Below are 57,671 nucleotides of genomic sequence, written 5' to 3'. Positions count from 1 at the left end.
TTGTCGGCGCCTTTGAGTTGGCCAAGCGCTGAACTTTTGGGTACCGAAACCAATTTAACTTCTAATTGCTTCGTCTTGACATCCAATTCGCCTACATAGCGTAAAGCATGGTTGTCGGCTTGGGTGATTTTGGCAATTTGGAACGGTTTGTCGAACAGTTGTTTGTTTACGGCATATTCCGATTTCGGACTCTTTTCATTCAGATTGGGCAGCAAAAGGGATTCTATTTTGATGTCGGTGAACTCAAACTCTTGTTCGATTTCTCGGGCCAGTATCAATAATTTTCTGGCGACGTCGTGTCCGGATAAGTCGTCTCGGGAATCGGGTTCGGTTAAGCCGTTTTTCTCAGCTTCTAGTAAGATTTTGGAAAATGGCAAATCTTCCGACGAGAATCGGTTGAAGATGTAACTTAACGAGCCTGAGAAAACGCCACGGATTTTGGTGATTTCTTCGCCTGAAAAATGCAAATCGTTGATGGTTTGTACTACCGGTAAACCGGCGCCGACATTGGTTTCGTATAAAAAAGCTTTGTCGTATTTTTTTAAGTTTCTTCTCAGTTCTTTGTAGAAATCGGTGTGCAACGTATTGGCTTTTTTATTGGCGGCTACGATATCAAAGCCGTTTTGAATGAGCGGAATGTAGTTTTTGATGATTTCCGCACTGGCCGTGGCATCTACAGCAATTAGATTGTCTAACTGTTGTTCTTTTACGTATTCGATAATGTCTTCGATTCGGAACGGAATCGCGGATTGGGCGAAGTTGGCTTCCCATTGGTTTTTGAGTCCGTCTTTTTCGAAGAACGCTAAAGTGGAATTGGTGATGATGGGAAATCTTAAGTCTATGTTTCTTTTTTCGAGGAAGATTTTTTGACTTTCGATGACTTGGTTGACTAATGTACTACCGACGTTGCCGATACCAAAAAGGACGATATTGATTCTAAGCGCTGACATACTTTTGTTGTTTTTGAGGATTAAAAATGGGTGCTAAAATTTGGGCTAATTGTTCGAATTCGATTAAAAAGGCGTCATGACCGTGAATGGAATTGATTTCGTGGTAGAAGACGTTTTCTTTGATTGGCTTCAAACTTTGATGAGTTTCCCGATTTTCATCCGGGATAAAAAAGTAATCCGTATCGACCGCGATTATGTGAATATTGCCCTGAATGGTTTTGGCTACTGCCAAAAAATCACCTCTGTCACGAGTAATATCATTGGTTTTGAGCAAATGATTCATCAATTTATAAGCTGATAAACGAAAGCGATTTTTGAGTTTGATGCCGTGGTTGACCAGCCAATTTTCAATTTGAAAAACCGAAGAATCATTGAATTTAGTTCTTTGAAAACGTTGGTTTATAGACTGCGGTGTTCGGTACAACAACATAGCGTGTAAGCGCGCATCGGCAATCGGATCATCAGAATTGTTCAAGATTTGGTCTTGGATTAACACATTGGCAATCACCCAATCGGTGGCTTTCCAATCGGTGGCAATTGGGATTAGATTTTGAACGGCATTCGGTTGCAACACTGCCATTTCCCAGGCTACCGCACCGCCTAAACTGCCGCCGATAACTGCAAATACTTGTTCGATTTTCAGAAAATCTAAACCTTCCCAAAAAATGCGGGCCACATCGCGAATGGTGAAATCTTTGTACGTTGAAATCAAATTGCCAAAGTTGTCATCGTAACCATTTCCGGGAATGTTGAACGCAATTACCGTGAAGTAATTGGTATCGATGATTTTTTCGGTTCCGATTAAATCATTCCACCAACCCTTTTCACCTGTAACATTGGAGTTTCCGGTCAAAGCATGATTGACTACCACAACCGGTGCTGTGCCGATGGGCTGACCAAAAGTTTGATAAAAAAGCGGAATATAAGGTCGTTGCTTTCCGTTTTCTAAATCAAAATTAAACAAGTCTATTTTTTCTAAATTTTTCATATTTTTTTTCATCGCTTTTTAAAAGACTGCCTTCTATTTGAAGATTGAAGACAGTCTTAACAAACAAACAAAACCAATGGCTTTTCTTTTTACAGCACTATGGCTGTGGGTTCATATTCTTTAACCAACACTACGGAAACCGGTGTTGGGTTAATCAAATTATCCTGAACCGGACAGCGGTTTTCCACGGTAATTAACCAATCTTTTAACTGATCTAAAGTGGCGTTAGCAGTAGGTTTTACTGTGACTTCAATCGATTTAAATCCGGCTCTTTCATCGCTAATTTTTCCCTGATATTTGTCTAAACTAAGGGTTCCGGAGATTTCTACTTGAAGTGACTTTAACTCGATACCTTGTTCCTTGGCAACCAATCTTCCGACAGCATTGATACATCCGGCATAACCGGCCAAAATGTATTCTATCGGACTTGGCCCTTCCAATTCGGGAAACGCTTCATTTTTGCTGATTCTGATGTCAAAGTTTTGGGCTTTGACTACGAATTGGTTGTTGTTTTGGGCATAGCCTGTTATGTTTAAGGTTTTTGTGCTCATGTTATGCGGTTTGTGGGGTTTTAATTTTTACGAAGGCTTCTTTTAAATCGGCTTTCAAGTCGTCGATATTTTCTAAACCGACAGACAAACGAATTAGGTCTTTGGTTACTCCGGTGGCTTCTTGCTCAGCGTCAGATAATTGTTGGTGTGTTGTGCTGGCCGGATGAATAATTAATGATTTGGTATCGCCAATATTGGCTAGTAACGAGAACAGTTTAGTTTCATCGGCTACTTTCTTGGCCGCTTCGAAACCGCCTTTTAGACCGAAGGTTACGATGCCGCTTTTGCCTTCCGGTAGATATTCATCGGCTAAAGCTTTGTATTTTGAAGTTTCTAATCCTGGATAATTTACCCACGCTACTTCTTCTTGGGTTTGCAACCATTGAGCTAAAGCCAAAGCATTTTCGCTGTGTTTTTTGATTCTGATTTCCAAAGTTTCTAGGCCTTGAATAGTTTGGAATGCGTTGAACGGGGACAAAGCTGCACCAAAATCGCGTAACCCTTCGATTCTTACTTTGGCGATGAATGACGCTGCGCCTAATGCTTCGTAGTATTTCAAACCGTGGTAACCGGCAGATGGTTCGGTAAATTCAGGAAATTTTCCGTTGCTCCAATCGAAATTTCCGGCATCGATGATTACGCCGCCAAGTGATGTTCCGTTTCCGGTGATGTATTTGGTTAAAGAGTGAATTACTATGTCGGCGCCGTGTTTAATTGGGTTTAGCAAATAAGGCGTAGCGACTGTGTTGTCTACTATGAAAGGTACTTTGAACGCTTTGGCTGTGGCCGAAATCGCTTTTAAATCGAGGACATCTAGTTTTGGGTTTCCTAAGCTTTCGGCGAAAAACGCTCTGGTGTTTTCTTGGGCCGCTTTGGTAAAATTCTCCGGATTGGATGGATCAACGAATGTGGTTGTGATGCCCAATCTTGGTAAGGTTACACTCAGCAAATTGTAAGTACCACCGTAAAGACTGTTGGACGCTACGATGTGGTCTCCTGCTTTTAGTAAAACCAACAAGGTCGTCGAGATAGCTGCCGTTCCTGATGCCGTAACTACAGCACCAATACCACCTTCGAGTGCGGCTAAGCGTTGTTCTAAAATGTCGTTGGTTGGATTGTTCAAACGGGTGTAGATGAAACCGGCTTCGGCTAAGCCAAATAAATTGGCAGCGTGGTCTGAATTGTTAAATACATACGAAGTAGTTTGGTAGATTGGAACGGCTCTGGTTCCTGCGTTTTTAGTAACGTCGTGTCCTGTGTGCAATGCTTTTGTTGCGAATTTTTGTGTGCTCATTTTTTAGATATTTAGATTATTAGATATTTAGATTTTTGGATTATTAGAATAAAAAAAGTCCTTTTGGATGGCTTACCAAAAGGACTTCTAGAGTATAAATATAAACTTCGATTACGTCTTTCGCTTTTGGTAAGTGGATAGGCCAATACAACAACACATCATCATGTGCATCATGCGGTTGTTCATCATCATATTTTTTACTGTTATTTTCATTACTTTGTTTTTAAAGACTTTAGATATTTCCCGAATGTCCACCGGACATTCTCCTCTTAATATCAAATGTTCATTGTTTTAATTTCTTTTGGATTTTGGTTTAAATAAAAAAACCTCTGCAGTTGTGCAGAGGTTTGATGGATATATTTTAAATTTAAAATTATGCCATAAGCGTCCTCTGCGGAGATTTCCACATCATGCGACACATTTGACAAATTGTAAAGTTCATTTTTCGTTGTTTTTGTATGGAGCAAACTTCTGAATGTTTTTTGAATTGACCAAATGAAATTTAAAAATTTAACATTTGAAGTTTGGTTATATATATTTAAATACTACGTATTTAGATTTTTGAAAAAATCATAAATAAAATAAAAAAAGATAAATTGTTTTTTGTTTTCGAATTAGTCTTTATACATTTGCAACCGAAAAATGAGAGGAAAAATTTGAACTGATTGCAACCTCGTTAAAAAATGCTAAAGCAGAAACTCTCCTTTAGCTTTCCTAGCAATCTCCTCTTTTTTCAGTAAAATTAATATTAAACTAAAATATAGTTATGGCTTATTTATTTACTTCGGAGTCGGTTAGTGAAGGACATCCGGATAAGGTGGCAGACCAAATTAGTGATGCGTTAATTGATAACTTTTTAGCCTTTGATGCTGAGTCAAAAGTGGCTTGTGAAACGTTAGTTACTACCGGTCAGGTGATTTTGGCAGGTGAAGTAAAATCGAGCACTTATCTTGACGTTCAACAAATCGCCAGAGAAGTAATCAAAAAAATTGGATACACTAAAAGCGAGTACATGTTTGATGCCGATTCTTGTGGTATTCTTTCGGCCATTCACGAACAATCTGCCGATATCAACCAAGGTGTTGACAGAGCCAGCAAAGAAGAGCAAGGCGCCGGTGACCAAGGAATGATGTTTGGTTATGCGACGAATGAAACGGAAAACTATATGCCATTGGCTTTGGATTTGTCTCATGCTTTGTTGATTGAATTGGCTAACTTAAGAAGAGAAAATAACGAAATCAAATACCTTCGCCCGGATGCGAAATCTCAGGTAACTTTAGAGTATTCTGATGATAACAAACCGGTTAGAATTGACGCGATTGTAATTTCTACACAACACGATGATTTTGCTCCAGAAGCAGAAATGTTGGCTAAAATTAAAAACGATTTGATTTCGATTTTGATTCCAAGAGTTAAAGCCAAATATCCACAATATGCCCATTTGTTTAATGATGATATTACTTACCACATCAACCCAACCGGGAAGTTCGTTATTGGCGGACCACACGGAGACACAGGTTTGACCGGAAGAAAAATCATTGTAGATACTTATGGCGGAAAAGGTGCTCACGGTGGTGGTGCATTCTCAGGAAAAGACCCTTCAAAAGTAGACCGTTCTGCAGCTTATGCTACGCGTCATATTGCTAAAAACTTAGTGGCAGCAGGTTTATGTGATGAGATTTTGGTACAAGTTTCTTATGCGATTGGTGTGGCTAAACCAACCTCTATCAACGTGAACACTTATGGTACTGCCAAAGTAAACTTGACCGACGGAGAAATCAGCAAAGTAGTGGAAGGCATTTTTGATATGAGACCTTACTTCATTGAGCAACGTTTGAAATTGAGAAATCCAATTTACAGTGAAACCGCAGCTTACGGACACATGGGAAGAACACCTGAAACGGTAACTAAAACTTTCCAATTACCTAATGGCGCTCCGAAAACAGTAACAGTAGAGTTATTTACTTGGGAGAAATTAGATTTCGTAGATAAAGTAAAAGCAGCTTTCGGGATTTAGTTTTAACCGCTAAGTACGCAAAGGTTTACGCAAAGTGCGCTAAGAATTAAATGGGTTAATATTCAGCTGTTTGAAGTTTCAATTTATTTAATTGCAATCCCGATAGCTATCGGGAGCAAACTGATATGCAAATCCCGAAATTTTGGGGCGCAAATAAAAACCCAATCTTGTTTTGAAAACGAGATTGGGTTTTTTATTTTTAGCCCCGATTGCAGTGGAAATCCTTTTTGGATTTTCCTGTAGCATAGCGAAAGGAAAATCCAAAAAGATTGCAACGTAAAGCGGGATTGGCTACAAATTATATTTCAAACTGAAAATGATATACCTTGGTTGCACTCTGTACTGAGAATTTCGGGTAGAGAATTGGGAGAAATTGTCATCGTTTAGCGATGTGGTATTTAGTAAGTTTGTGGCCGCAATTTTGTATTCCCAATGGCTGTCTTTTGTTTTCTGATAAGTCAAGCTAGCCGATAAAAAGTCGTATTCTTGGTCGACCGTTTTGGCTTTGTTGTAATAATGAAAAAACTCGTATTCGCTGACAAAAGAAAAGCTTTTCAAGAAGAAATAATCTAATTTCACCGACGGACTATCGGTGTAGAAATTATCATTTGGGTATTGGTTTACCGAATAGGAATACGCCAATTCGATATTAGGCAAGTTCTTAAAATTGGTGGAAGCATCGATGCGATAATTTTGGGTAAAACTTTCGGTATCCACTACATTTTCTTGTGAATTTATTGGGTTTACTTGAATGTTATAGAACTTGCTCCAATTTAAAGTGGCACTGACATTGGCTTTATAATATTTAAGGAATGAACGTCCGTAACGTGCATTAGCAGAAAAAGTTTCTTCTCCAAAAGGAGAATTAAATGGTGAACCTATTTGATTTACGCCTTCAAATAATGCTCTAGTCTTGATGGCATCATTGGTTTTAGAATAGTTTAAAAGACCACCGAAGTTTTCAAAGTTGAACATGTTGAACTTTTGGTAGGATAGCGTATGATTTTGGGTCTCGGAATTATTCAAATTACGATTGCCGGAAAATAAATTGCTGTAACTATTAAAAATAGTTCCTAACGAGTAATTATTAATATTGGTAAAGTTATTGGTGATTCCGAAGTTATAGGTCAAAGATTCCGATTTTTTGATTTGGTAAATCATTTGAAAATCGGGCAATAGGCGAAATATTTCCTGATTGACATCGGTTCCTAATTGCGTATTGGTTAAGTTAAATCGGTGTAAAGTAACTCCGGGCGTGAAGGTAAATTTGCCTGTTAACCATTTGAAATGAAACCCTAAAAAAGTATCATTGAAACGATAGCTCACGTCATTGTTGTTCTCGGCAGCGGTCAAATTGTTTGTGGTTCCGTCATCCAAACGTTGGAAAATAGAAGAATTTAAACTTTGGTACACATACGAATTGGCTAACGTGAAATTCAAGTTTGTTTTTGGCGTTAATACATAGTAATAATCCAATCGGCTGTCGAATTTATTGGTTTTGATAAATCGGCTTTGCGTTAAATCGTTTCGGTTTTGATTTTCGTTATAACCTAAAAAATCAAAAGGTTGAAACTCTAAATTGGCATTGTACAACGGATCTTCGTTTTGGTGCAAATACTGACTTTCGAAGGCAAAAATGTGCTTGTCTGTTGGCGTATAATAAAAACTCAAGTTTTGATTGATGTTGATCGGATCTTGCTTTTTAGAAGTGAAAACACTTTCATTAGAATCTACTCCGGAAACATAGTTAAACACCTGACGGTTGAGTTCATTGTTTTCTCTTTGGGCTGAAATTCGACTGAGAATGTCGTAATCCAATTGAAATTTGGCACTTGGTTTATAGGTTGCGCTGAACTTGAATAAGCCCAAATTATTTTTCTGACTTCCGGCGTCGTCTCTAATTTCAGAGGAAGCAACATTGGTGGTATTGGGTTGCAAGATATTAACCGTAGAATTGGTTTCCGTATCCACTAAAGTAGAAGTACCGATAACAAATCCGCTTAAACTCCAACTTTTGGATGGATTATAAGAGAAATTAGTCGCACCAAAATGCGATTCGATTTCCTTAACACGATTGTCTTGAAAAAAGCTAATCCCTAAAGAATTGCTTCCTACATTGATGCTTCCGCCGCCTTTGCCCATGATGTTTCGGAAACCGCCACTAAAGCGGAAATAATCTTGAATGGTGAAAGCTTGTTGCCCAACATTATTACTATTTCCCATAACATTAATACTGTATTTTGGGCTGTAATAAAAAGCCTTTGGTGCAACGGCATAACGAGTATCATCGTGACCAACGCCAATTCCGGCGGTCATGTCTCCAAACCAGAAGTTTTTCTTTCCGGATTTTAGTTTGATGTTCATCGCCAAGTTATCTTGGTTATTTTCCACACCTTTCATGATGGAATTTTCGTTGTAGTTACGCAATACTTGTACTTTGTCGATGGCATCGGCCGGAATATTTTTCACGCCTAATTTGGTATCACCATCAAAAAAGTCTTTGCCTTCAACCATCAATTTGGTTACCGATTTTCCTTCGACTTTTACTTGACCATCGGCATCAACTTCGACACCGGGTAATTTTTTCAGTACGTCTTCTAATTTTCTTTCGGTTCCGGTTTTAAACGAATCGGCATTGTAAACAATCGTATCGCCTTTGATAGAAACCGGCATTTCTCTAACGATTTCAACTCCGTCTAATTCAATTCCACCACTTTCCATGGTGATGTTTTGGGTGATGTTTTCGGCTTTAGTAGTAATGGTAATTTCTTTGTTTTGCATGCCCAAATAACTCAACTTGATAGTGTAAGTTGCGTTGGTTTTCAAATTCAGCAAAAATTTACCTTTGTCGTTTGTTATGGCATAGGCGTCCATTGCTTTAGTCGCTTGGTTCATTGCCATAACGTTGGCCATTTCTAGTGGCGCTTTGGCATTGTCTTGAATAGTTCCTTCGAATCTGATGGTTTGGGCAAAAGAAAGGGTTGTAATAAAAAAGAATATAAATAGTACCGTTTTTTTCATTGTTTTGGCTTAGGTCGTTGATTAATGTTCGAAAATAATGACTCCGTCTTCGTTTTTCATGCTATCCTCTTTTTTCTTTCGGATTTCATCAAATTTCTTTTGGGTTACTTTTTCTCCTTTATTAGGCACTTTGATTTTGGCTTTTTCTTTATTGCTTAGAGTCACTTTGGAACAAAGAAGTATATTGGTTCCGTCATTAACTTCTAGTATCAATCCCGGTAAACCCCAATAATTATCGGGACCAAAACTGACCGGAATTTCTGGTGTGTACCAAACGGTAACGACTTTATCTTCTGGTTTGTCCATTTTGAAAAGTGCAGGTTTTTTTTCTTCTTTCTTCAAAAATTCCTCATAATTCTGTTGTTGCTTTTCACTGACCGGAATAACCAACTCGGCTTTAAAACAAGTATAGTCACCAATTGTTTTAGTTTCATCCACTAATTTCCAATCCGGTTTTACCAATGGTTCTGTAATCAAGAATTCTTTCCCGAAGATATTATCTTCCACAAAGCTTTGTTGTTCTTTGACATTAAGGTATTTTTTGCCGGAACTGACATAGGAGATTGAAATAGAAATCCCGTCGGAGTTGTTTTGAGGTTTCTCCAATGCCTTTTCTTCTTCATAAAGACATTCTGTTTTATTGAAAGTAAGCAGGTATTGCTTTTCCGAAGCTTTTTTCAAGGCTTCTTGAACTGCCTTTTGAAATTCAGGATCTATGGGTTCTTTGGGTTTAGATTCTGTTTTTTCGGTTTTCTTCTTGGCAATTCTTTTTGAAAAATATTCTGCTTTTCCTAAAAAATCTTGTGCGTTTGCTAAAAACCCCATCAGCAAAAAAGAGACAATCAGTAGAACTTTAGTCATATTAAATTTGATTAACAATGATTATCTACTCATTCTCATTTGGAATCCGCCACGTCCATTGTTCATTTCGCTCATCTCTTCCATCTTCTTGACTACAATTTCATCATATTCTTTTTGAGAGACTTCTTTTCCAGTTTTTGGTGCTTTGATTTCGACTTTTTCTTTTGGATTTAAAACAATTTTGGAACAAAGAATAGTAGTCTTTCCGTCATTCACTTCCAAAATCAATCCCGGTAAACCCCAATAGCCTTCCGGACCTTGACTAACCGGAATTTCCGGAGTATACCAAGCGGTAATGGTGATTTCTTTAGGTAATTCTATTTGGTCCATGAAGTTGGTTTTAGCTTCTTCTTTGGCTTTATCCTCTTTTTTATCTTCCTCTTTTTTAGGTCTGAAATTTCTAAAATCAGTTTTGCTTGCCGGAATAACCACTGTAGCTTTGAAACAATTATAGCCGCCAATGACTCTGGTTTCTCCTGTCATTTGCCAATTGTAAGTTGTCAAAGAATCTTTTACCAAAAACTCTTTACCCATGAACTCTTTGTCTACTTTATAAGTTTTCTCTTTGACATTTTTATAATAGGTTCCGCCGCCGCCCATGAAGGAAGACATCATTCTCATGCCACCGCCACCTTGTCCGGGAGTATCAAGCTTTTCTTCTTCTTTATAAATGGAAGCCGATTTGTCGAAGTTGAGAAAAAAAGTTTTTTCGAACATTTTTTTCATGCGTTCTTCAATCATTTTCTGCATTTCGGGAGTAATTTCTCTGTTGCCTTCAAAACGGGATTTGAAGTCAGCCGTACTGGTTTTGGATTCGTAAACCGCCATACCTTGAAAGTCTTTTTGGGCATGAGTAGCTAAATATGAGAATACTAAAAACGAAGCGAATACTATTTTTTTCATTGTTTTAGGTTTTTGATACGACAAATATGACGATAGTAAACGAAATCTGTTACCAATCTTTTGTTAAAATATTAGGTGACATCCGATGAAATTAATTTGGTTTGCCGTAAATTAGCTCTATGATGAAAAAGACCATTTATCTTCTATTATTCATGATTTCTTTTTTGGGTTTTAGCCAAAATCCGAAATTAAAAACTACCGCTATCAATGCTGAAACTGTAGAAAATAAAATCTACTTAGGATTTGATGGTTTAGGCCATAATTATTACCTTAAAAACAATGTTTTTATCAAGCAAGACAACGTTCAAACATGGGAGTATAAAAACGTAGCATTGGGAAAAATCACGTCGGTAGATTATATCAATCCTCTGAAAATTGTCCTTTTTTATGAGGATTTCAATACCATAATTACGGTTGACAACCAGCTTAACGAAATCCAAAAACTGAATTTTTTTGAAATTGATAATACTATTTTCACTTCTAAGGTTGGCATGGCCTCCCAAAATCAATTGTGGATTTACAATGCGTTAACCCAACAAATACTTTTGTTTGATTACTTGAAAAATACTTCCAAAAAAGTAGGCAATCCTGTAGCAGAAAACATCAAATACAGCCAAACCGATTTCAATAATTTTTATTGGGTTGACGACCTCAACAATTGGTATGCTATCGACATCTTTGGTAAAGTCACTTTATTGGCCAACATTCCGCCTTTTGAAAAAATCCAAATCATTGATCGTGATAAATTGTTGTTTTCAAGAGACAACACACTCTACTGCTTGAACAATCAAACGAAAACAGTTTTCGAAATCGAGATTGTTGAGAAATCATTCGAAAATTTTTATTACAAAGACCAAATTTTAGCTATTTTTACCAACCAACAAATTAAGAATTTTAAAATAAAACTACCATAATGCACATAGCAGTAGCAGGAAATATAGGCGCAGGAAAGACCACTTTAACCCGATTTTTAGCCAAACATTTTAAATGGGAACCTCATTTTGAAGACGTGGTTGACAATCCGTATTTGGACGATTTCTACCACCAAATGGAACGTTGGTCCTTTAACTTGCAAATTTATTTCTTGAATTCGCGTTTTCGTCAAGTGCTGCAAATTCGCGAAAGCGGTAAAAACATTATTCAGGATAGAACGATTTATGAAGATGCGCATATTTTTGCGCCCAACTTACATGCGATGGGTTTGATGACCAACAGGGATTTTCAAAACTATACTTCGCTTTTTGACTTGATGGAAGGCTTGGTTGGTTCTCCGGATTTGTTGATTTATTTGAGAAGTTCGATTCCCAATTTGGTTTCCCAAATTCACAAACGCGGTCGAGATTACGAAAACACCATTTCGATTGACTACCTAAGCCGTTTGAACGAGCGCTACGAAGCTTGGATTACCACTTACGACAAAGGAAAACTCTTGATTATTGATGTTGACAATGTGGACTTCGTAAACAATCCGGAAGATTTAGGAATGATTATCAATAGAATTGACGCAGAGATAAACGGGTTGTTTTAATTGGTTATTTTGAAGATTCTATTTCAACCAACAAGCGTTTTAAACGAAGCATTATAAAATCACAAATATTTTTAAAAGCCAAATAAGCATCATTTTCTGCTTCTTTACTTGGGGCTGAAACTCTTTCATTCGGATATTTCCTTTGGAATTTCATAAGTTCATTTCCAACAAAAAAATCTTTAGTTCCAATCCATTCTCGACATTCTAAGTTTTTCTTTTTCTGAGTAATACTATCCAATCCTTTAATGGCTTGGTTGTGAAAATCAAATTGCAAATCTTGATACACCCAAAAAAGTTCCTTGGTGCAATTGACTCTATCTTTTCGAAGAGTAAGACATTCCTTGTACTCAACAAGCAAACTATCAAGAGTAGCTTGAGTTTGACTATAAAAGACTTCGCAGTAAAAGAAACTAATCAAAACAATAATGGCCTTTTTCAGCATAATAAGATAATTTACACACAAAAATAATATAAATCCGTTTGAGTTAGTTGTTTACCTTAAAGTATCAAATAATGATTTTGCATTTATACTGCTAATCGGTTTTGATAATTTAATTTGCACTTTTTGACCCGGTAAAATATCAAAATAATTATTGCTGAAAAAAGTAACTTCTTCCGAAAACAAAAAAACATTTTTGGCCAACACATCAGAAGAAATCTCATATGTCAACTCGTCAAGTTTAATAATCTGAATATTGGGTTTGGTGAGTTGTAAATCTTTAGGCTTAACAAAATAATAAAGCGAATTAGCCGATTTATCTTTCGAATTAAACGAAACAGCAAGCACCGCATTTTTCAAATCAAATCCTCCAAAATCTTTTTTAGGAATGGCTAAATGAATCAAAGCTGAGTTCTCAGGAATAACAACCGCTGCCACCGCATCCCATAGTAGTTCTCCTGTGAAATCGAATAATTGAACATCAAAACGAGCATCAAAAGATTTGAAATCATCATTGATAATCATAATATCATATTGATTCTCTTTTTCTTTAACCGAAATCAACACCTTCTCAAAACTTCGCTTCGCCTGATATTGAAACGCTTTCCATCTTCCATAATAATCCACCGAACTCCAAGAAGTCACGGGCCAACAATCATTGAGTTGCCAAAACAAAGTTCCCATGCATTTTCGATCGGTTCGATGGGCTTCAATTGCCATTTTCATGCCTTCAGCTTGTAGCAATTGAGACACATAAATATAGTCTTCAAAACTTTCCGGTACTTGGTAATCTCTAGCCATGTACTCGTTGATGGTTTTATATCCCGTTGGATGTTTTTGATGGTTTTTGACAGCTTCCGAATCAAAGTTCAATTCGTCACTTTTGGCGAAAGCCTGAAACGTTTTAACATCGGGCATTCCTTGAAAACCATATTCGCTCATGAAACGCCCGACCTTTTTTTGGTACATTTCAAAAGGCTCCATTCCCCACCAAACGCCCCAATAATGAGCATCACCGCTAAGCAAACTTTCCTTTCTTCCCCAACCGATTGACGGAGACGAAGGCCAATAACGGTTTTCGCTTTTTGGCAATAAACTGTCAAGCGTTTGAGGAATAAGTTCGTGAAATAACTTTTGGTAATCTTTCCAAATTTTAGTCGAATCGGCTTCTGAATAGTTGTATTGCTTCTGCCAACCCCAATTGTGCCAACCTTCATCGTTTTCGTTATTGCCGCACCAAAGCGCCAAACTTGGATGGTTTTGCAAACGAGAAACGTTGTCAATGACTTCTTGTTTTACATTGACTAAAAAGGCGGCATCGCCGGGATACATCGCGCAAGCAAACATAAAATCTTGCCAAACTAAAATGCCTTTTTGGTCGCATTCTTCATAAAAAACATCTTCCGCATAAACGCCGCCACCCCAAACGCGTAGCATATTCATGTTAGCATCGATGGCATTTTTAACGATAGATTGGTAAACAGAATCGGTTACACGTGGCAAAAAACTATCGGGCGGAATTACGTTAGCGCCTTTCATAAAGACCGGTTTCCCGTTGACTTTAAAATAAAAGCTCTTACCGATTTCATCTTTTTCTTGAACTAATTCGATAGTTCGCAAGCCGATATTTAATTTTTTTGAGTCAATAATTTGATTGTTTTGGGTTAAGCTAACCTCAAAAGGATATAAATGGGCTTTCCCTAAACCATTCGGCCACCACAATTTCGGATTCGCAATTTCGTAGGTGAATGATAAATTGTTTTTGCCTTTTTTGAGTGAGATTGATGCTGATTTATTATTGATTTTTAATTGGTATTGAGAAGCACTTGTGCTATTTATTTCTACCATAAAAACAACTTTCGCCAAATCTTCATCAGTTAAATCTTGATTGGTTTTGAGGTTTGATATTGTGGCATTGTCCCAAAAATGAAGCGCTACTTTCTTGTAAATTCCAGCCGTAACGAATCGCGGTCCCCAATCCCAACCGAAATGGTATTGCGCTTTTCGGGTGAAGACTTTTTCATCTCCGGGTAAAGTATAAGGTAGCTTTTTAGCTTCTTCTTTTCCTTTTTTAACGGCAGAAGCAAAAGTGATTTGAAGTTTATTTTGTCCTACTTTCAGCACTTTCTTAACGTCAACTTCCCAAGTTCGGAACATATTGTTGGCAGAAAGGATTTTGATTCCGTTTAAAAAAACTTCAGCAAAAGTGTCTAAGCCATCGAATTGTAAAACGGCATTTTGATGGTTCAATTCTGCTTTGGTAATGGTGAAAGTCGTTTGGTATTGCCAATCTTCGTTTTCAATCCATTGCAACTGTTTTTCATTGGCTCCAAAAAATGGGTCGGGTATGACTTTATTGGCCAACAAATCGGTGTGCACCGTTCCGGGAATTTTTGCGGGAAGCCATTTAACATCGGCTGCTTTTTTGAAAGCCCAATTTTCTGCACTAAGATTACGATGGTTGTTTTGACCAATCGCTATTATTGAAGTGCACAACAATAGCAGTAATAAATACTTCTTGAGATTTGAACCATATAAGACTTTTAAGTTCATTGGAGCTTGGATTTTAAGGCTTGAATTTCGGTTGCGTTTGCGACTTCACTTCCGTCTGTAATAGCAGACGAATGGTAAAAAACAGCTTTGGTATTTTGTTGAATGGTTTTAATGTTCGTAGAGCGCAAACCGCCACCAGGCATGATGGTGATTCGGTTATTGGCTTCGGAAATTAATTCGGCTAAACGACTCATACCTTCATTCACATTTTGGGCTTGACCCGAAGTTAAAATCGTTTTAAATCCGCAATCGATGATTTCTTCCAAAGCTTCAAAACCATTTTCAACTTCATCAAAAGCGCGGTGAAACGTGCATGGCAATGGGTTAGCCAAATCGATTAAAGTTTTATTTTGTTCTAAATTAATCGCCTTATCTTCTTTCAAAATCCCGAATACAAAGCCGTCAACTTTTAGTTCCTTTAAGCCTAAAATATCGGATTGCATTTGCTGTAATTCTTCCTCAGAATAAACAAAGTTTCCTCCACGAGGTCGAATCATGACGTACAAATCGATGGTTAACTTTTCTCTGGCTAGCTTGACAGTTTCAAAATTAGGAGTTGTACCACCAACAGCTATTCCGGCACAAAGTTCCACTCTATCGGCTCCGTTTTCTTGAGCGATGAGTGCAGATTCTAAGTTGAAACAAGCGATTTCTAATTTTCTATTGGAAGACATTTAATTAGCAATAGATTACACAGATTAAACGGATTTTAACAGATTTATTTTAAAAAGTAGTCAGCGTCAACCAACTTACTTCCGGAATGGTCATTAACCGCATAGTTGAATCCGCTTTGAATACAATACGACCCGTAATTCCCTTGTTTGTCTAAAGCGATGAACCCAACCTGAATATCTTTGAGGTTTTTATTTCGATTTTGAGTCAGTTTTACAATACGCGAAACGGCTTCTTCACAAGCTTGCTGCGGAGATTTTCCTTGTCGCATTAATTCTACTACTAAATGGCAACCGGCAATTCGAATTACTTCTTCGCCATGACCTGTTGCGGTGGCAGCGCCAATTTCATTATCGACATACAAACCCGCACCGATGATAGGTGAATCACCTACTCGACCGTGCATTTTGAAAGCCATACCGCTAGTGGTACAAGCGCCGGAAAGATTCCCGTGAACATCCAAAGCAATCATGCCGATCGTATCGTGATTTTCAATATTGGCTATGGGTTTGTACTGACTGGTTTTGAGCCATTCTTTCCATTCTTTTTTGGAGTCTTCTACTAAAAGATTTTCTTTTTTGAAGCCTTGAGACAACGCAAATTGTAATGCGCCATCACCGACTAACATTACATGAGGTGTTTTTTCCATCACAACTCGTGCGACAGAAATCGGATGTTTAATGTGTTCCAAAGCCGCTACCGCACCGATATTCGAAAATTCGTCCATGATGCAAGCGTCGAGTGTTACTTTGCCGTCTCTGTCCGGTCTTCCGCCGTAGCCGACACTTCTTTCTTTGGGATCGGCTTCGGGAACTTTAACTCCGGCTTCTACCGCATCGAGTGCTCGACCGTTATTCTTTAGAATTTCCCATGCAGCGCCATTGGCTTGCACTCCGAAGTTCCAGGTAGAAATAACGATGGGTTTATTGATTTTACCTTTGGGCTTTGCCGAATGATCTTCTTTAGAAGTAAATGAATACAGCGCCAAGGCTACTGACCCTGCGGCGGCTGTTTTGAGAAAGTTTCTGCGATTGCTCATGGTTATTCTACGGTTATTTCATCTGCAAAAAGCCAAGCTTTGTTTCCGGCTCCGGGTTGACCGTCGGGAATAGTGCCGAAGTTTTCGACCGTTACTTTTACAAATTGTATGTTTTTATGATTGCATTTAAGTTCAACTTGACCATTCGCTTTTTGAATTTCTTCGGAAGAAAAAGTACCGACAGTTTCAAATTGCGTCATATTTTCTGAAACTTGGAAAGTTACTTTTTTGGGGAAATAAATCCATGAAGAAGGACTGCTCAACAATCCAACACTTAATTTATTGATTTTTTGTTTACTGCCTAAATCGATAGTCGCATTTAAGTCGGTGCCCGAAAAGCCTAACCAATGTTGTCCGAATTTGGCTTTATCACCTTTAATCCCATCGACCAAAGTAAAACCACCGCCTTTGGCATAATTCCCATTGGGTTGATTTTGTAGCGAAACCAATTGGCTTGTGGCTTTATGAATGAAGAACGATTGTTCAGCGAGATTGCTTTTGGCAAGATCATTTTCGAAATACGCTGATTTGATCGTTTGTGATTTGGTAATTTCCAATGGTTGATTGTAAATCTTTGATTGAGCTGTTGGATTAGTTCCATCGGTTGTATAATGAATTCCGTTGGGTTGTTGATTGGTTTTCAATAAATACAACACACCATTACCACCGGGTTTTGGCATCACCTCTGAACTAATTTCAAAAATCGCTTTACTGTAGTTGATGCCTTTTCTATCTAAAACAGAAAAATGTTGAATCATTCTCTTTTCAAAATCGATATACTTTTCCGGATTGGATGTTCCCCAAAGCACTTCAGATAGCGCCATCATTCTGGGGAAAATCATGTATTCAACTTGTCTAGTTGTTTCTATGTATTCTGTCCAAACATTGGCTTGCGCTCCGAGAATGTATTTTGTTTCTTCGGTTGATAATTCCTTTGGTGTAGGATTAAACGAATAGACTTTTTCTACCGGTGTAAATCCGCCAAAAGCCAATGGTTCATTCTTTGGATTTCCCTGATAATGGTCGAAATAGCAATGTGAGCCCGGTGACATGACTACATAATGATTTTGTTTGGCTGCTACAATTCCGCCTTCGGTTCCACGCCAACTCATTACGGCTGCATTTGGAGCCAAACCGCCTTCGAGAATTTCGTCCCAACCGATAATTTTTCGCCCTTTGCTGTTGACAAATTTTTCTATTCTTTGGATGAAATAGCTTTGAAGTTCGTGCTCGTCTTTCAATCCTTTTGCTTTCATCAAATTTTGACAATGTGGACAATTTTTCCAACGGGTTTTTGGACATTCGTCACCGCCGATGTGTATGTATTGAGACGGGAATAGAGCGATGACTTCGGATAAAATATTTTCCAGAAACGTGAAAGTTTCCTCTTTGGGACAGAATACATCGTCTAAAACGCCCCATTGTTTGCCTACTTCAAACGGACCGCCGGTACAGGAATATTGTGGATAGGCAGCTAAAGCGGCAACAGCATGACCGGGCATTTCAATTTCGGGCACCACTGTAATGTGACGTTGTTTGGCATAGGCGATCACTTCTTTGATTTGGTCTTGCGTATAAAATCCACCATAGCGAATGGTGTCGTATTTTTGTTCGTTGTAGTGACCAACCATCGAACCGTTTCGCCATGCGCCGACTTCGGTCAGTTTAGGATATTGTTTGATTTCGATGCGCCAGCCTTGGTCATCGGTCAAGTGCCAATGAAACGTATTGAACTTGTACATCGCTAAATAATCAATATATTTTTTGATGAAATCTACGGAGAAGAAATGTCGGGCGCAATCGAGGTGCATGCCGCGCCATTTGTATTTAGGATCATCAAAAATATTTAAACATGGTATCTTTATAGCAGTGTCATTTTCTGATGGCAATAACTGCAAAAGTGTTTGAATTCCATAAAAAAAGCCATTGGCCTTGACGGCTCTTATTTCGATTTTGTCTTGGGCTACGGAAAGAGCATAAAACTCGTTTTTATCATCCGTTTCCATAAACTCGAGTGTGAGTTTTATTTTGGATTTTGCTTCAGAAGAAAGGGAAATTTTCAAATCAAGTCCGAGTTGCTGTTTGATAATTTCTTTTAAATAATTAGCTTCAAAAGAATTGCTCTCGGCTATGATTACCGTTTCGGCTGTCAAATCAAAATAACCGCTGACAACTTGCATTTGTGTTGGTTGCGGAATTAAAGGCAATGAATTTTGCGAAAAGGCAAGATTGAAAAATAACAGTAAAAAGAAGGCAAATTTATGAGTCATAGAAGTGTTGTTTGTCTTGGCTAATTTAAACAAAAAAGACAAAAAAAATGCCCCGCGGTTGCGAGGCATATTTATTATATTAAAATCTTACGACTATTTTAAAGCATCTACTTTAGCTTTTACTTCAGCTTCTGTACCTTCAAAAGTTTGTGTTGTAGCCGTTCCGCCTACTGTAGTAGTTACAGTAGCTTTCGCCTTACCGTTAGTGTTGGTAATTTCAACTCTTACGTCTTTAGTAGCTGTAGCCGCTTCAGATTTTGCACAACAGTCTTTTTTGTTAGCGATGAATTTACCGTCAGCACCGTAGTGAGATAAGCAAGCTTCTTTTTGTTCAGGTGTACAACCTAAAGAATCGCACATTTTAGCACATTCTTCTTTGGTCATGTCTTTACATTTGCTCATGTCGCATTTGCCTATCATTCCACCATCTTTACAAGCTTTCATTTCAGTAGAACATTTCATAGCTTTATGATCTGCAGCACCGGCTTCGTGACCACCTAAGATTGGCGCGATAACTAAACCAATCAAACAAGTTAATTTGATTAAGATGTTCATCGATGGACCAGAAGTGTCTTTAAATGGATCACCAACAGTATCTCCAGTTACGGCTGCTTTGTGAGCATCAGAACCTTTGTATGTCATTTCTCCGTTGATTTCAACACCTGCTTCGAAAGATTTTTTAGCATTATCCCAAGCACCACCTGCGTTGTTTTGGAACACTGCCCAAAGCACACCAGAAACGGTAACTCCGGCCATATAACCACCTAACATTTCAGCGATTAATTGGTTGTTGTCTGCGTAAACTAATTTACCCAATAATACGATTGCAATTGGGAAACCAATGGTTAAAACACCCGGCAACATCATTTCTCTTAACGCAGCTTTAGTAGAAATCTCTACACATTTACCATATTCAGGTTTTCCTGTACCTTCCATGATACCCGGAATTTCTTTGAACTGACGACGTACTTCGTACACCATGTCCATGGCCGCTTTACCAACAGAATTCATTGCCAAAGCAGAGAACACTACAGGAATCATACCTCCAACGAACAACATTGCTAAAACAGGTGCTTTGAAGATATTGATACCATCAATTCCTGTGAAAGTTACGTAAGCAGCGAATAAAGCCAATGAAGTCAACGCAGCAGAAGCTATAGCAAAACCTTTACCTGTGGCAGCGGTAGTGTTACCTACTGAATCCAAAATGTCTGTTCTTGTACGAACTTCTTTTGGTAATTCACTCATTTCAGCGATACCACCGGCGTTATCAGAGATTGGTCCGAAGGCATCGATTGCTAATTGCATAGCGGTTGTAGCCATCATAGCTGAAGCAGCTAAAGCCACACCATAGAAACCGGCAAAAGCATAAGAAGCCCAGATAGCACCAGCGAATAATAATACGGTTGGGAAAGTAGAAATCATACCAGTCGCTAAACCGGCGATTACGTTAGTTCCTGCACCTGTTGAAGATTTTTGTACAATAGCCAAAACCGGTTTTGTACCTAAACCTGTGTAATATTCAGTAACAGAAGAAATAACTCCACCAACTACCAATCCAACGATAGTCGCGTAGAATACTCTCATTGAAGAAATTTGTTGTGCCCCTTCACCATAGAATTCCATGGTCATTGTTTCCGGCAACAAATATTTCACTAAGAAGAAACAAGAAATAGCCGTTAAGATGATAGAAACCCAGTTTCCAACATTTAAAGCCCCTTGAACTTGTTTTTCTTTAGCGTCATCACTTGATATTTTTACTAACATCGTTCCGATGATAGAGAATAAGATTCCGAAACCGGCAATTGCCATTGGCAATAAAATTGGACCAATACCACCGAAAGCGTCTTCGATTTTTCCACCCATATCTTTGATTACGTAGTTCCCAAGAACCATCGCAGCCAATACAGTTGCTACATACGAACCAAATAAATCGGCACCCATACCGGCAACGTCACCTACGTTATCTCCTACGTTATCGGCAATAGTTGCAGGGTTTCTTGGATCATCCTCAGGAATTCCAGCTTCAACTTTACCTACTAAGTCGGCACCAACATCAGCCGCTTTGGTATAAATACCACCACCAACACGAGCAAACAAAGCGATAGATTCAGCTCCCAAAGAGAAACCGGCTAACGTTTCTAAAACGATAGTCATGTCTTCTGTAGAAGTCCAAACGCCATTCATAAAATAACGGAAGAAAAGAATAAAGAAACCTGTCAAACCTAGAACGGCTAAACCTGCAACACCTAATCCCATTACTGTTCCACCACCGAAAGAAACTTTCAAAGCTTGAGGCAAACTTGAACGAGCCGCTTGTGTAGTTCTAACGTTGGTCTTGGTTGCAATTTTCATCCCCATATTTCCTGCTAAGGCAGAAAAGAAAGCTCCGAAAATAAAAGCCACTACAATTAATATGTGTGTTGTTGGAACTAAAAAAGAAATCCCGGCTAACACAGCACTGGCAATCAATACGAATACTGCCAATAATCTGTATTCAGCTTTTAGAAAAGCTAAAGCTCCTTCATAAATATAATCTGATATCTCTTTCATTTTGCCATCACCTGCATCTTGTTTCAAAACCCAAGATCTTTTGATAGCCATAAAAGCTAATCCAATTAATGCCATCACTATTGGCACATAAATCATCATTGATTCCATAAATATAATTTTTGTTATAAATTTTATCGGTCGCAAAAGTAACAAAACTTTAACAAATAAAAACAATATAATTGGGGAATATTAGTTCAATTGATATACATGTATTTAAAGTAAATTATTGCTTACTTAGGCAAAAAAACTATTTTTGAGAAATAATTAAATCCAAATGGCGATTAAAACCCTTTCTATCGTAATTCCAGCCTACAATGAAGGTCCAACTATTTATAAAATATTGGACAAGATAAAAGCCGTTTCACTGATTAATGCTATTGAAAAAGAAGTCATTATTGTGAATGATTGCAGTAAAGACAATACCGTAAAAAGTATACAAACTTATATCTTGAACAATCCTGAGTTGAACATTGTTTTTTTAGAACATACTAAAAACAAAGGCAAAGGCGCGGCCTTACACACCGGAATAGAAAAAGCCTCCGGAGAAGTAATCGTGATTCAAGATGCTGATTTGGAATATGATCCTCAAGAATACAATATTCTTTTAAAACCCATAATTGATGATGTAGCCGATGTGGTTTACGGCAGTCGGTTTATGGGCGGAAAACCACACCGCATTTTGTTCTTTTGGCATAGCATCGGAAATAAGTTTTTGACTTTTTTGAGCAATATGTTTTCCAACTTGAATTTAACCGACATGGAAACTTGCTACAAAATGTTTCGTACTGAAGTTTTAAAATCGATTACACTTAAAGAAAAAAGATTTGGGTTTGAGCCTGAAGTCACTCAAAAAGTGGCTCGAATTCCAAAAGTTAGAATCTACGAAGTTGGCATTAGTTATTACGGCAGAACTTTTGAAGAAGGCAAAAAAATCAGTTGGCGAGATGGTTTTCATGCCATCTATTGTATTTTCAGATATGGGATTTTCAGATAAAACTACACTATAAATTTGCGGTTTCGTTTTATCAAATAATGGTGCCAAAGAAAGAAAGTCGCCATACTTCGGTAAGGTTTCCAATTCTCAGCCAGCAAGATCATCGCTTCTTTATCTTCGCAACCGTATAATTCTTTAATCGTATTGACCACAGCTATATCACCCATCGGAAGTATATCAGGAGATTGCAAGGAGAACATCAAATAAACATCGATTGTCCAATGACCGATGCCTTTGATTTTGATTAATTCGTTTCTGACTTCATCGGGATGTTTTTGAGAAAGGGTTTCCAGAACCAAAGTTTTGTTTAAAATGGCTTCCGCCAAAGCTTTCAGGTAAATGTTTTTTTGTCGACTGACACCACAATTTCTCAGCGTTTCTTCTGAAGCACAAATGGTAGTTTCCGGAGTAACATCGCCTAACGCCTTTTCAATTTTGACATAACAAGCACGAGCCGATTCAATCGAAACTTGTTGTTCTAAAATGAGCTTGCATAAAGTTTGGAAGCCTTCAGGACGCGATGGAATATTAGGAATGCCATATTGCTGATGCAGTTTTTGAAATACTTCATCCTTCTCAACCAAATAAGCAATCGCTTCCATTGGTTAGAAATAGAATCCAAACGAACCTTTAATCGTGAAATTATTCGTGTCCGGCAAGTCTCTGTAATTGGCTCTCCAAGCAAAATCCAAACGAAATACTTTGAAGATATTTCCAATACCCGCGCTGTATTCCCAATAAGGTTTTTCAGGTGCTTTGTAGATTAATCCCGAAGCATTAATTGCTTGGTTTTCATCGGAAAAAGTTCCGTAAACACCTCGAATTCCAATAATTTCACGAAGATTTAATTTTCTCAAAGCCGGAATTCTGGCAAATATTTTTCCGTTGAAATTGTGTTCCCATTGAAAAGTGGCGTATTCATCGGTTACAAACTCATAAAAATTTAAGTTGCTGAACGTGTTTTCAATAATAAAATAAGTTTGGTTTCCCGGAACAACACTCATCAATCCTAATGGAATTTGACCAAAAGTTTTTCCTAACTCCATAGTAAAATTGGAACGCCCTAAAGCACCAATTATTATAGGTTGTTTGTAATACAATTGGATTTTTTGATAATCAAAATCACTATCAATTAAACCCTTAAATCCTTGACTGTAGTTGATAAAAAAACGACTATACGGACTATCGACTTCGCGTCTTTCAACACCATAACCGATGGTTTTTCGCTTAGGAGTAAATTCAACCTGAAGATTAATTTCTGACTGTTTTACTTCACTGGCGGTAGTTGTAAAAGTATCATCGGTAAAATAATTCAAACTAAAAGTATCAGAAGCAGATTCCAAGGTTCGATAAGAAAATCCTAGTTGGAATGTTAAGTTTTTCACCGGTTCAATTTCGGCCGCCAAAGTACTTAAATTGATGTTGGTCAGCTTTCCATTGGCTCCGGTTGTAAAGAGTCCGGATGAAGCATAACTTCTTCCTAAAACATCATTGGTCGTGGTTAAACTAGCACCAATTTGCTCTACATCTCGCCTATTCCCACCGGAAAGAATGATTCGATTTTTCTTATCAACCATCCATTTTCCTGAAGCACCGTATTTGAATTTATTATCTTCAAATCCGTAAGCGGTATAACCTTGCAAACGCCAGGTATCATTTGGCCCGAAATAGGTTCGGCCGCCGGCTCGTATACGCCAACCTTCGACTTCGTTAAATCCGAGTGTTGAAAAAATCGGTCCGTAATCAAAATTACCCCATTGGATGTAACCGCTACCTAAAATGGAAACCAAATTGTACATCTGCTTGAAACGTTTTACCGTTTTCAAAGTGTCAATCATTTTATAAATACCAACTTCATCTTTGTTCAGTCTTTCAAAACGATTTTGCTCCCAAAACTCGTCGGTTTTACTGTAAACTTCATTGTCAATAAAATTCACTTCTTGTTTGTAGAATTTCTCCGGCTTCTTTTCGTCGAATTTAAAATTCCTGTAAAGTGTGGTTCTTTTTCCGTAAACACCTTTAGATTCTTCTTTTTTACGCAAAGCGAAATCAGACATCATGTAATCTCTTGTTGGTAAGAAAACAGAATCGTTCAAAACTTCAAATTCTTGTTCAATATAAATGTCTTTTACCCAGTTGATATTGGCACTTTTAGTCACTGCCATATTGATGGTTTTGATGGCGAAAGTCGAATCGTTTACCCAAAAATCTCCTTTAAAAGTCAATTCATTTTTACGCCTTGGATAAAAAACAATATTGTAACACCACTTATTATCAATGAAAGCCGTATCGGTCAACACATAATTATAAACATCAATTCCGGTACGCGATAAAGGGCTGACAAAACTCTTATCGAAAAAGTTCAAATAGTTGTCGTAAATATCAAAATCGTTGTATAAATCTTTGATAAACATATTCACACCATCACCATTGCCTAAACCTGAGTTTTTATTAGCTTTTAAAACTTCTTTGGTTTTTTTGGTTTCATTGTCACCATAAAAATCCGAAATCGATTCGTTGATAAAAATCGGTAAATACGTTTTTCCGGTAACGCTTGAAGTATCAATGTTTTTGAAGACAAACTCCATTCCTTTGAAAATTTTCTTGCTCATAAAGGCACTGTCGATAGTATTCATATCAAATTCAACCTTTTCATATTTTTCAAATTGGTATTGTTTGAACATTTTCAAACCGTTCTTTCTTCTTCGCTCCCAAATTTTTCGCAAAATATCTAAGGCAGGATTGTTTTTTTTAGATGTTTTCCCTGCAAATATTTTGATTTCTTTCAAAGTATTTCCTTCTTTTAGGATAACCTTAAAATCATAATTGACTAATTTGGGTAACGGCACTTCTTTGTCGGGAAACCCAACAAATGAAACAATGATCGCTGTATAATTTTCGGGAGATTCTATATAAAATCTACCATCTTCATTGGAAACAACTCCACCGGTTTTAGCCCCTTTAAAAACAATGTTGGCATAAGGAACAGGCTCATTCGAATTGTCTAAAACAATTCCGCTTACTTTGGTTTGAGCAGAAATACTGTTTGCAAAAGCAAAAAGGAAAATAATTAGCGTAAATATCTTTTTCATTGGCAAAAAAAAACTTCATCTTTTTAGTCAGATGAAGTTTCAAATATAGTTATTTAGGTTATTAAATTTCTGGATTATTAGATTTTTGGATTGAATTTTCTAACAATCTATTTATAAGTCACTTTTTTAACTGCTTTGATTACATCTTCAGCATTCGGCAACCACTCTTTTAATAAGGTTGGAGAATAAGGTGCAGGTGTATCAGCCGTTGTGATTCTTTGGATTGGCGCATCTAGATAATCGAAGGCTCTTTCCTGAACCATATAAGTGATTTCAGAAGCTACACTGGCAAATGGCCAAGCTTCTTCTAATACTACTAAGCGGTTTGTTTTTTTAACCGAATTGATAATCGCATCATAATCCATTGGACGAACGGTTCTCAAGTCGATAATCTCACAAGAAATACCTTCTTTCGCCAATTCGTCAGCAGCGATAAAAGCTTCTTTGATGATTTTCCCAAAAGAAACGATAGTTACATCAGTTCCTTCTCTTTTGATATCAGCAACTCCTAATGGAATAGTGTATTCTTCTTCAGGCACTTCTCCTTTGTCGCCATACATTTGCTCAGATTCCATGAAAATTACCGGATCATTATCGCGTATAGCTGATTTCAATAATCCTTTAGCATCATAAACCGTTGATGGAACCACTACTTTCAATCCCGGAGTGTTGGCAAACCAGTTTTCAAAAGCTTGTGAGTGCGTTGCTCCTAATTGTCCTGCAGAAGCAGTAGGGCCGCGGAATACCATCGGCATCGGGAACTGTCCGGCAGACATTTGACGCATTTTAGCAGCGTTATTGATGATTTGATCAATCCCAACTAACGAAAAATTAAACGTCATATATTCAACAATCGGACGGTTACCATTCATGGCCGAACCTACCGCAATTCCGGCAAAACCAAGTTCTGCTATGGGCGTGTCGATTACTCTTTTTGGTCCGAACTCATCTAACATTCCTTTAGAAGCTTTGTAAGCACCGTTGTATTCGGCTACTTCTTCACCCATTAAATATACTGATTCGTCGCGACGCATTTCTTCACTCATCGCTTCGGCAATCGCTTCTCTAAATTGTATCGTTCTCATATGTAAATTACTTTGTATCTATTTTGGAAAGCAAAAGTAAAAATTAAAAACGATAAAAATATTTTTTGGCGGGAATTTATATTTTGTTCAGATAAAAAAGAGAGCTTGTTTTTAACGAAAACGTTGTAAATTCAAAATAGAGCATTTTATTCAAAAAAGTACTCTAAACTAAATCGGCTAAAAAGCGCTCCAGCATTTAAGGTTTTATAATCACTCATCTGAGTAAAATTGATATCAAAAGGCGTATTGGTAATTTCAAATCCGATTTCTCCACCGCCAAACGAAGTTGTGAAAGTACTCATCGTTTTAGGCGATAAATTTCTGGCGTTTATATTATTAATAGCGCCGGTTTGAAGATGGTATAACAGCATTAAAGTTTTCCTTCCAAAAGTAGCGTTCATAGCCACGGCTAAAGGATTGGTGAAATTGGAATAAGTGGCCGAATTGGTTAAGGTTAAAGTAAGTTCTCCATTGGTTCCCACATTAAAATATTGCTCATTGAGAATGTTACTATTGGCATCATAAGTAGTCAGAACTCTTTCTTCGGCATTGTTAATCATGTCTTGTTCTTCAAAGTAAGTACGATTTTGATTTTGATCCAATACTATTTTAAAGTTGGCAATATTGGTATAGCTTACACCATTATTTGTACTTCTGTTCCATTGTGAAAAAATAGTGTCTTGGGTATGCGTAAAAGTGTGTTTTTGAATAGCCGTAATCTGATTGGATGTATTATACGATTCTTGTCTAAATTCAATCAGTTTGTCATTAGAATCATAAACATAGTTGTTTTTTAAAGCCATAACTCCATTAGCAAAACTTGATGTTGATACAATCTTATTTCCTATGTAGTCATAAGCCGTATTATTCGATACTGAAGTTGAAACATTCGTTCTAACGGCGCTGAGAATCTTATTATTTTGTAATTCATAATAAATAGAATCAATGATAACATTAGGCGAACTGCTCACGTTGTAGTTTTTCTGTACAAAACCCGAAAGGGATACTTCCTCATTGGTTCCTGATCCGTCATCATCATTCGAACATGAAAATAATAATGACACAAGCATTAGTAATAAATAGTTTAGGTTTTTCATAGCTTTTTAAATTTTGTTGGTTTCTTAGTAGAGTCGTTTTTACCAAAAGGTTGCTTCTCAAAACGAAAATACTTTCAATTATTATCAGATTCCTATACCAATACTACGAAAACGATTGAAATTTGAAAAAATAATATGCATGCATATAAAAATTAGAAATATATTTTATACTTTTACGCTTTGAAAAAATTCACTTAATAGACACAACAATGAAAATATTAGTTTGCATCAGCCATGTTCCTGATACTACTTCAAAAATCAACTTTGTTAACGGTGATTCTGAATTTGACACCAATGGTGTACAATTCGTAATTAACCCTAATGACGAGTTCGGATTAACCAGAGCGATTTGGTTCCAAGAACAACAAGGCGCTAATGTAACTGTCGTTAATGTTGGCGGGCCGGATACTGAACCTACCTTAAGAAAAGCATTAGCCATCGGAGCTAATGAAGCGATTCGTGTTAATGCTACGCCTACAGACGGTTTTTTTGTAGCCAAACAGTTAGCCGAAGTGGTAAAAACAGGCGGTTACGATTTAGTAATCTGCGGAAAAGAATCTTTGGATTACAACGGTGGAATGGTTCCGGGCATGTTAGCCGGTTTATTAGATTACAACTTTGTAAACTCTTGTACCGAATTAAAAATCGACGGAAATTCAGCCAAAGCTGCTCGTGAAATCGACGGTGGAAAAGAAACCATTGCCGCAGCTTTACCTTTAGTAATCGGAGGCCAAAAAGGTTTAGTAGAAGAAAAAGACCTACGCATTCCAAACATGAGAGGTATCATGACTGCCAGAACAAAAGTGTTGACGGTTTTAGAACCAATTGGTGCTGATGTTAATACCAAAGCAGTAAAGTTTGAAAAACCGGCTCCAAAATCTGCCGTGAAATTATTTTCAGCAGACGATTTAGACGGTTTGGTAAACGCCTTACACAACGAAGCTAAAGTAATCTAATAATCAGTATTCAGTCTCAGTGTTCAGTAGCAAAACTTTAAACCTGAAACTTTAAACTTTAAACAAAAAAATCATGTCATTATTAATATACGCAGAATCGGCAGACGGAAAATTCAAGAAAGTAGCTTTTGAATTAGCGTCTTATGCGAAAAAAGTAGCCGAATCGTTAGGAACAACCGTAACCGCTGTAACAGTAAACGCAGGTAATGTTTCCGATTTATCCAAATACGGAGTAGACAAAGTATTAAAAGTATCTAACGACAAGTTGGCCAACTTCAACGCGAAAGCTTACGCTGACGTAGTAAAACACGCCGCTCAAAAAGAAGGTGCCAAAGTAATTTTATTGTCTTCTACAACCGACAGTTTATACATGGCGCCATTGGTAGCCGTTGGTTTAGACGCCGGATTTGCTTCAAATGTGGTTGGATTGCCTTTGAGCACTTCACCTTTCCAAGTGAAAAGAAATGCTTTCTCTAACAAAGCCTTTAACATCACCGAGATCTCAACTGAAGTTAAAGTTTTAAGCTTAGCCAAAAACTCTTACGGATTGGTAGAAAGCACTGCGGCTGCAACTGAAGAAGATTTCGCACCCAATTTAAACGATGCCGATTTCAACGTAAAAGTAGAATCTGTAGAAAAATCTTCTGGCAAAGTAACCATCGCCGATGCTGATATCGTAGTATCGGGCGGACGTGGTTTAAAAGGCCCGGAAAATTGGGGATTAATCGAAGATTTAGCCGCAACGTTGGGCGCAGCCACCGCTTGTTCCAAACCGGTATCTGATTTAGGTTGGAGACCTCACAGCGAACACGTTGGCCAAACCGGAAAACCGGTAGCGACTAATTTATATATCGCGGTTGGAATTTCAGGAGCGATTCAGCACATTGCCGGAATCAACTCTTCTAAAGTAAAAGTAGTCATCAATAGCGATGCCGAAGCACCTTTCTTTAAAGTAGCCGATTACGGAATTGTGGGCGATGCATTCGACATCTTGCCGCGCTTGACCCAAAAACTAAAAGAGTTCAAAGCGCAAAACGCTTAAACCATTATTAATTCATTATTAAGAGTCGTTGAAAAACTTTATTTCTAACGACTCTTTTTTTGTGCTTTCCATTTTTAGAAGCGAAAAGTTTTTGTTACTTTGCAGTCCATTTTCCTGCTGTCCGCACTACACGGTAGTTGCTGCCATCAGGGCTAGACGGGAAACCATTTTTGTATTTGTAAACATAAAAAGTCTTAGTACGTTGTACTTAATACTTGATACTAAAGAATAATGAGTTTAGTAAAACTAACCATAAAAGGAATATCCTACAGCCAAACGCAAAACGGAGCCTATGCTCTGATTTTAAATGAAGTAGACGGCGAAAGAAAATTACCTATTGTCATTGGCGCTTTTGAAGCACAATCCATCGCTATTGCCTTGGAAAAAGAAATCAAACCGCCAAGACCATTAACGCACGACTTATTCAAAAGTTTCGCCGATCGATTCGATATTGTGGTAAAGCAAGTCATTATCCACAAGTTGGTTGATGGTGTTTTCTACTCGAGTATCATTTGCGAACGCGACAAAATTGAAGAAATCATAGATGCAAGAACTTCAGATGCCATTGCTTTGGCATTGCGATTCAACGCACCAATTTTCACTTATAAAAATATCTTAGACAAAGCCGGAATTTACCTCAACACCAATCCAACCGATATCGAAAATCAAAACATCGAAGACGAAGGCGTGCTGTCAACACCGGAAACTTTTGGTTTAGACAGTGAAGGCAAAGCTGGCGATTTATATGTAAGCATGAGTCTTTCGGAACTACACGAAGCATTAGAAAAAGCGGTTCAGGACGAAGATTACGAGAAAGCAGCGAAAATAAGAGACGAAATTTCAAAGAGAGAAAGCTAGTGATTATTTTGAATGTTAAATGCTAAATGTTGAATGTCTTTAGCTTTCATTTGAATCATTCAAAATTCAACATTCAAAATTTAAAATTACTTTTATGAAGCAATACCACGATTTAGTGCGACACGTTTTGGAAAACGGTTGCCAAAAAGGAGACAGAACCGGAACCGGAACCAAAAGTGTTTTTGGTTACCAAATGCGTTTTGATTTAAATGAAGGTTTCCCTATGGTGACAACCAAAAAACTGCATTTAAAATCGATTGTTTATGAATTGCTTTGGTTTTTGAAAGGCGAAACCAATATTGCTTACCTCAAAGAAAACGGTGTCAAAATTTGGGACGAATGGGCCGATGAAAATGGCGATTTGGGTCCGGTTTATGGTCACCAATGGCGCAATTGGAACAGCGAAGAAATCGACCAAATCACCGAATTAATTGAGACTTTAAAGACAAATCCAAACAGCCGACGCATGTTGGTTTCCGCATGGAATCCTTCGGTGTTGCCGGATACTTCGAAATCCTTTGCTGAAAATGTAGCCAATGGCAAAGCGGCTTTACCACCATGTCACGCTTTCTTTCAGTTTTATGTAGCCGACGGCAAATTATCTTGTCAATTGTACCAAAGAAGCGCTGATATTTTCCTTGGCGTACCTTTTAACATTGCTTCTTATGCCTTATTCACCATGATGATTGCTCAAGTTTGTGACTTACAAGTAGGTGAATTCATCCACACTTTTGGCGATGCCCATATTTACAACAACCATTTCGAACAAGTGGAATTACAATTGTCGCGCGAACCAAGACCTTTGCCTAAAATGATTCTAAATCCTGAAGTGAAAAACATATTCAACTTTACTTTTGAAGATTTCACTTTGATTGATTATGACCCGCATCCACATATTAAAGGTGCTGTGGCGGTTTAAAAAAACAGCTATGAAAAAGCTTTCTAACTTCTTTTTGTTTTTTACAACAATACTCTTGGCGCAAAACGATCAAGACAAAATTATTTTTTTAGACTCCTTGAATAAAGAAACTACTATTGAAAATTACAGTTACAAGAGAGTCATCAAAGATTATTATAAAGAAAAAACAGAATACCATTGGCTGGAATATTATAAATCTGGAAATCTCAAATCAGAGAAAAAACTTAGTGGAAAAGACGGCGGATATCCTATTGGCGAAGAAGTTCAGTATTATGAGAATGGAAACAAAAAGAGTTCAGAATATTATGAAAATAAAATGCGTTCCGGAAAGAAAACTGTTTGGTATGAAAAAGGCACTTTAATGCTTGAAGGATACTTTAATCCCGAAAAAATTAGAACTCCTGAATATTACATTCTCGAATCATTTTGGAATGAAAACGAAACTAAAACGATTGACAAGGGCAATGGCCATTATAAGACCGATGCGGAAGAAGGTGAATACATTAACGGTTTAAAGCATGGCACTTGGTTAAGTGGAAAATATGACTCTGGTTTTGATTATTACACCGACGAATACAAACTAGGTGAATTTATCTCAGGTTATCGGATTGATGCAAACGGCATCAGGCACAACTACGATTTCCTTGAAAAAAAACCGCAACCCTCAAACGGACTTCAGGATTTCTACCAGTATATCAGTAAAAATTTCAACCCAACTCGGGAAGCAATAAAAAACAAAGTCAAAGGAAGAATCTTGCTCGCCTTTGTAGTGGAAAAGGATGGCAGCATAGTTGACATTAAAATAATTAAAGGGTTGCGCTACGGCTTAGATGAAGAAGCTGTCCGAGTTATTCAAAACTGCCCGTCTTGGATTCCGGGTGAGCAAAGAGGTATTCCAATAAGATGCTCCTACAACCTTCCTTTATCCATTGATTATAGCAAATAAAAAAATCCGTCTCGAAATCGAAACGGATTTTTTACTTCTAACCAAAACTAAAACCTATAGTGCTAACACACTATTTTCTGCTCCGGCAAATTCGTTATAAGCATAACTGTCTGCCTCTGGATCGTTTACATAAGTTCCGTCCACTAAATATTTAAATTCAAAAGAATTGTCTTTTGGCAAGTCAAAAGTAGCTTTGAAAGTTCCGTTTTTCAATTTAGACAATTCACCTTCTGATGGATTCCAATTATTAAAATCTCCTACTACTGCTGCTGTATTTGCTTCTTTTGCCTCGATTGAAAAGGTAACTTTAACAACCGGTTTTGTTTTTATAACTTGTTTCTTGATAGCCATAACTAATTCATTTATAGATTACTTAGGCAAAGTAAAGCGATTTTTTTATAGGTTTTACACGCCTAATTATTTTTACGACATTGCTAAAAACATAGCCAAATAAAAAGAAGATTTACAATTAAAAAGCACTAAAATTTTACATCTGTGATTAAGAAATCGGTTTCGTAATACATTATCCCAAAATGAAATTTTAACATTTTAAAAATAAATTCTATCTTTAAGGCACAAATTTCGGCTTATGGAAAACAATCAACACGAATTATACGAATATGCGAGAGACAGAATCAAACAAAAAAAGCGTTTGTTTGTTCACTTTATTGTTCTAGCCATTGGCAGTCTCTTTTTATTTGTTGCCAATCATTGGTTGAACTTTCACGAGGAAACCAATTGGTGGATTTGGATTGTAGTGGTTTGGTCATGTCTTTTCATTTTTCACATTATCAAAGTTCTTATTACCGATAGTTTTATGAATAAAAACTGGGAAAGAGCACAAATTGACAAGTTAATGCTCAAACAAACCAAGAAAATCGAAAAATTAAAAAACGACTTGGAAAATTCAAACCCAACGCCATAAAATGATTACACTTATAGCCGCTGTTGCCGAAAACAACGCCCTTGGCAAAGACAACCAACTGCTTTGGCATTTGCCCGATGATTTCAAAAGATTCAAAACAATGACTTCCGGTCATTATATTATCATGGGAAGAAAAACTTTTGAGAGTTTCCCAAAACCATTACCCAATAGAACACACGTAATTATCTCGCGTCAAAAAAATTATCTGCCCGATGGCTGTATCGTGGTTGATTCCTTGGAAAAAGCGATTCAAGCTTGTCCCAAAGGAGAAGAAATTTTTATCATTGGCGGAGGCCAAATCTACAAACAATCTATAGCCATTGCTGATAAAGTTGACATCACTCGAGTACACCAAACTTTTGATGCTGACACTTATTTCCCTGAGATCAATTTGGACGAATGGCAATTGATTTTTGAAGAATTCCACCCAAAAGATGAAAGACACCCATTCGATTTTACTTTTCAAACCTTTGTTCGAAAACAATAATTTGTTCCACAATTCTTAAAGAAAACGATAAGCTTTAGGGCAATTAAAATAATGACTTATATTTGTCGAAAATTCGAGCATGTCAAAGCAAATTACACCTTACAAAGAATCTACTCTAGGCAAAAAAGAACAAGTCACCCAAATGTTTGATACCATTTCGGGAGAATATGACGGTTTGAACAGAGTCATTTCGATGGGTATTGATGTTAAATGGAGAAAGAAAGTAATCGAATTGGTCAAAGAAAAAAATCCGGAAAATGCGTTAGACATTGCCACCGGAACCGGCGATTTAGCGATCATGATGGCCGAATCAACGGCTGCTAAAAAAATCATTGGTTTAGATTTGTCAGTCGGTATGCTCGAAGTGGGCAAGAAAAAAATTCTCGATAAAAATTTGGCAGACAAAATAGAAATGGTTGTTGGCGACAGTGAAAATATTCCTTATCCCGACAATTATTTTGATGCCATAACGGTTTCTTTCGGCATCAGAAACTTTGAAACTTTGGAAAAAGGATTGGCCGAAATCTATCGTGTTTTAAAACCAAACGGCATTTTTGTGATCTTAGAAACTTCGGTGCCAACCAAATTTCCGTTTAAACAAGGTTATGGTTTTTACACCAAATTTATTCTTCCGTTAATCGGTAAAATATTTTCTAAAGACAATAAGGCTTATGGTTATCTATCGGAATCGGCCGCTAATTTTCCTTTTGGCGAAGCCTTAAACAATATTTTGAGAAAAGTTTCGTTTATAGAATGTAAAGCCATGCCGCAAACCTTTGGAGTCGCAACCATTTACACTGCTACAAAAAAATAAAAATTGAAGTTGCCAGCATCATAATGAAGAAATTAATTGTCCTTTTTGTTCTTTTTAACCTTACTGCGAATGCGCAATTTGGAAAAAGCATCTTTTCTAGAGACCCAATTGTAAATTTGGAGAATTTTGACAAGCAAAGAGTTTATTGGGGTTATTTTTTAGGCTTCAGCACCTTCGATTTTAAAACTGATTATAAAGTTCCCGGACAAGACATTAATGTTAAAGGCAATAGTGGTTTCAATGTTGGTTTAGTTGGGGTTTTGAGATTACATGAATATGTAGAATTGCGTTTCGAACCGGGCTTGTATTATGCGAGCCGCACCTTAACTTATTCTGGTTTTACTCAAGAAAGAGATGCTTTGAGAGAAGTGAAAGCGACTTATATTGACTTTCCTTTGATGTTAAAGTTTTCTTCTTTACGTACCGGAAATGTCAGACCCTATTTACTTGGTGGCGTTGGAACTACATTGAACTTATCGAGTAATTCCAAATCACAAGATGACAACTCCGAACAGAAATTCAGGGTAAAGCCTTGGACACAAAACTATACTGTTGGTTTCGGAATTGATTTATACTTTGAATACTTCAAGTTTTCGCCTTCAATCAGAGGTGTTTTCGGATTTAATGATGAGTTAATCCGAGACGATGACCCAAATAGTCCATGGACTGGCAATATTGAATCAATGAAAACCCGTGCGGTGTTAATCAACTTTACTTTCCATTAAAAATAAAGGCAATTCGCTAGAGCGTATTTCTTCTAAATTCACTTAAGAATATTGCTGTGGCTGTGGCTACGTTTAAACTTTCGGTTTTTTGAATATCGCCAAATCTTGGTATAGCAATTCTGTTTTTGATGATTTTTTCTAAAGTTGAAGAAATTCCATTGGCTTCGTTGCCAAAAATTAAAACGCCTTCTATGGGTAATATTTCTTTATAAATATTCTTTCCGTCCATAAAAGTACCGAAAACCGGCAATGAAGTATTGGAAACAAACTCATTCAAATCGAGATAACTCACATTCACCCTGCTAATCGAACCCATACTGGCTTGAATCACCTTTGGATTATAAAGATCAACTGTTTCTTTGGAACAAACCAATTGTTTTATACCAAACCAATCACAAAGTCGGATAATTGTGCCTAAATTTCCCGGATCTCGAATATCATCTAAAGCTACTATTAACCCTTTTTCTTCTCTCTCAACTGGTTTTGGGATTTTGAAAATAGCCAAGGACGAACTCGGAGAAGTCAAGGCCGAGATTCTTTTCATATCGGTTGCTGGAATCAGTGTTTTTTGTGAAGGACTAATCTTTTCAAAAATAGCTTCAGTAACGAATAAATGTTCTAATACAAAATTTGATACTAACAATTCCTGTATTACTTTTACACCTTCGGCTATAAACAATTGATGCTCGTTTCGGTATTTTTTATGTTGAAGACTGGTAATTAATTTTATTTGGTTTTTACTAACCATAAAATACTGTATTTTTGAATTAAATATTTCACACCACTTGAAAAAGAGTATCGCAAAAATATCATTATTTATTCTAATTGGGCTAATTATCTTTGGTTGTGACTCCACAAAAAGAGTTCCTGACGGGAAAAGACTACTCACCAAAAATGACATTTACGTTGATGACAAAAAGGACAATGGCGAAGAAATCACCAACCAGTTGTATCAAAAACAAAACAGTTCTATTTTAGGGTATCGTCTTCGTTTGAATCTTTATAATTTGGCCAAGCCAAAATCAGATTCGTTGTTCAAAGACAAAATGATTAAAAATCCAAAACGTTATTACCGTAAGGCCAAATGGCTTTCAAAAAAACAAGTGAAACGTTTAGGAGAATCTTTCTTGTATTCCGGATTGGATAATTTTCTCAGAGAAACCGGTGAAGCACCTGTTATTTTAGACACGGTCAGCACTAAAAAATCAATTAGAAGATTAAAATCGTACTACTATAATCGTGGTTATTTTGATGTAACAGCAAAGTTTAAAATTGACAGTGTTGACCAGAAAAAAGTCAAACTCAAATATGACATCAATACCGGAAAACCTTATATCATTGATAGCATTTTTACTAACATTTCGAGCAAATCTTTGGATTCAATTTACGAGTTGAGAAAAAGCAATTCGTTTATAAAGTCAGGTCAGCGCTATGAAACAAGTAATTTCAATGAGGAGAAAAAGCGCATCACAGAAGACTTCAGGAACAATGGTGCTTTTCGGTTCCAACAAAATTATGTCAACTTTGACATAGATACCATCGGCAAAAAACACAACCCAAATGTTTCTTTGGTTATTGACAATGAAAGTATCAGAGTAGAAGACAGCATCCAAACAAAACCATTCGAGTTGTATAAAATTAGTAAAGTAAATATTTATACCGATCACAGTCCGACCAATCCCAATGCCGCTATTCAAGACAGTGTAACTTACAATGACATAACTTTATATAGTGTAAACAAACTAAAATACCGTCCAAAAGCACTTACCGATGGGATTTTTGTAACCAAGGGCAACTATTTTTCAGATTTCAGAACCTCAATAACCTCAAGATATTTGAGCAACTTGAAGGTTTTTAACTATCCATTGATTCAATATGTAGAAGACAAAACCGAGAAAAACAGCTTAGTTGCCAATGTCTATTTAACACCCAGAAAGAAATATACTTTTGGTTTTTCGACCGATTTTACGCATTCTAACATTCAGGATTTCGGTATAACCGGAAACACATTCTTAGGGATTCGCAACGTTTTTAATGGTGCTGAAACCTTTGAAATTGGGTTTAGAGGAAACATTGGTTCCTCGAAAGATTTGGCTAATCCAAACAATACTTTTTTTAATATTTCGGAAATCGGGGTTGATGCCAAATTGAATTTTCCGCGCATCTTTTTGCCTTTCAAAACAGACAAAATCATTCCGAAAACCATGATTCCTTACACTACTATGAGTGTTGGATATTCCAAACAAACCAATATCGGATTAGACAAACAAAACTTTACCAGCTCGCTGACTTACAACTGGACGCCAAAAAGAAATACAACTTTTAAATTTGATTTGGTTAACATTCAATTTGTAAAAAACCTAAATCCAACTAACTATTTTAATGTTTATGAATCAACCTACAACACCCTAAATGAAATAGCACAAAACTACCCAATCAACCAAGAGGAATACTTGGATGCCAATGGTAATTTAAGAATAGATGACGGAGCAGTTAAGTTTATTATTGATGCCATAACGCTACCGGGTTTGGGCATTAGCGAACCCGACTTAAGATCGATTATAAGCATTGCGGAAAGACGTGTAAGACTGACCCAAAACAATTTAATTTTTGCCTCCAATATTACCTTTACAAAAACCTCAAAAAGAGATTTATTTGACAATGAATTTTATGCCATCAAAGCTAAAGTAGAATCGGCTGGAAATGTACTGGCACTAATCGCAAAAGCTTCTGAACAATTAAAAAATCAAAATGGAGCCAACACTTTTTTAGATGTCGAATTTTCTCAATACATCAAAACCGAATTTGAATACATCAAGCATTGGGATTTAAGCCGTAAAAAAGTCTTTGCAGTTAGAGGTTTTGGAGGAATCGCCATCCCTTACGGTAATTCAAACAACATTCCTTTCTCACGAAGTTATTTTGCAGGTGGTACCAATGACATCCGAGCATGGCAATCTTATAGTCTAGGTCCGGGTGCGAGTGGCAGTATTTTGGATTTCAATGAAGCCAATATGAAACTAACTTTCAGCAGCGAATTTAGGTTTAATATTTTCCAAAAATTAAATGGCGCACTGTTTGCCGACGTGGGAAATATCTGGAACGTTTTAGACAATACCACTAATGAGCCTTCTATTTTCAACGGATTAAAATCACTTGAGAATATAGCTGTTGGTACCGGATTCGGTTTCCGGTATGATTTCAACTTCTTCATCATCCGATTGGACTTAGGGTTTAAAACCTATAATCCTGCCTTAGATGAAAATGAAAGATGGTTAAGAGAAATTCGTTTTAACAAATCTGTTCTAAATATTGGAATAAATTATCCTTTCTAAAATTAGAAATTATTATTTTTGTATCCCGTTTCGAAACTTCGAAAGCGGAATTAACTTAAAAACAACACAAAACAATGGCGCACAATATCAAACCAGGAGTTGCTACCGGAGATGACGTACAAGCGATTTTTAATTATGCCAAAGAAAAAGGATTTGCTCTTCCTGCAGTAAACGTAATCGGTTCAAGCACAATTAACGGTGTTTTAGAAACCGCTGCTAAATTAAATGCACCGGTGATTATTCAATTTTCTAACGGTGGCGCTCAATTCAATGCCGGAAAAGGTCTTTCTAATGCTGGCGAAAAAGCAGCTATTGCAGGTGGAATTGCAGGAGCTAAGCACATCCACACTTTAGCCGAAGCTTATGGCGCAACTGTAATTTTGCATACCGACCATTGTGCCAAAAAATTGTTGCCTTGGATTGATGGTTTATTAGAAGCTTCCGAAAAACATTTTGCAGAAACCGGAAAACCTTTGTTCTCTTCGCACATGATTGATTTATCAGAAGAGCCAATCGAGGAAAATATCGAAATCTGCAAAGAATACTTAGCCCGCATGAGCAAAATGGGCATGACTTTAGAAATCGAATTAGGAATTACTGGCGGTGAAGAAGACGGCGTTGACAACTCAGATGTTGATAGTTCTAAATTATATACCCAACCGGAAGAAGTGGCTTACGCTTATGAGGAGTTGATGAAAATTTCTCCAAAGTTTACTATCGCGGCAGCTTTTGGAAACGTACACGGAGTTTATAAACCAGGCAATGTAAAATTGACACCGAAGATTTTGAAAAACTCTCAAGACTATGTTCAAAATAAATTTAACACCGGACCAAATCCGGTTGATTTTGTTTTCCATGGTGGCTCAGGCTCTACTTTGGAAGAAATCAGAGAAGCCATTTCTTATGGAGTAATTAAAATGAACATCGACACCGACTTACAATTTGCTTTCACCGAAGGCATCAGAGATTACATGACTTCAAAAATTGATTATTTAAGAACCCAAATCGGAAGTCCGGAAGGCTCAGACTCACCAAATAAAAAACACTATGATCCAAGAAAATGGATTCGTGAAGGTGAAGTGACTTTCAATACAAGATTAGAGCAAGCATTTGCCGACTTAAATAACGTAAACACATTATAAATTTCAAATTACGAATTACGAATTACGGTTTCAACTCATAATTCGTAATTCATAATTCATAATTCACTTTAATTATGGCTTGGTTTAAAAGAACAGAAAAAGGAATTCAAACCGCTACGGAAGATAAAAAAGACGTTCCTAAAGGACTTTGGTACAAATCACCTACCGGTAAAATTATCGATCAAGACGAATTGGCGAGAAATCTGTGGGTAAGTCCGGAAGATGATTTCCATGTTAGAATTGGCAGTAAAGAATACTTCGAAATCTTGTTTGACAACAATGAATTCAAAGAATTAGATGCCAAAATGACCTCTAAAGATCCTTTGAACTTTGTGGATACTAAAAAATATTCCGACCGTTTAAAAGACGCAATCGACAAGACAGGATTGAAAGATGCTGTTCGTACCGGAGTAGGAAAATCAAAAGGAAAAGACTTGGTAGTTTGCTGTATGGACTTTGCCTTTATTGGCGGTTCGATGGGTGCAGTTGTGGGTGAAAAAATTGCCCGTGGTATCGATTATTCCATTAAAAACAGAATTCCATTTGTGATGATTTCAAAATCGGGTGGCGCTCGTATGATGGAAGCGGCTTATTCCTTGATGCAGCTAGCCAAAACCTCTGCAAAATTAGCACAACTAGCCGAAGCTAAAATCCCATACATTTCATTGTGTACCGATCCAACAACCGGAGGAACAACTGCTTCTTATGCGATGTTAGGCGATATCAATATTTCTGAACCAGGTGCTTTGATTGGTTTTGCCGGACCACGAGTGGTTCGTGATACAACAGGAAAAGATTTACCCGAAGGTTTCCAAACCGCTGAGTTCGTATTAGATCATGGTTTCCTTGATTTTATAGCGCCGCGAAAAGAATTAAAAGACAAAATTAACTTGTACATCGATTTGATTTTGAATCAAGATATCAGATAAATTAACTTTTAAAGAAGTAAAAACAAAGGCACAAAGTATCAATTTTGGGCCTTTTTTTATGACTTACATTTATTTACAAGAAACTGAAAACTGTCCACTTCATTACTGTCCACTCCTGATCGCTTCTACCGGATCTAATTTTGAAGCAGAAATAGCAGGTAAAATCCCGGAAATTAATCCAACTATAGCTGATAATCCGGTACCTATAATGATATTGTCTAAGCCTAAAACAAATTCAAACTCTAAAACATTGGTCATCAACATGGCCAAAAGCCAAACAATAAACAAACCTATCATTCCGCCAATCAAACAAAGGATAATGGCTTCAAATAAGAACTGCAAAAGAATGAATCTATTTTTAGCACCTAATGATTTTTGAATTCCGATTAAACTCGTTCGTTCTTTTACCGAAACAAACATGATATTGGCAATTCCAAATCCACCAACCAAAAACGACAAGACACTGATTAGAATTCCGCCAACCCTTACCTGACCTATAGCACCATCTATTAAATCAGTAAAGCCGGAAAGCACACTGATAAAGAAGTTATCAATATCACCTTGTTTTACACCTCTGAAATTGCGCATTTTTTGAGTGATTTCACCTTTAAGAGCTTCAATATCAATGTCTTTTTCAGGTTTGATGATGATGATGGCAGACACTTTTGGATTGTTATCACCATATATTCTTCTCAAAAAATTAGACGGCAAAAAAGCAGATGTATCATCGCCACCGCCCATTTCCATCATTGCTTCCCCTTTCTTTTTGGTGACACCAATTACAGTAAATTCTTGTCCATACATGCGAATCGATTTTCCGATTGGATCAAAATCTCCAAAAAGCGACTCCGCAATATCATGTCCTAAAACCACCACTTGCTTTCCTGAATTCGACTCTGACTCGTTAAAAAATCTTCCTGATGAAAACTCCATTCGTTGAATATCTGTAAACTCAGAAGTAACCGGAACCATATTGACATTCTCAACGGTATTAGCCTCAAATTTTAAGGTTTGGTTTAAAGTAAAATACTGAAAACACACATCTTCCACATTGTTTAAAGAACTCTTTAAATACTGGTATTCTTCATAACTTACTTTAGGAAATTGGTCTCTTTTCCATCTTGGAATATCACTTGGCCCAAAAGACATACTGGTCAAATAAACCGTATTTTTATCTAATGTGCTTAAATCTGCTTTTATTTTTCTATCCAATGAATCTACTGCAGCCAAAACCGCAATAATAGAAAAAATACCAATAGTCACTCCCAATAAAGAAAGCATAGTACGCAATTTATTGTTGCGCAAAGCATTCATGGCAAAGGCAAAACTTTCTTTAAGTAATCTTAGGTAGAGTAACATTTATAGCTGATTTTAGTCAGGGTAAATTTCAATAAAAATATTGAAAAACCCTATTCTTTTGTACACAGACTTATTTGTGTCAAAAAACAAAATATTGTTACAAATCTTGCTTGAATTTTACCCTTAAAAAAACTACTTTTGTCCCCTTAAATCTACCTGTCGACAGACAGGCACAACACACACAACATGAGCAATACAAAAACAATCCAATCAGCCTTGATTTCAGTCTTTTCAAAAGACGGTTTAGAGCCAATTGTTCGTAAACTACACGAACAAAACGTAACGCTTTATTCAACAGGCGGAACTGAAGAATTTATAAAAAACCTAGGGATTCCGGTAGTTCCTGTGGAAGAGATTACTTCGTTTCCTGAAATTCTTGGCGGAAGAGTCAAAACTTTACATCCGAAAATTTTTGGCGGTATTTTAAATCGTCAAGACAACTCATCCGATGTTGAACAAATGAAGGAATTTGACATTCCACAAATTGACTTAGTGATTGTTGATTTATACCCATTTGAAAAAACAGTAGCTTCGGGAGCAAGCGAAGCAGACATTATAGAAAAAATTGATATTGGCGGCATTTCGTTAATTCGCGCTGCTGCAAAAAACTTCAAAGACACCGTAATCGTGGCTTCGGTAAATGAATATGCGCTTTTGTTGGATTTGATTTCGAATCAAAATGGCGCCACGACTTTGGAACAAAGAAAAATCATGGCTTCAAAAGCATTCCATGTTTCTTCTAACTACGACACTGCAATTTTTAATTATTTCAATACCGATGAAACTATTTTCAAAGTAAGTATTGACAACGGCCAGGTTTTGCGTTACGGAGAGAATCCACACCAAAAAGGATTTTTCTTTGGCGAATTTGACCAAATGTTTACCAAACTACACGGCAAAGAATTGTCATACAACAATTTACTGGATGTTGATGCAGCAGTGAATTTGATTTTGGAATTCAAAGAGAATGAACCAACCTTCGCCATTTTAAAACACAACAACGCTTGCGGATTGGCCACAAGAAGTAACATGAAAGAAGCTTACTTGGCAGCTTTAGCCGGTGATCCAACTTCGGCCTTTGGAGGTGTTTTGATTGCCAATGGAAAAATTGATGAAGCCACAGCCAATGAAATCAACAGCTTGTTTTGTGAAGTAGTAATTGCGCCAAGTTATGACGAAAAAGCGATTGCGATTTTATCTGAAAAGAAAAACAGAATTATTTTAGTGCAACACGATGTGGAATTACCTAACAGACAAGTAAGAACTTGCTTGAACGGTTTGTTGGTACAAGATAAAAACAACATTACGGATAATAAAACACACTTAAGTTACGTTACTACTACAAAACCTAGCGAACAAGAAATTGACGATTTATTATTTGCTTCAAAAATTTGTAAAAATACCAAATCAAACACGATTGTATTTGCAAAAAACAGTACATTAGTAGCATCGGGAACCGGTCAAACTTCTCGAGTAGATGCTTTGAAACAAGCGATTGAAAAAGCAACCACTTTTGGATTTGATTTGAACGGCGCAGTGATGGCAAGTGATGCATTTTTCCCTTTTCCGGATTGTGTAGAAATCGCTCACAACGCAGGAATCACGGCAGTTATTCAACCGGGCGGCTCGATAAAAGATGAGTTGAGCATTAATTTTTGCAACGAAAATAAAGTTGCAATGGTATTTACAGGCACACGTCATTTTAAACATTAATTTGTTTAACTTTGTGCGTTAAAAATTTATATAAACGTAAACCCTAAATAAACCTATGGGATTTTTTGATTTCATGACCGAGGATATAGCCATTGACCTTGGTACAGCCAACACTCTGATTATTCATAACGATAAAGTTGTAATTGACAGTCCGTCGATTGTAGCCCGAGATCGAATATCAGGAAAAATCATCGCCGTTGGAAAAGAAGCCAACATGATGCAAGGTAAAACCCATGAAAACATCAAAACCATACGTCCGTTAAAAGACGGGGTTATTGCCGATTTTGATGCGTCTGAGAAAATGATCAGCATGTTTATCAAAAGCATACCGGCTTTAAAGAAAAAAATGTTTACTCCGGCACTTCGCATGGTGGTTTGTATCCCATCGGGAATTACTGAAGTAGAAATGCGTGCGGTAAAAGAATCGTGTGAGCGTGTTAACGGAAAAGAAGTCTACTTAATCCACGAACCAATGGCCGCGGCTATTGGTATTGGTATCGATATTATGCAACCCAAAGGAAACATGATTGTTGATATTGGTGGTGGAACAACAGAAATCGCAGTTATCGCTTTGGGCGGAATTGTTTGTGACAAATCGGTTAAAATTGCCGGTGACGTTTTCACGAATGACATCGTTTACTACATGAGAACGCAACACAATTTATTTGTTGGAGAAAGCACCGCTGAGAAAATCAAAATTACTATCGGAGCCGCTACAGATGATTTAGAAACCCCACCGGATGATATGTCGGTACAAGGTCGAGATTTATTGACCGGAAAACCAAAACAGGTAGAAGTATCCTATAGAGAAATCGCCAAAGCCTTAGACAAATCTATCCAACGTATTGAAGATGCGATCATGGAAACTTTATCACAAACACCACCTGAATTAGCTGCTGACATTTACAACACCGGAATTTACCTTGCGGGCGGAGGTTCGATGTTAAGAGGTTTAGACAAACGTATCTCTCAAAAAACAGATTTACCGGTTTATATTGCTGAAGATCCATTAAGAGCGGTAGTTCGAGGTACTGGAATGGCGCTTAAAAATATTCCGAAATTCAGAAGCATACTTATCAAATAACAATTTCTAAATTCCAAGTTCCAATCTAGAAATTCAACAGGCGTTTTTTTTGGAATTTGATTTTTACAATTTGATTTTTTAAAAATTTTTTAATTTTTTACGATGCAGCAAATTTTTAATTTTATACTTAAAAACAGTAATCGCTTACTGTTTTTGCTGCTTTTGGTAATATCCCTTTCCTTAACAATTCAATCGCATTCTTATCACAAAAGTAAGGTTATAAGTTCTGCCAATTTCTTTACCGGTGGTATTTATGAAAAGGTCAACAATATTGACGAATATTTTAATTTAAAATCTCAAAACGATGAATTGGCGCAAGAAAATGCCCGTTTAAAATCGCTTTTATTCAACTTAAAAGACACCACAAAATTACCCAAAATTGATTCAATTAAAGGAGTTCGAAAAACCGACATCATCGTGTCTAAAGTCATTCGAAACTCCTATAGTGTTCACGAAAATTACCTTACTATCAATAATGGATCAGCCTCTGGCATTAAACCAAATATGGGCGTAATTAACAGCGCTGGAATCATTGGAATTGTGGATAACACTTCTGAAAATTACGCCACTGTCATCAGTATTTTAAACGTAAAATCTCAAATCAATGCCAAAATTAAAAAATCCAATCACTTTGGCTCTTTGGTTTGGAGAGGTAAAAGTACTGGTTTTGTGCAGCTGATTGATGTACCAAGACTAGCCGGAGTACGCAAAGGCGACACCATTGTAACCGGTGGAGAATCAAGGATTTTCCCTGAAAACATTGGCATCGGAACAATCCACAAAATCTATATTGACGACGTGACCAATTATTACACCTTAGACATCAAGTTGTTTAATGACATGACTAATTTAGGTCATGTTTATATCATAAAAAATAAAGACACAGAGGAAATCACTAAACTAGAAAACAAAACCAAGAAAGATGAATAGTGCCTTAATTGGAAATATCACCCGCTTCATCTTGTTGCTTGCTGCACAGATTTTAATCTTCAACAGAATTGACTTGTTTGGGTTTATTAATCCTTTTCCATATGTTTTATTCATCATTCTTTTTCCGGTAAACGGGAACAAAACAGGTCTTTTAATGGCCAGTTTCTTTTTAGGTATTTTGATGGATATGTTTTGTAATTCGGGTGGTGTGCATGCCGCCTCATGCATAGTCTTAGCTTATTTCAGACCTGCTATTTTTAAATTTTCCTTTGGACTAAGTTATGAATACCAAACGGTCAAACTAAATGATGTTTTAACCCCTGAACGTTTTTCATTTATACTAATTGCGGTTGTTTTGCATCACATCGTTTTATTTGTGCTAGAAGTATTTAAATTGAGTTTCCTTTGGGACATTTTACTCCGTACAGTTCTTAGTACCGTTTTCACTCTAATTTCTTGCATCATTATCATTTACATCATTAAGCCAAGTAAACGATGAGAAAAGCTTTGTTACCCACAATCATTTTTGTTGTTGCCATTTTACTTGTAATTCGCTTGTTCTATTTGCAAGTAATTGATGATACTTTAAAACTAAAGTCAGACAATAATGCCATCAAAAAATTATACGAATATCCTGAGAGGGGTTATATTTATGACAGAAACGGCAAACTTTTGGTAGCCAACCAACCTTCTTATGATATCATGGTAATTCCGAAAGATGTTAAAGACATCGATACCACCGAATTCTGTTCTTTGCTCAACATCACCAAAGAAGATTTTTTGAAAAAAATTGAAAAAGCCAAAGTTTACAGTCCTCGACTTCCTTCGGTGTTTTTGGCACAATTAAACAAAAAAGAATATGCCGCTTTTCAAGAGATGCAGCGAAAATTCAATGGGTTTTATATCCAAAAACGTTCTTTAAGAGATTACCAAGTCGGTTTTGGCGCCAATGTTTTTGGCTTTATCACCCAAGTAAATGAAGGTATCATTGCAAAAAACAAATATTATAATAGTGGGGATTTAATAGGAAGACAAGGTGTTGAGGAAAGTTATGAAGATATACTTAGAGGAGTAAAAGGGATCAAATATATTCAAAAGGACAAATACAATCGTGACATTGGTTCGTACAAAGAAGGTCGTTTCGATACCATAGCCGTACAAGGACAAGACATTACTTTAAGTCTTGATGCCGAATTACAAAAATATGGTGAAGAATTAATGATTAACAAACGTGGCGGCATCGTAGCCATTGAGCCGAGTACTGGAGAAATTTTGGCTTTAGTTACCGCTCCTTCTTATGATCCTGCAATTTTAGTTGGAAGACAACGCTCTAAAAACTACACGATGTTGTATCACGATTCGATAGCGAAACCATTATATGACCGTGGTCTTTTAGCAGAGTATACACCAGGTTCGCCATTTAAAATTCTAACAGGATTAGTAGCTTTACAAGAAGGTGTAATCGATGAAACCACCAGCTTTGTTTGCCATCATGGCTTTAGTTATGCACCTGGAAGATTTATGAGATGTCATGATTCCGGAGTATCGGTTTTGCACAATGGAATTTATAATTCATGCAACACTTACTTTGCGAGTATTTACATGAAAACCATCAACAAATTCCAAAATCCTCCAGCCGGTGTTGATGCTTGGAGCAACCATTTAAGGAGTTTTGGCTTAGGACAATTTATGGGTTACGATTTACCGACGGGTAAAAAAGGAAGTCTTCCAACTTCTAAAACCTACAAAAAAATGTATCCTGGTTGGGGTTGGTCTAGCAAAACCATTGTTTCGAATGCCATAGGTCAAGGAGAAGTCTTAATGACACCTATACAATTGGCCAATATGATTGCAACCGTGGCTAATAGAGGCTTTTATTATACACCTCACATCATCAAAAAGATTAAAGGAGGAGAAATTGATAAAAAATTCACAACCAAACACATGACTACCATCGACAGAAAGCATTATGAGCCAATGATAAACGGCTTGTTTGATGTTTACAACCGTGGAACTGCTCATGGATTAAATGTGGAAGGTATTGACATTTGTGGGAAAACAGGAACTGCCGAAAACTATACTAAAATAAACGGCAAAAGAGTAAAGCTTCAAGATCACTCTATTTTTGTTGCTTTTGCTCCTAAGGACAATCCTAAAATTGCCATAGCCGTATTTGTAGAAAATGGTTATTGGGGTTCACGTTGGGCCGGTCCTATCACCAGTTTGATGATTGAAAAATACATTAAAAGAAAAATTACTCGTAAAGATTTAGAAAAAAGAATGTTAGAAGGCAGTCTTCAAGCAGAATACAACAAGTATATTGCCAATCCGATTTTGGATACCTTAATAAACAAAAGTATCAAAACACCAATCAAGCCAGTCGTGAAAGACTCAAACGAAATTAAAAAGAGTACAGCTCCTAAAAATTAATTTCAGCCAAACATGAAAAATCAAAGTGTAACAAATAATTTAGATTGGATAAGTATCGTCATCTATATTGTCTTAGTGATAATGGGTTGGCTAAATATATATTCGTCTTCATTATCTTCCATCGAACAGGAAACTTCGATTTTTGATTTCAGCCAAATCTACGGTAAGCAATTTTTATTCATTCTTTTTGCAATTCCAATGATTTTCGTGGTTCTTTCTGTAGATGCCAAGTTTTACGAGAAGTATTCCAGTATTATTTTTGCGGTTGCTTTACTGTCTTTGGTGGGTTTATTTCTCTTTGGAAAAACCATAGCCGGACAAAGATGTTGGTACGCTATCGGTAGTTTTACCTTACAACCTTCAGAGTTTGCCAAAGCTGCCACGTCATTGGCTTTAGCCAAATATTTGAGCGATGTACAAGTCCATTTGAAAGATTTCAACCGCCAAATACAAGCATTAGTTATAATCTTCCTTCCGGTAATATTGATTCTGCCACAACCCGACCCCGGAAGTGCTTTGATTTACACCGTTTTTATTTTGGTTTTATACAGAGAAGGATTGCCGTCATGGTATGTTTGGACCGGATTTATAGCTATTATTTTATTTGTTTTGGCATTAATCATTGAACCTATAGCAATCATTGGTATTGCTTTAGCCGTCATTATTTTCATCTATTATAGAAGCCGAATAATCGACCGTAACTGGATCATGAGTGCTATTATTTTAGTAGGCATATCCGGATTTGTATTTTCTGTAGATTATGTTTTTGAAAATGTATTCAAGCAACACCATCGTGATCGTTTCAATATTCTTTTGGGTAAAGAGGTTGATATGAAAGGTGTTGGTTATAACACCAATCAATCTGAGATTGCTATTGGCTCCGGCGGTTGGTTTGGAAAAGGTTACCTTGAAGGCACACAAACCAAAGGTGGATTTGTCCCAGAACAACATACCGATTACATTTTCACAACCGTAGGAGAAGAATGGGGATTTGTGGGTTCGTTATTCGTTATTGCCTTATTTGTCATTTTAATCATTCGGATCATCTATCTCGCAGAACGACAGAAAACCAAGTTTAGTAGAGTCTATGGTTATTGTGTTGCAGGTATTTTATTTATCCATTTCTTTGTCAATATTGCAATGGTAGTGGGAGTATTCCCAACCATCGGTGTACCTTTGCCTTTCTTTTCTTATGGTGGTTCCGGATTATGGGGATTCACCATTTTACTTTTTATCTTCTTAAAAATGGATGCGAATAAAGTAAATGAGTGGTAATTAAGGAATGGTTTTTGTAACTTTGGAATTACACTAAATAGTCCAAGTCATGAAAACAAAATTTACCATTTTATCTTTAATTGCTTTTTGTAGCTTTTCATTAACGGCACAAGTCGCCAATGACAGTATTTACAAGCCTACGGATTCTATCGCTCTAAAACAAGTTGAATTACTTAAGGCCAAAGAAAAAGCTGCTGAAACCTTATCTCCTGAGCAAGCAGCAGCCATTAAAAAGGCCGCTTTAGCCAAAGAAAAAGAAGCTGAGAGAATGAAAAAAGCAGCTGAAAAACAAGCCAAAGCTTTAGACAAAGAGCAAAGAAAATTAGAAAAAGAACAAAAACAATTTGCCAAAGAACAAAAAAGGATTGCTTCTGGAGAAAAAAGTTTAATTAAGACTAAAGAAAAAATCAATAAAGAGAAAAAAAATCTTGAGAAACTAAAAGCTAAACTTGAGAAAAGCAAACGAAAAGGAAAAATCTCTGACATTGATATTGAAAAGGAAAACATCAAAATCAGTAAGCAACAAATCAAAATACAAGAGTTACAAAATGACCTTGACAAAACAGAAAAAAAGGTAAACAAACTGAGAAACTAAATAAAAAAAGCCACCAAATTGGTGGCTTTTTCTTTTATATAAATGAATTAAGATTTAACTACTTTATCCTTTTTTAATTTATTAGATAAACCTTTATTGTTCTCTGATTGCAAATCATTTAAAATATGAATCGCTTCTTCAATATAAATATCCTTAGATAAACTTTCATGCCATCTGTCCCTTTTCTCTTTAAGCACAGGATCATTTTTCATGCTTTCAACTTCATAAGGAAGTGAATAAAAATTAAACGCATTTTTATAATCTACGATTGGTTTGTACTTTTTATTTTTCTCTTCTAAAGACTTTTGCTCAGCCTTGAACTTGTCAATATTTAAACTATAAACGTTCTCTTTATTTCTTTCATTCAACCATTTGGCATTATCATCAATCAATTGTAATTGAGGATTGTTTTGCATACGGTTTTTACTTTTAGTAATGGTCAAATCAAAATTGTTTTGTTTGTCCCAAATTTTATAGTCAGCCGCATCAATTTTGTCCCAAGGCATGGCATTCTCGATATCTCTTTCACCCATTTTCAAATAAGCATATCTGTCCGGGATTGCAATATCACTTTTCACTCCTTCTAACTGGGTTGAGCCACCATTAATTCTGTAGAACTTTTGAGTCGTAGTTTTCAAAGCGCCTAAATCTCCATAAGTACTACCACGAACAAATTGATTCAAATCGATTACATTTTGAACCGTTCCTTTACCGTAAGATTGTTTACTTCCAATCACAACACCACGTTTGTAATCTTGAATTGCAGCAGCTAAAATCTCTGAAGCCGAAGCCGAAAACTCATTAATCATTACTACTAGCGGACCATCCCATTGTACTTTGGCATCTCGGTCATACAATACTTCTTTTTTACCGGCAGCCGATTTGATTTGTACTATCGGACCTTGTTCGATAAACAATCCGGCAATATCCACTACGGTTTTCAATGAACCACCGCCGTTATCTCTAACGTCCATTACAATCCCTTGAACACCTTCTTTTTTCAATCTTTCTACTTCAATAGCCACATCTTTTCCGGCATCACGACTGTTTTGGTCTTCAAAATCGATATAGAACTTAGGCAAATAAATAACACCGTATTTGAAACCATCTTTCTCTACAACGCTTGATTTTACATACGTTTCTTCAATTTCAACTTCATCTCTGATTATAGTAATCACTTTGATTGTCCCATCGGTTTTCTTAACAGTTAAGCGAACTTCAGTTCCTTTTGGTCCTTTGATTTTTTTAACCACATCGTCTAAACGCATGCCAACTACATCAACCGGTTCTCCATCAGCTTGAGCAACTTTTAAAATAACATCTCCCGCTTCTAATTCTTTTCCTCTCCAAGCCGGACCACCAGAAATTAATTCAGAAATCTCGGTAAAGTCATTCTTCTTTTGCAAACGAGCTCCGATTCCTTCTAATTTTCCGCTCATGCTCAAATCAAAACGCTCTTTTTCACTTGGGCCAAAATAAGAAGTATGTGGATCAAAACGAGATGCGATGGCATTGACATATACTGAAAACCAATCTTCACGATCTAAATCTTTGATAAAATTGAAATTGTCATTCAAAGAACTCAAAGTGCTTTCACGGGTTTCTTTTTCTAATTGTTCGTAAGTTTTTGGGGCTTCAGCTTGTTTTTTCTTAGCATTCTCCACAAATTTCTTTTCTAATTCAGGAGTTATTCTTTCTCCTAAACTTTCTTTATATTCTTTTAAACGCTCTTCAATTGATTTTTTTGAATCTTTAGCATACTCTTCTTGTAGTTTTTGTTTTTCAACTAAAGACGATAAAGCTGATAATTTCACTTGCAAACGCCATCTTTCTTTTAAATCAGAAACCGACTTACAGTAAGGCAATTTTTCATAATCTGCATTGAAAGTCTCTTCTTTCTTATAATCGAAAGGTTTTTCCAAAGCCTCTTTGTAGTAGCTTTTGCTTTCTTCCATTCGCTTCATCAATCGGGTGTACGTCAACTCGAAAAAAGCCAATTCTTTGTTTAAAATTTGGTCATCAATTTGTGTCTCATACCTAGAAAATTCATCAATATCAGATTGCAAAAAGAAACGTTTTGACGGATCTAAGGCATTCAAATAGTCTTTGTAAACTCCTTTTGAAAAAGCATCATCAATAGTGGCCGGATCATAATGTCCTTTTTCTATGACAAAAGCCAACAATTCAATCAGTAATTTATCTTTCTCAGGATCAGATTCTTTCTTACTTGGGAACAAACTAAATCCCAACAAGGCTATTGACAGCGCTAAAACCACCAATAGAGCTTTATAATTTCTTTTCATAAACTGCATTATAACATTCATTAATTATTGGTCTAAATTAAACAAAAAACCATGCCAAGGATTTCCTGACCAGATAATTTTTTGTTAAAAAACATTTCATTCATTTGTATAAGAATGGCAATTGCCTCAAAGTTATAAAAATTTGTATCGCTGTAAAGCCTTAAAATGGTTAATTTTGCCTTAATAACAGCACAATCAAAAACTGTACTACAAACCATAAATTCAAAACATGATTACCAAACCTACTATCCTAGTGACTAATGACGACGGTATCAATGCGCCGGGCATTCGTGCTTTGATTGCTGTTATGGCTGAAATTGGAGACGTAATTGTTGTGGCTCCCGACAGTCCGCAAAGCGCCATGGGCCATGCCATTACAATCAACAGCACTTTGTATTTGAATAAAATTTCTGCTGATAATGCAACAATTATGGAATATGCCTGCTCTGGAACTCCGGTCGATTGTGTAAAATTGGCAGTCAATGAAATTTTGAAAAAGAAACCTGACTTATGTGTGTCAGGCGTTAATCACGGCTCTAACTCTTCTATCAATGTAATTTATTCGGGAACCATGAGTGCGGCAGTTGAAGCAGGTATTGAAGGTATACCGGCGATAGGATTTTCATTATTGGATTACGATTGGAATGCCGATTTTGAAACCATAAAACCTTTTATCAAGAAAATTGCTTTGGAAGTTTTGACCAAAAAATTACCGGAAGGCACAGTTTTGAATGTGAACTTTCCAAAATTGAAATACGACGATATCAAAGGCATCAAAATTTGTCGCCAAGCGAAAGCTTATTGGATGGAGAAATTTGACAAAAGACAAACACCTTACGGCAAGGATTACTATTGGCTTACCGGAGAATTTATCAATCAAGACAAAGGGGAAGATACGGATGAATGGGCTTTATCCAAAGGCTACATATCGGTGGTTCCCGTACAATTTGATTTGACCGCACATCATGCTATTCAACAATTAAATTCTTGGGATTTATAAAATATTTCGAATGACACGAGCTTAGCGACTGCATTTTTTTACCCATAGAAAATAAACACGCAAAAAATGAAATATTACATCATTGCCGGCGAAGCTTCTGGCGATTTACATGGTTCCAACTTAATGAAAGCGCTTTATAAAGAAGACGCCTCGGCTGAAATTCGATTTTGGGGCGGCGATTTGATGCAAAGCGTTGGCGGCACTTTAGTAAAACATTACCGTGAATTAGCGTTTATGGGATTTGCCGAAGTAGTGATGAATTTAAAAACCATTCTAAACAATATCAAATTTTGTAAATCAGATATCAAAAAATTCAATCCCGATGTGATTATTTTTATCGACTATCCTGGCTTTAATATGAGAATTGCCAAATGGGCAAAAGAACACGGTATCAAAACGCATTACTACATTGCGCCACAGATTTGGGCTTGGAAAGAAAACCGTATTAAAGCAGTTAAAAGAGATTTTGATAGACTGTTTGTGATTCTGCCGTTTGAAAAAGATTTCTTCGAAGTCAAGCATCATTTCAAGGTTGATTTTGTAGGTCATCCGTTAATTGACGCTATTCACAATCGACAGAAACCCGATGAAGCTACTTTCAGAAAAGAAAATAACCTCGATGACAAACCGATAATCGCTATTCTACCTGGAAGTCGGAAGCAAGAAATTTCAAAAATGCTGAGTGTTATGCTCAGTATAGTAGATGATTTTAGCGAATACCAATTTGTGATTGCCGGAGCACCAAGTCAGGAGTATCATTTTTACGAGCAATTTTTAACTATTAAAAACGTTAAATTTATTTCGAATAAAACTTATGATTTATTGAGTGTGGCCAAAGCAGCATTAGTAACCTCCGGAACAGCAACTTTAGAAACAGCTTTGTTTAAAGTTCCTGAAGTAGTTTGTTATAAAGGCGGTTTTATTTCTTACCAAATTGCTAAGAGAATCATTACTTTGAAATATATTTCGTTGGTCAATTTAATCATGGATGAAGAAGTTGTTACCGAGTTAATTCAAGACAAATTCAATTCAAAAACCCTTAAAAAAGAACTTTCTAAGTTACTTGATGAAACACATAGAAAATCACTTTTAGAAAAATACAATCAACTGGAAAACAAGCTAGGAGGTCTTGGTGCTAGTGAAAAAACTGCTAAATTTATCATAAATGATCTAAAGTAGTTTTGATTCCAAACTCTAATTTTTATTTTTGTAAAAATACTTTTTATTGAAAAACTTCGCTTACATATCGCTTATTTTATTACTGTTTACTGCCTGTAAGCCTACATCAAACATCGTTACTTCAAAAGATGTTGCCGTTAAAAAAGGTTTGTATTCAGAACCGAAAAGCCTTTCTACTTCCGATATTAAGACTGCAGAAATAAAAAAGAAAAACCAAAATAAAGACTTAGCTCAAAAACAAACTGCACCGTCAAAAACTATTAAAAAAGCCACTGGAGTTAATTTTAAAAACGACGACGATATTGTTATTGAAAATGAAGAAGCAAGCTATTTGATTAAACAAATTATCAATAGTGCTTCAGACAATTTAGGCATTAATTATCGTCCCGGCGGTACAACAAAATCGGGTTTTGATTGTTCCGGTTTGGTTTATTCTACTTTCAAAAAATTTGACATTACTTTACCGCGTTCGTCACATGAAATGGCAACTGTTGGCACTAAAGTTGACTTATCAAATGCTAAAAAAGGTGACCTGATTTTCTTTATTAATCGAGGACAACGAAGAATTAATCATGTTGGTATGGTCGTTGAAGTCAACAATGATGAAGTTAAGTTTATTCACTCTTCTACCCAAAGTGGCGTTATCATTTCCTCAACTAAAGAACCTTATTACAATAGAACTTTCGTACAAATAAATCGAATTTTAATGTAATTTTCTTTCATAATATGAGATTATCATGTAATTTAGTTACATGAAAATCTTACAATTTCCGTTAGCTAGAATTACATTTTCCTTTATTCTGGGACTACTTTACTATCAAAAGCACCAGCCCGAGCCGTTTTGGGTTTTGATAAGTCTTTTAATTGGTATCTTATTTTTGCTTATTTTTCATTTTTGGACCAAAAAGAAACCGTTCTTTAAGTACATTTTTGGTGTTTCCACATTTCTGATTTCGTTTACTATTGGTCTTTCGACTTGTCTTTTTCATAAGGAAACACTAAGAAAAAATCATTATTTGAATCAAGTTGAAGACAATTCATTTCATGACATAAAACTTATTGTTCATGAAAAAATAAAAAGCACTACCAAAAATACTCGCTATGTTTCAACAATAATAGCCATTGACAATCATAAGAGTTTTGGGAAAATTATTCTCAATATCAGAAAGCCTAATCAAATTGACAACTTACCAATAGGAAGTGAATTAAGAGTTATTGGAAATATCTATAAAAACAAAAATCCGTTTAATCCCAATCAGTTTGACTATGGCAAATATTTGGAAAATCAGGAAATTTACGCGCAAGTGTATATCGAGGAAAAGCAAGCTAAGATTGGGAAAATCGAAGCTACAATTTGGTCAAGCTTCTCCAATTTTAGAACCAAAATTATTGAAAATCTAAAAGCGTCTCATTTTAAGCAAGAAGAACTCAACATTGTGATTGCCTTGCTACTTGGACAAAAACAAGATATTTCGCCCGAGGTTATAAAAGAATACCAAGTAGCCGGCGCCGTTCATATCTTATGCGTTTCCGGATTGCATGTTGGCTTCATCTTATTGTTTCTAACTTTCCTTTTAAAACCAATACCTAACAACAATAAAAACCATGTAATCAAACTCATAATTATTCTAATTTCTTTATGGAGTTATGGCATTTTGGCCGGATTAGCGCCTTCGGTAGTTCGTTCTGTTACGATGTTTTCATTTGTTGCCATTGGAAATCATTTCAAACGAACCGTAAATAACTTCCATACCTTATTAGTTTCCATGTTATTGATTCTGCTTTGGAAACCCTCTTTTTTGTTTGATATTGGGTTCCAGTTGAGCTATTTGGCATTGTTTTTTATTCTCTGGTTACAACCATTTCTCTCTGGTATTTGGGAGCCGAAACATAAAATATCTAAATATCTTTGGGATATCCTAACAGTTACTTTTGCGGCACAAATTGGCACCATGCCTTTGAGTCTATACTATTTCCACCAATTCCCCGGATTGTTTTTTGTAACCAATGTTATTGTATTGCCTATACTGGGAATCATTATGATTGTTGGCTTTATTGCTATTGTAATAGCTTGTTTTGGAAAAGTGCCGTTTGTTGTGGTAAAACCATTGGAATTCCTGATTGAATTGCAGAACAACCTTATTAAATGGATTGCATCTTTTGAAGATTTTGTTTTTAAAAACATTTCATTTACAACTGTAATGCTTTGGGTTTCCTATCTAATGATCATTGCAATTATCATTTGGCTTAAAAAACCAGATTTCAAAAGATCTGTAATAGCTTTATTGAATATCATAGCAATGCAAGTTGTATTCATTGATACTAAATTCAAAACAAATCACTCACAAGAACTAATTATATTTCACTCTAAAAAAACCACTATAATTACCGAAAGACAGTACGAATCAGTAATTGTTTACAGTAATGACAGTATATTAAATTCTTTAGATAACAACTTGTCTATTCAATCTTATTTAGTTGGTAATTTTTGTAATGTTACAGAAAAAAAGAACCTTCAAAATGTATTCTATTTCAAAAACAAAAAAATATTGTTGATCGACAGTTCAGCCGTATACTCTGAAAAAATTAAGCCTGATATTTTGATTATTTCCAATTCGCCAAAACTTAATTTTGAACGTTTACTTAGCGTTTACAAACCCAAAGTAATTGTGGTAGACGGTTCAAATTTTAAAAGTTATATAAGACTTTGGGAATCGACATGCAGAAAAGAAAAAATCCCTTTTCACTATACAAATGAAAAGGGATTCTATAAAATTTAATGCAAATGAATTATGCTTTTTTAGGAGTCAATATTTGT

Annotated in this window: 49 protein-coding genes (2 of these 49 running past the window's edge); 27 read left to right on the top strand and 22 right to left on the bottom strand. The window is 36.5% G+C overall.

Annotated features, from left to right (window positions below; all coding sequences use genetic code 11):
* The 4 genes from ACK4R1_RS04080 to ACK4R1_RS04065 form a co-directional block, all read right to left on the bottom strand.
* Positions 1-950: the 5' portion of an aspartate kinase gene (locus ACK4R1_RS04080; RefSeq protein ID WP_409683942.1), read on the bottom strand. Its footprint begins 151 nt before the window's first position; 950 of the gene's 1,101 nt are visible here — the first part of the coding sequence; the start codon lies at positions 948-950; its stop codon lies off the left edge, out of view.
* Positions 937-1,938 (bottom strand): alpha/beta fold hydrolase, encoded by a 1,002-nt coding sequence (locus ACK4R1_RS04075; protein WP_409683940.1) that lies wholly within the window; start codon positions 1,936-1,938, stop codon positions 937-939. The genes ACK4R1_RS04080 and ACK4R1_RS04075 overlap by 14 nt, the downstream gene beginning before the upstream one ends.
* Before the next feature lie 89 nt (positions 1,939-2,027).
* A complete protein-coding gene (locus tag ACK4R1_RS04070) occupies positions 2,028-2,489 on the bottom strand; it encodes an OsmC family protein (protein ID WP_409683938.1) in 462 nt (153 codons plus the stop codon).
* A gap of 1 nt (position 2,490) precedes the next feature.
* Positions 2,491-3,783, bottom strand: coding sequence for an O-acetylhomoserine aminocarboxypropyltransferase/cysteine synthase family protein (locus tag ACK4R1_RS04065; protein WP_409683936.1), 1,293 nt, complete (start codon positions 3,781-3,783; stop codon positions 2,491-2,493).
* A 766-nt stretch (positions 3,784-4,549) separates the two neighbouring features.
* Here ACK4R1_RS04065 and metK point away from each other — a divergent pair.
* A complete protein-coding gene (gene metK, locus ACK4R1_RS04060) occupies positions 4,550-5,800 on the top strand; it encodes a methionine adenosyltransferase (RefSeq protein ID WP_409683935.1) in 1,251 nt (416 codons plus the stop codon).
* A gap of 291 nt (positions 5,801-6,091) precedes the next feature.
* Here the strand turns inward: metK and ACK4R1_RS04055 are convergent, their stop codons facing one another.
* The 3 genes from ACK4R1_RS04055 to ACK4R1_RS04045 are packed head-to-tail and all read right to left on the bottom strand — an operon-like array spanning position 6,092 to position 10,585.
* A complete protein-coding gene (locus ACK4R1_RS04055) occupies positions 6,092-8,821 on the bottom strand; it encodes a carboxypeptidase-like regulatory domain-containing protein (RefSeq protein ID WP_409683933.1) in 2,730 nt (909 codons plus the stop codon).
* A gap of 21 nt (positions 8,822-8,842) precedes the next feature.
* Positions 8,843-9,682 (bottom strand): GLPGLI family protein, encoded by an 840-nt coding sequence (locus ACK4R1_RS04050; protein WP_409683931.1) that lies wholly within the window; start codon positions 9,680-9,682, stop codon positions 8,843-8,845.
* 21 nt (positions 9,683-9,703) lie between these two features.
* Entirely contained in the window at positions 9,704-10,585 is an 882-nt protein-coding gene (locus ACK4R1_RS04045) for a GLPGLI family protein (RefSeq protein ID WP_409683929.1), read from the bottom strand.
* A gap of 119 nt (positions 10,586-10,704) precedes the next feature.
* Here ACK4R1_RS04045 and ACK4R1_RS04040 point away from each other — a divergent pair, with 119 nt between their 5' ends.
* A complete protein-coding gene (locus tag ACK4R1_RS04040; protein WP_409683927.1) occupies positions 10,705-11,499 on the top strand; it encodes a hypothetical protein in 795 nt (264 codons plus the stop codon).
* The gene (locus tag ACK4R1_RS04035; RefSeq protein WP_409683925.1) at positions 11,499-12,113 is read left to right on the top strand and encodes a deoxynucleoside kinase; all 615 of its coding nucleotides are present in this window, start codon (positions 11,499-11,501) and stop codon (positions 12,111-12,113) included. The genes ACK4R1_RS04040 and ACK4R1_RS04035 overlap by 1 nt, the downstream gene beginning before the upstream one ends.
* A 4-nt stretch (positions 12,114-12,117) precedes the next feature.
* Here the strand turns inward: ACK4R1_RS04035 and ACK4R1_RS04030 are convergent, their stop codons facing one another.
* The 6 genes from ACK4R1_RS04030 to ACK4R1_RS04005 all read right to left on the bottom strand — a co-directional run bounded on the left by ACK4R1_RS04030 (position 12,118) and on the right by ACK4R1_RS04005 (position 21,747).
* Positions 12,118-12,555, bottom strand: a complete 438-nt coding sequence (locus ACK4R1_RS04030) for a hypothetical protein (RefSeq protein ID WP_409683923.1) — start codon at positions 12,553-12,555, stop codon at positions 12,118-12,120.
* 51 nt (positions 12,556-12,606) lie between these two features.
* Positions 12,607-15,105 carry a beta-mannosidase gene (locus ACK4R1_RS04025; RefSeq protein WP_409683921.1) on the bottom strand — a complete coding sequence of 833 codons (2,499 nt, stop codon included), beginning with the start codon at positions 15,103-15,105 and terminating at the stop codon, positions 12,607-12,609.
* Entirely contained in the window at positions 15,102-15,779 is a 678-nt protein-coding gene (locus ACK4R1_RS04020) for a copper homeostasis protein CutC (protein WP_409683919.1), read from the bottom strand. The genes ACK4R1_RS04025 and ACK4R1_RS04020 overlap by 4 nt, the downstream gene beginning before the upstream one ends.
* 44 nt (positions 15,780-15,823) lie before the next feature.
* A complete protein-coding gene (locus ACK4R1_RS04015; protein WP_409683917.1) occupies positions 15,824-16,816 on the bottom strand; it encodes an isoaspartyl peptidase/L-asparaginase family protein in 993 nt (330 codons plus the stop codon).
* Between the two features lie 2 nt (positions 16,817-16,818).
* Positions 16,819-19,086, bottom strand: a complete 2,268-nt coding sequence (locus ACK4R1_RS04010) for a family 20 glycosylhydrolase (protein WP_409683915.1) — start codon at positions 19,084-19,086, stop codon at positions 16,819-16,821.
* Positions 19,087-19,179: 93 nt separating this feature from the next.
* Positions 19,180-21,747 (bottom strand): sodium-translocating pyrophosphatase, encoded by a 2,568-nt coding sequence (locus tag ACK4R1_RS04005; RefSeq protein WP_409683913.1) that lies wholly within the window; start codon positions 21,745-21,747, stop codon positions 19,180-19,182.
* 166 nt (positions 21,748-21,913) lie between these two features.
* Here ACK4R1_RS04005 and ACK4R1_RS04000 point away from each other — a divergent pair, with 166 nt between their 5' ends.
* Positions 21,914-22,633: a glycosyltransferase family 2 protein gene (locus tag ACK4R1_RS04000; protein WP_409683910.1), complete on the top strand. Its 720-nt coding sequence runs from the start codon at positions 21,914-21,916 to the stop codon at positions 22,631-22,633.
* A 2-nt stretch (positions 22,634-22,635) separates the two neighbouring features.
* On the opposite strand, the gene ACK4R1_RS03995 is transcribed toward ACK4R1_RS04000, so the two are convergent.
* From ACK4R1_RS03995 to ACK4R1_RS03980, 4 genes are all read right to left on the bottom strand, one after another.
* Entirely contained in the window at positions 22,636-23,235 is a 600-nt protein-coding gene (locus ACK4R1_RS03995; protein ID WP_409683909.1) for a DNA-3-methyladenine glycosylase family protein, read from the bottom strand.
* A gap of 3 nt (positions 23,236-23,238) precedes the next feature.
* Positions 23,239-25,725, bottom strand: coding sequence for a DUF5686 family protein (locus ACK4R1_RS03990; protein WP_409683907.1), 2,487 nt, complete (start codon positions 25,723-25,725; stop codon positions 23,239-23,241).
* Between the two features lie 107 nt (positions 25,726-25,832).
* Complete coding sequence (locus ACK4R1_RS03985; RefSeq protein WP_409683905.1) at positions 25,833-26,810, bottom strand: pyruvate dehydrogenase complex E1 component subunit beta; 978 nt, start codon at positions 26,808-26,810, stop codon at positions 25,833-25,835.
* A gap of 146 nt (positions 26,811-26,956) precedes the next feature.
* Entirely contained in the window at positions 26,957-27,907 is a 951-nt protein-coding gene (locus ACK4R1_RS03980) for a hypothetical protein (RefSeq protein WP_409683903.1), read from the bottom strand.
* Positions 27,908-28,116: 209 nt separating this feature from the next.
* On the opposite strand from ACK4R1_RS03980, the gene ACK4R1_RS03975 reads away from it, so the two are divergent.
* The 5 genes from ACK4R1_RS03975 (at position 28,117) to ACK4R1_RS03955 (ending at position 32,628) form a co-directional block, all read left to right on the top strand.
* Positions 28,117-28,863: an electron transfer flavoprotein subunit beta/FixA family protein gene (locus tag ACK4R1_RS03975; protein WP_409683901.1), complete on the top strand. Its 747-nt coding sequence runs from the start codon at positions 28,117-28,119 to the stop codon at positions 28,861-28,863.
* Positions 28,864-28,936: 73 nt separating this feature from the next.
* Positions 28,937-29,905: an electron transfer flavoprotein subunit alpha/FixB family protein gene (locus ACK4R1_RS03970; RefSeq protein WP_409683899.1), complete on the top strand. Its 969-nt coding sequence runs from the start codon at positions 28,937-28,939 to the stop codon at positions 29,903-29,905.
* Positions 29,906-30,136: 231 nt separating this feature from the next.
* Entirely contained in the window at positions 30,137-30,763 is a 627-nt protein-coding gene (locus tag ACK4R1_RS03965; RefSeq protein ID WP_409683897.1) for a bifunctional nuclease domain-containing protein, read from the top strand.
* Positions 30,764-30,857: 94 nt separating this feature from the next.
* Entirely contained in the window at positions 30,858-31,682 is an 825-nt protein-coding gene (locus ACK4R1_RS03960) for a thymidylate synthase (RefSeq protein WP_409683895.1), read from the top strand.
* 10 nt (positions 31,683-31,692) lie between these two features.
* Entirely contained in the window at positions 31,693-32,628 is a 936-nt protein-coding gene (locus tag ACK4R1_RS03955; protein WP_409683893.1) for a TonB family protein, read from the top strand.
* Positions 32,629-32,682: 54 nt separating this feature from the next.
* On the opposite strand, the gene ACK4R1_RS03950 is transcribed toward ACK4R1_RS03955, so the two are convergent.
* Positions 32,683-32,979 carry an isoamylase early set domain-containing protein gene (locus tag ACK4R1_RS03950; protein ID WP_291128213.1) on the bottom strand — a complete coding sequence of 99 codons (297 nt, stop codon included), beginning with the start codon at positions 32,977-32,979 and terminating at the stop codon, positions 32,683-32,685.
* Between the two features lie 238 nt (positions 32,980-33,217).
* Between ACK4R1_RS03950 and ACK4R1_RS03945 the strand changes: the two genes are divergently transcribed.
* The 4 genes from ACK4R1_RS03945 (at position 33,218) to ACK4R1_RS03930 (ending at position 35,579) form a co-directional block, all read left to right on the top strand.
* On the top strand, positions 33,218-33,553 hold the full coding sequence (locus ACK4R1_RS03945) for a 2TM domain-containing protein (protein WP_409683891.1): 336 nt from the start codon (positions 33,218-33,220) through the stop codon (positions 33,551-33,553).
* A gap of 1 nt (position 33,554) precedes the next feature.
* The gene (locus ACK4R1_RS03940; RefSeq protein ID WP_409683889.1) at positions 33,555-34,040 is read left to right on the top strand and encodes a dihydrofolate reductase; all 486 of its coding nucleotides are present in this window, start codon (positions 33,555-33,557) and stop codon (positions 34,038-34,040) included.
* A gap of 79 nt (positions 34,041-34,119) precedes the next feature.
* Positions 34,120-34,854: a bifunctional demethylmenaquinone methyltransferase/2-methoxy-6-polyprenyl-1,4-benzoquinol methylase UbiE gene (gene ubiE, locus ACK4R1_RS03935; RefSeq protein WP_409683887.1), complete on the top strand. Its 735-nt coding sequence runs from the start codon at positions 34,120-34,122 to the stop codon at positions 34,852-34,854.
* A 23-nt stretch (positions 34,855-34,877) separates the two neighbouring features.
* Complete coding sequence (locus tag ACK4R1_RS03930; RefSeq protein WP_409683885.1) at positions 34,878-35,579, top strand: porin family protein; 702 nt, start codon at positions 34,878-34,880, stop codon at positions 35,577-35,579.
* 16 nt (positions 35,580-35,595) lie between these two features.
* Here the strand turns inward: ACK4R1_RS03930 and ACK4R1_RS03925 are convergent, their stop codons facing one another.
* Positions 35,596-36,327 carry a TrmH family RNA methyltransferase gene (locus tag ACK4R1_RS03925; protein WP_409683883.1) on the bottom strand — a complete coding sequence of 244 codons (732 nt, stop codon included), beginning with the start codon at positions 36,325-36,327 and terminating at the stop codon, positions 35,596-35,598.
* A gap of 37 nt (positions 36,328-36,364) precedes the next feature.
* Between ACK4R1_RS03925 and ACK4R1_RS03920 the strand changes: the two genes are divergently transcribed.
* The 3 genes from ACK4R1_RS03920 (at position 36,365) to accD (ending at position 40,985) form a co-directional block, all read left to right on the top strand.
* On the top strand, positions 36,365-38,914 hold the full coding sequence (locus tag ACK4R1_RS03920; protein WP_409683881.1) for a BamA/TamA family outer membrane protein: 2,550 nt from the start codon (positions 36,365-36,367) through the stop codon (positions 38,912-38,914).
* Between the two features lie 74 nt (positions 38,915-38,988).
* On the top strand, positions 38,989-40,056 hold the full coding sequence (gene fbaA, locus ACK4R1_RS03915; RefSeq protein ID WP_409683879.1) for a class II fructose-bisphosphate aldolase: 1,068 nt from the start codon (positions 38,989-38,991) through the stop codon (positions 40,054-40,056).
* A gap of 74 nt (positions 40,057-40,130) precedes the next feature.
* Positions 40,131-40,985 carry an acetyl-CoA carboxylase, carboxyltransferase subunit beta gene (accD, locus tag ACK4R1_RS03910; protein ID WP_409683877.1) on the top strand — a complete coding sequence of 285 codons (855 nt, stop codon included), beginning with the start codon at positions 40,131-40,133 and terminating at the stop codon, positions 40,983-40,985.
* Between the two features lie 102 nt (positions 40,986-41,087).
* Here the strand turns inward: accD and ACK4R1_RS03905 are convergent, their stop codons facing one another.
* Positions 41,088-42,344: an ABC transporter permease gene (locus tag ACK4R1_RS03905; RefSeq protein ID WP_409683875.1), complete on the bottom strand. Its 1,257-nt coding sequence runs from the start codon at positions 42,342-42,344 to the stop codon at positions 41,088-41,090.
* Between the two features lie 186 nt (positions 42,345-42,530).
* On the opposite strand from ACK4R1_RS03905, the gene purH reads away from it, so the two are divergent.
* From purH to ACK4R1_RS03870, 7 genes are all read left to right on the top strand, one after another.
* Entirely contained in the window at positions 42,531-44,057 is a 1,527-nt protein-coding gene (gene purH / locus ACK4R1_RS03900) for a bifunctional phosphoribosylaminoimidazolecarboxamide formyltransferase/IMP cyclohydrolase (RefSeq protein ID WP_409683873.1), read from the top strand.
* Positions 44,058-44,112: 55 nt separating this feature from the next.
* A complete protein-coding gene (locus tag ACK4R1_RS03895; protein ID WP_121312631.1) occupies positions 44,113-45,141 on the top strand; it encodes a rod shape-determining protein in 1,029 nt (342 codons plus the stop codon).
* 102 nt (positions 45,142-45,243) lie between these two features.
* Positions 45,244-46,071 (top strand): rod shape-determining protein MreC, encoded by an 828-nt coding sequence (gene mreC, locus ACK4R1_RS03890; protein WP_409683872.1) that lies wholly within the window; start codon positions 45,244-45,246, stop codon positions 46,069-46,071.
* Positions 46,064-46,570: a rod shape-determining protein MreD gene (locus ACK4R1_RS03885; RefSeq protein ID WP_409683870.1), complete on the top strand. Its 507-nt coding sequence runs from the start codon at positions 46,064-46,066 to the stop codon at positions 46,568-46,570. The genes mreC and ACK4R1_RS03885 overlap by 8 nt, the downstream gene beginning before the upstream one ends.
* Positions 46,567-48,501 carry a penicillin-binding protein 2 gene (gene mrdA, locus ACK4R1_RS03880; RefSeq protein ID WP_409683868.1) on the top strand — a complete coding sequence of 645 codons (1,935 nt, stop codon included), beginning with the start codon at positions 46,567-46,569 and terminating at the stop codon, positions 48,499-48,501. The genes ACK4R1_RS03885 and mrdA overlap by 4 nt, the downstream gene beginning before the upstream one ends.
* A gap of 12 nt (positions 48,502-48,513) precedes the next feature.
* Positions 48,514-49,776, top strand: a complete 1,263-nt coding sequence (gene rodA, locus ACK4R1_RS03875; protein ID WP_409683866.1) for a rod shape-determining protein RodA — start codon at positions 48,514-48,516, stop codon at positions 49,774-49,776.
* 49 nt (positions 49,777-49,825) lie between these two features.
* Positions 49,826-50,371, top strand: coding sequence for a hypothetical protein (locus ACK4R1_RS03870; RefSeq protein ID WP_409683864.1), 546 nt, complete (start codon positions 49,826-49,828; stop codon positions 50,369-50,371).
* A gap of 47 nt (positions 50,372-50,418) precedes the next feature.
* Here ACK4R1_RS03870 and ACK4R1_RS03865 read toward each other — a convergent pair whose 3' ends face one another.
* Positions 50,419-52,695, bottom strand: a complete 2,277-nt coding sequence (locus tag ACK4R1_RS03865) for a carboxy terminal-processing peptidase (RefSeq protein WP_409683863.1) — start codon at positions 52,693-52,695, stop codon at positions 50,419-50,421.
* Between the two features lie 208 nt (positions 52,696-52,903).
* Between ACK4R1_RS03865 and surE the strand changes: the two genes are divergently transcribed.
* The 4 genes from surE to ACK4R1_RS03845 all read left to right on the top strand — a co-directional run bounded on the left by surE (position 52,904) and on the right by ACK4R1_RS03845 (position 57,633).
* On the top strand, positions 52,904-53,674 hold the full coding sequence (surE, locus tag ACK4R1_RS03860) for a 5'/3'-nucleotidase SurE (RefSeq protein WP_409683861.1): 771 nt from the start codon (positions 52,904-52,906) through the stop codon (positions 53,672-53,674).
* 66 nt (positions 53,675-53,740) lie between these two features.
* Positions 53,741-54,853 (top strand): lipid-A-disaccharide synthase, encoded by a 1,113-nt coding sequence (lpxB, locus tag ACK4R1_RS03855; RefSeq protein ID WP_409683859.1) that lies wholly within the window; start codon positions 53,741-53,743, stop codon positions 54,851-54,853.
* Between the two features lie 46 nt (positions 54,854-54,899).
* The gene (locus tag ACK4R1_RS03850; protein WP_409683857.1) at positions 54,900-55,565 is read left to right on the top strand and encodes a C40 family peptidase; all 666 of its coding nucleotides are present in this window, start codon (positions 54,900-54,902) and stop codon (positions 55,563-55,565) included.
* A 40-nt stretch (positions 55,566-55,605) separates the two neighbouring features.
* On the top strand, positions 55,606-57,633 hold the full coding sequence (locus ACK4R1_RS03845) for a ComEC/Rec2 family competence protein (RefSeq protein ID WP_409683855.1): 2,028 nt from the start codon (positions 55,606-55,608) through the stop codon (positions 57,631-57,633).
* A 10-nt stretch (positions 57,634-57,643) separates the two neighbouring features.
* Here ACK4R1_RS03845 and ACK4R1_RS03840 read toward each other — a convergent pair whose 3' ends face one another.
* A protein-coding gene (locus ACK4R1_RS03840; RefSeq protein ID WP_409683854.1) for a thioredoxin family protein crosses the window boundary here: on the bottom strand, positions 57,644-57,671 show its 3' end. It continues 440 nt past the right edge of the window; the window shows 28 of its 468 coding nt (coding positions 441-468); its start codon lies off the right edge, out of view — the gene reads right to left on this strand; its stop codon occupies positions 57,644-57,646.

Origin of the sequence: Flavobacterium sp. (assembly GCF_046293665.1) — a bacterium.
Classification (GTDB): domain Bacteria; phylum Bacteroidota; class Bacteroidia; order Flavobacteriales; family Flavobacteriaceae; genus Flavobacterium.
The sequence above is the reverse complement of the archived record's forward strand: the minus strand, read 5'-3'. Positions and strand labels throughout refer to the sequence as shown.

Bases quoted from the DNA above. Each gene is read 5' to 3' on its own strand.
- ACK4R1_RS03965 (WP_409683897.1), top strand. From the start codon at position 30,137: ATGAGTTTAGTAAAACTAACCATAAAAGGAATATCCTACAGCCAAACG.
- ACK4R1_RS03930 (WP_409683885.1), top strand. From the start codon at position 34,878: ATGAAGAAATTAATTGTCCTTTTTGTTCTTTTTAACCTTACTGCGAAT.
- lpxB (WP_409683859.1), top strand. From the start codon at position 53,741: ATGAAATATTACATCATTGCCGGCGAAGCTTCTGGCGATTTACATGGT.
- ACK4R1_RS04020 (WP_409683919.1), bottom strand. From the start codon at position 15,779: ATGTCTTCCAATAGAAAATTAGAAATCGCTTGTTTCAACTTAGAATCT.
- ACK4R1_RS03945 (WP_409683891.1), top strand. From the start codon at position 33,218: ATGGAAAACAATCAACACGAATTATACGAATATGCGAGAGACAGAATC.
- ACK4R1_RS03925 (WP_409683883.1), bottom strand. From the start codon at position 36,327: ATGGTTAGTAAAAACCAAATAAAATTAATTACCAGTCTTCAACATAAA.
- ACK4R1_RS03980 (WP_409683903.1), bottom strand. From the start codon at position 27,907: ATGAAAAACCTAAACTATTTATTACTAATGCTTGTGTCATTATTATTT.
- ACK4R1_RS04065 (WP_409683936.1), bottom strand. From the start codon at position 3,783: ATGAGCACACAAAAATTCGCAACAAAAGCATTGCACACAGGACACGAC.
- ACK4R1_RS04070 (WP_409683938.1), bottom strand. From the start codon at position 2,489: ATGAGCACAAAAACCTTAAACATAACAGGCTATGCCCAAAACAACAAC.
- mrdA (WP_409683868.1), top strand. From the start codon at position 46,567: ATGAGAAAAGCTTTGTTACCCACAATCATTTTTGTTGTTGCCATTTTA.
- ACK4R1_RS04035 (WP_409683925.1), top strand. From the start codon at position 11,499: ATGCACATAGCAGTAGCAGGAAATATAGGCGCAGGAAAGACCACTTTA.
- ACK4R1_RS03970 (WP_409683899.1), top strand. From the start codon at position 28,937: ATGTCATTATTAATATACGCAGAATCGGCAGACGGAAAATTCAAGAAA.
- mreC (WP_409683872.1), top strand. From the start codon at position 45,244: ATGCAGCAAATTTTTAATTTTATACTTAAAAACAGTAATCGCTTACTG.
- ACK4R1_RS04025 (WP_409683921.1), bottom strand. From the start codon at position 15,105: ATGAACTTAAAAGTCTTATATGGTTCAAATCTCAAGAAGTATTTATTA.
- accD (WP_409683877.1), top strand. From the start codon at position 40,131: ATGGCTTGGTTTAAAAGAACAGAAAAAGGAATTCAAACCGCTACGGAA.
- ACK4R1_RS03985 (WP_409683905.1), bottom strand. From the start codon at position 26,810: ATGAGAACGATACAATTTAGAGAAGCGATTGCCGAAGCGATGAGTGAA.
- purH (WP_409683873.1), top strand. From the start codon at position 42,531: ATGAGCAATACAAAAACAATCCAATCAGCCTTGATTTCAGTCTTTTCA.
- ACK4R1_RS03865 (WP_409683863.1), bottom strand. From the start codon at position 52,695: ATGAATGTTATAATGCAGTTTATGAAAAGAAATTATAAAGCTCTATTG.
- metK (WP_409683935.1), top strand. From the start codon at position 4,550: ATGGCTTATTTATTTACTTCGGAGTCGGTTAGTGAAGGACATCCGGAT.
- ACK4R1_RS03955 (WP_409683893.1), top strand. From the start codon at position 31,693: ATGAAAAAGCTTTCTAACTTCTTTTTGTTTTTTACAACAATACTCTTG.
- ACK4R1_RS03975 (WP_409683901.1), top strand. From the start codon at position 28,117: ATGAAAATATTAGTTTGCATCAGCCATGTTCCTGATACTACTTCAAAA.
- ACK4R1_RS03845 (WP_409683855.1), top strand. From the start codon at position 55,606: ATGAAAATCTTACAATTTCCGTTAGCTAGAATTACATTTTCCTTTATT.
- ACK4R1_RS03895 (WP_121312631.1), top strand. From the start codon at position 44,113: ATGGGATTTTTTGATTTCATGACCGAGGATATAGCCATTGACCTTGGT.
- ACK4R1_RS04015 (WP_409683917.1), bottom strand. From the start codon at position 16,816: ATGAGCAATCGCAGAAACTTTCTCAAAACAGCCGCCGCAGGGTCAGTA.
- ACK4R1_RS04055 (WP_409683933.1), bottom strand. From the start codon at position 8,821: ATGAAAAAAACGGTACTATTTATATTCTTTTTTATTACAACCCTTTCT.
- ACK4R1_RS03995 (WP_409683909.1), bottom strand. From the start codon at position 23,235: ATGGAAGCGATTGCTTATTTGGTTGAGAAGGATGAAGTATTTCAAAAA.
- ACK4R1_RS03870 (WP_409683864.1), top strand. From the start codon at position 49,826: ATGAAAACAAAATTTACCATTTTATCTTTAATTGCTTTTTGTAGCTTT.
- ACK4R1_RS04050 (WP_409683931.1), bottom strand. From the start codon at position 9,682: ATGACTAAAGTTCTACTGATTGTCTCTTTTTTGCTGATGGGGTTTTTA.
- ACK4R1_RS03905 (WP_409683875.1), bottom strand. From the start codon at position 42,344: ATGTTACTCTACCTAAGATTACTTAAAGAAAGTTTTGCCTTTGCCATG.
- rodA (WP_409683866.1), top strand. From the start codon at position 48,514: ATGAAAAATCAAAGTGTAACAAATAATTTAGATTGGATAAGTATCGTC.
- ubiE (WP_409683887.1), top strand. From the start codon at position 34,120: ATGTCAAAGCAAATTACACCTTACAAAGAATCTACTCTAGGCAAAAAA.
- surE (WP_409683861.1), top strand. From the start codon at position 52,904: ATGATTACCAAACCTACTATCCTAGTGACTAATGACGACGGTATCAAT.
- ACK4R1_RS04005 (WP_409683913.1), bottom strand. From the start codon at position 21,747: ATGGAATCAATGATGATTTATGTGCCAATAGTGATGGCATTAATTGGA.
- ACK4R1_RS03885 (WP_409683870.1), top strand. From the start codon at position 46,064: ATGAATAGTGCCTTAATTGGAAATATCACCCGCTTCATCTTGTTGCTT.
- ACK4R1_RS04030 (WP_409683923.1), bottom strand. From the start codon at position 12,555: ATGCTGAAAAAGGCCATTATTGTTTTGATTAGTTTCTTTTACTGCGAA.
- ACK4R1_RS04010 (WP_409683915.1), bottom strand. From the start codon at position 19,086: ATGACTCATAAATTTGCCTTCTTTTTACTGTTATTTTTCAATCTTGCC.
- ACK4R1_RS04000 (WP_409683910.1), top strand. From the start codon at position 21,914: ATGGCGATTAAAACCCTTTCTATCGTAATTCCAGCCTACAATGAAGGT.
- ACK4R1_RS04045 (WP_409683929.1), bottom strand. From the start codon at position 10,585: ATGAAAAAAATAGTATTCGCTTCGTTTTTAGTATTCTCATATTTAGCT.
- ACK4R1_RS04040 (WP_409683927.1), top strand. From the start codon at position 10,705: ATGATGAAAAAGACCATTTATCTTCTATTATTCATGATTTCTTTTTTG.
- ACK4R1_RS03950 (WP_291128213.1), bottom strand. From the start codon at position 32,979: ATGGCTATCAAGAAACAAGTTATAAAAACAAAACCGGTTGTTAAAGTT.
- fbaA (WP_409683879.1), top strand. From the start codon at position 38,989: ATGGCGCACAATATCAAACCAGGAGTTGCTACCGGAGATGACGTACAA.
- ACK4R1_RS03990 (WP_409683907.1), bottom strand. From the start codon at position 25,725: ATGAAAAAGATATTTACGCTAATTATTTTCCTTTTTGCTTTTGCAAAC.
- ACK4R1_RS03940 (WP_409683889.1), top strand. From the start codon at position 33,555: ATGATTACACTTATAGCCGCTGTTGCCGAAAACAACGCCCTTGGCAAA.
- ACK4R1_RS04075 (WP_409683940.1), bottom strand. From the start codon at position 1,938: ATGAAAAATTTAGAAAAAATAGACTTGTTTAATTTTGATTTAGAAAAC.
- ACK4R1_RS03960 (WP_409683895.1), top strand. From the start codon at position 30,858: ATGAAGCAATACCACGATTTAGTGCGACACGTTTTGGAAAACGGTTGC.